The organism is Arthrobacter sp. 2762, assembly GCF_040548745.1.
Lineage (GTDB): Bacteria > Actinomycetota > Actinomycetes > Actinomycetales > Micrococcaceae > Arthrobacter.
The window spans coordinates 1-57,472 of the sequence record NZ_JBEPSI010000008.1 but is presented as its reverse complement, the minus strand read 5'-3'; the positions used below and the strand labels follow the sequence as shown (position 1 = coordinate 57,472).

Sequence of the window (57,472 nt, the reverse complement as noted above, 5' to 3'; positions counted from 1 at the left end):
GATGAGGATGGCGCCCCGGGCTGGTGCTGGCAGGGCCGCCCATGACGGCTGGGCTGCGACGGCGGCAGTGATGGCGGAGTCCACGTCCTGGACGGTGCCGCTGGGTGAGAGCGCTGCGAGTTCGCCTGGCCGGGCGGGATTCATTCGCTGCGTGTCCGAGTCTCCGAGCCATTGGCCATTGATGAGGTGCTGGGCGGTCATCGTCTGCGGGTCGGTGATCGACTGGGGGTCAACTGCTGTGGAAGTCATGATGTTCCTATCGGATTTGAGGGGGAGGCTAAAGGCTGCGGATCAGGCCGCCGTCGCACCTGAGCGCGACGCCGGTGATGTACGACGCCGGCGCGCTGCACAGGAAGGCGGCAGCGGCGCCGAACTCGGCAGGTTCTCCATAGCGCCGGGCGGGAATGGTCTTGCGGGATTCGAGCTGGATGTCTTCCAGAGTGGTACCGCGTCGCTTGGCGGCGGCGTGGTCAAGTTGGGTGACCCGGTCGGTGGCGATGCGGCCAGGCAGGAGCAGGTTCACGGTGACCTCGTCCAGGGCCACTTCGGCAGCGAGGGTCTTGAGGTAACCGGCCAGGGCAGCACGTCCGGTGTTGGAGACGGCGAGGTTGGGAAGCGGGGCTGTCACACCGCTGGATCCGATAGCCAGGATCCGGCCCCATCGCCGTTCCCGCATCCCCGGAAGCACCTGGGAAACCAAGGCGTGCTGAGGTTTGACCAACAGATCAAACGCCGCCGCGATGTCATCGGAGCTCAGTGTGGCTGCGGCGCCGGGTTTGGGGCCGGGGCCGTTGAGGACCAGGATGTCGATCGGTCCCAAGTCAGCGACCGTCTGTTCCACCGCCGATTCGATGCCCTCGGGCGTGGTCAGGTCAGCCTCGATCGCCACGGCGTCGAAGCCCTTGGTGACTATGCCGGAAACACCATCCCCGTAGGCGCCGGCAGTTCCAGTCCCGTACGCGGCCTGTAGTTCAGCGACGATCTCCTTGGCACGGTCCCGACGACGGCCCACGATCGCCACGCGCACGCCTTCGGCTGCCAGGGCACGGGCCACGGCCAGGCCCAGACCACCCGTGGAAGCGGCGACCAACGCTGTCTTGCCCGCAATTCCCAGATCCATCAGAAGCTCCTTACCGGGGCGGCGGCATTTTCAAGGGCAGCAGCCGCCTCACGAAGATGCATGCCCATACTCCCGCGCAGGGCTTCGGGGAAACCCGCTGCAGGGGCGCGAACACCGGAGTCTTTGATGAGGCCCCGTTCGCGCAGGCACTCCTTGCGAATAGCCAGCGCTACCTTCGCCTGCTGCTCAAAGTTGATCAGCGGGAGATAGGGGAGTAGTTCGCGCTGGGCTGCTTCGTAGCCATCCTGCTGCCATGCCCGCACACATCCTATGAGGGCTTCAGGGTAGGAGAAACCGGTCATCGCGCCTGCCGCCCCAGCCATCAGTTCATCCAGCAGTCCCTGCCCACCGAGGCCACCAAAGACTGAAACCCCGACGCCGACACTCAGCTCCGCGATCGCGACGCTGGTGGGCGGTGCTTCGGCCTTGACGGCAATGACGAAGTCGCAAGAGGCCACTGCCTTGATCAGTGCGGGTCTCGAGATAGTGACCCCACTCGCCAACGGATAGTCCTGGAGGACCACTTTGGCGCCAGTAGCCCGGTGGATGGCATCCAAGTGCGCAATCACCGTCTCGGGCTTGCCCGAGTTAGCCTGCACCATCACAGCAGCCAGGCGTTCTCCGGCAACGTCCTGGGCTGCCCGGACTTCCTCGATGGCGGGCCGGGTGGCCAGGGCGGTCACGCCCACCACCAACGGCAGCTCGGTGCATTCGACGGCGGTCTCCAGCACTTGCCGGCGTTCCTCAGCCGTCAGTGCGGCTGCTTCGCCGAAGACTCCCAGTACGGTGAGTCCCGTGGCGCCGATGGTCTCGTAATGCTCCACGAGCTCGGACAAACTGTCCAGGTCCACGTCCAGCGTGCTGCCCTGGAATGGTGTGGCAACAACGCCCCACACTCCTGGAGCCAAAGATTTATGGTTCAGGGATTCGGGCGCGACTGATGGCGGCATCGGTATCTCCTTTACTTCCTTCGATATGGATTTTGTTGGCGAGGCGGGTCAGCGGTCGTGCCGGATCACTGAGCCGTTCAACGCCCCGGCCAGATCGGCGCGCGCTTTTCCTGGAAAGCACGCACTCCCTCGGCGGAGTCTTCGCTGTCCAGCGCGGCCATAAGAGCCGGCAGTCGTAGGCCGCGGGCTTCGGGGGCCGTCAAGTGGGACGTCTGGGTGACCATCTGCTTCACCGCGCGGACCGAGGTGGGTGCGCACGCAAGGACCTGGTCCACCCAACGCTGCACAGCGGCGTCGAGCTCTTCTGCAGGGACTACCTCATTGACAAGTCCCATGGACTGCATCTCGGCAGCGTCTGCCTTGCGGCCCGTCAGGAGCATCCCCATGGCCTGGGTATACGGGACCCGCCGCACCAACTGGTGGATGCCGCCGTCGAGCGCTAATCGCCCAACCCGAGGTTCCGTCAAGCCGAACTTCGCGGTGTCGGCTGCCACCACGATGTCGGCACCCAGCACAATTTCCATGCCGCCGCCAAGGGCGTAGCCGTTGACGCGGGCGATGACCGGGATGTCCAAGCTGGTGCGCAGGCTCAGGCCACCGAAGCCATTGGGATCCAGTCCGGCCCAATACTCCAGGCCGGTCTTGTCTACGGCCGACGCCGACATGTCAGCACCAACGCAGAAGGCGCGGGACCCAGCACCGGTGATGACAACCGCACGTACGGACGGGTCCTGCTCAAGCTGGGCCCAGATCTCGTTGAGCCGTGCATGCGTGATGGCATCCACGGCATTGAGGACGTGCTGACGATCGATGACCACCGTGGCCACGTGGTTCTCGATTGTCAGGGTGACGGCATCCACGGGAGCCTCCACAACAGTGGTCACCGCAATACCCCCAGCTGCTGCAGGCGCTCGATCGTCTCTTGGTCGAAGCCGTTCTCCAGCAGGACCTCCACATTGTGCTCACCGAGGCGCGGTGCAGCCCGCCGGATGGTGGGCGGAGTAGCGGAGAGCCGGATGGGAGCGTTCAGCATACGGACAGTGCCGACGCCGGGGTGCTCTGCTTCCACGATCATCCCGTTGGCCTCTGTTTGCGCATCCGCCAAGGCCTGTTCCAAGGTGTGCACGGGAGCATTCAGCAGCCCCTGCTCCTCAAGCTGGTGTGTCCAATACTCGGTGGTATTGGTGGCGATGCGCTCGCGGAAGATGGCCTGCAGTGCCGGCTTGTTCTTGAATTGCTGCTCAAGGTTGGAGAATTCGGACCGCTGGGTGAGGTCCTCGTCCAGGCCAAGTGCTTCAGAAATCCTGGCCAGGGGATCGGGCGTGAAACCACCCACCATGCACACGGCGCCGTCGGTGGTTTCGAAGACACCGCTCAGTGGCATGGCACCCCAGTTGACCTCGTAGCCCCGGTTGAGCTGCATGCACGCTTCCTGCATCTGCAGGTGCAGCATGGAGTCGTACATCGTTACCTCCACCTTCTGGCCCACCCCCGATGCCTCGCGTGTTCGCAGCGCCAGAAGGATGCCCTGCATGAGGTGCATGCCGGTGATGTAATCGCACAGCGTGGTGGGGTAGATGGAGGGTTTGGCGTCATCGGATTCCCGTCGCCACATCACTCCCGAATACGCTTGCGCGATCGCGTCCTGGCCACCTTTATGGGCGTAGGGCCCTTCCGGGCCGAAGCCGGTGCCGGAGGCCCAGATGATTCCCGGGTTCGCAGCTTTCAGGTCCTCGTAGCCGAAGCCCATCCGTTCCATGACTCCGGAGCGGAAGTTGCTGACCACTACGTCCGCATCAGCGATGAGCCGGTGCAGCACTTCACGCCCTTCGTCGGTACGGGTGTCCACGGAGACGCTGCGTTTGTTCCGGTTGATGGACAGGAAGATCGGGTTGTCCTGGCCGTCCTGGTCAGGGAACGAATTGCGTGAAATATCGCCGGCGCCGGGACGTTCCACCTTGATGATGTCTGCGCCGTAGTCGCCAAGCAACTGCGTGCAGGACGGGCCCATGAACACCTGCGTGAAGTCCACGATCTTGATGCCGTCCAGCGGCAGCGGGGTAACTGCCGAAGCAACTGAGGCGCCGGTGGCAGCGGTGGCGGGGGACGTCGTCGTGCTTTCAGTCTGGTCGAGGAGAACGGTGCTCATGCCGGCACCACTGCGTCCACGTCGATGTCCACGGTAGCGTTCGATGACGGGACGTCGCCTGGGTCTGCACCATGCCGCCGCATACCCTGCTGGATATCCAGCGCCGAGACGTCGCGGACCAACACGTTGTTTTCTACGGCGAGGGCCGCTGCAACGCCGACGGCCTGTCCCATTGCCATGCAGGGTGGAATCTCGCGCGACATTTTCTGTGCCTCGGGGGTGGCGGAGTAATGGCGGCCGGCGACCAGGAGCTGGTCCACTTCCTTGGGGAGCAGCGAGCGGTACGGGTAGTAGTAGTCACGGCCCCGGGCAACGGTGTCCGCGAAGTGGCGGCGCTGGGTGACGTCGTCCTTGGTCATGACGTACTCGCCCTGCAGGAGCCGGGTCTGGCGGACGCCCATCTGGGAGGCGACGTCCAGCATGTAGCAGTTTTCGAAGCCAGGCAGGTTGGCGCGGACGTACTCTACGGCCTCGGAGATGCGGTCCCGGGCGGCGAACTCAGCAGCAGTCATGTCCGCCGGGTCAACGCCGTCGAATCCACTCATGTGCGGGGCGTTGCACCAGACCACGCCGTCGATGGGGGTCTTGAGCCACCAGAGTTCCCAGGCCCCGCCGAGGAGGCGCTTGATCTTGCGGTTGATGGCCCGCGCTTCCTTGGGGTTCGCCTGTTCGAAGGCTTCGGCTGCCTTGGTGTTCACATTGCCGAGGCGGAAGACCAGCGTGGTGAGGTAGTTGTCCTTGGCATAGCTGGCGCCGGCGCGGGAGGCGACGTCAATGTCCCCGGTGGTGTCGATCACGACGTCGGCCATGAAGGCCTGCGGGCCGAGTTTCGTTTCGCAGATGACGCCCTTGATCACGCCGTTGTCCACGATGGGCCGGGAGAACCAGGAGTGCAGGCGGAGGTCCACGCCGGCCTCGCGAACGAGGTCGTTGGAGACGCGCTTCCAGCCGTCGGGATCGAAAGCCGCGGCGTAGCAGATGGGCTTGGGGTTGGTGTGTGAGTGGAAATCGAAGGTCCCGTAGCGGCCCCACTTGTTCCAGAGTTCCTCGGACGTTTTGCGGTCATCCGCGGGCGGGACGATTGCCAGGCCAAGCTTCTGCAAGCGCTCCACGTATTCGGAGACTATGCCGGTGACGGTGATTTCCTGGCCGTTGATCATGTCATCGAGAACCAGGACCATACCGCCGGAAGCCAGGCCGCCCAAGGATGAGTAGCGTTCCAGGAGCGTGACTTTGGCTCCTGAGCGGGCGGCGGTAACCGCCGCGGCGACGCCTGCGGGACCACCGCCGACTACCAGGACGTCGGATCGTGAGATGACCGGGGCGGTGAGGTCCGCCGTCGTAGTGCTGAGTTCAAGCGTGTTCAGTGCGGGAGTGTTCACGGGAGGTTCCTTACTTTCCGACGAAGATGCCGTTGGAGCGGCGTGCGGCGAGGTAGAAAACGATGCTGAGGGTGGAGAGGACGGCCACGTAGACCGGGAAGATCCAGGTGAGGTTCAGGGACTGGAACCAGACCAGAAGGTAGGAGGCGGTGCCACCGAAGAGCGCCACGCCGATGCCATAACCCAGGGCGACGCCGGTGCCCCGGATGTTCTTGGGCATCAGGGATGAGCTGATCACGTTATAGAGGGTCATGTTCAGGACCAGAACGATCGAGCCACCCAGGAGGACTGCTGCGAATCCGCCAATGCCCGGCTGGACGTACATCAGCATGAGGAACACGGACGGGATGGCGAGGATGCGGGTCACCAGGAACCAGCGGGACATTGCTTTGCCGTCGGCCAGCTTGCCGATGATCCAACTGCCCACTACGAGGATGATGGCCAGGATGGTGGTGAGGGCGAAGACCGCGGTGGGATCTTCCTTGAAACCGCTGCGGGCTGCGGTGGGAAGGCCAACGTTCCAGGCGTAGTTGTATGCCTGTGCTGCACCCACCACGAAGATGATGGCAAGCACGGAGAGCCAGTGCTTACGGACCCCGGACCACACGGCACGCGGAGTGTTCGTGGCCATTTCCTCGGCCTTGAGGGTTTCCGGCAGGGAGCGGCGGAGGTAGAGAACCACAAAACCGAAGGCAGCGCCGATGATGAACGGTACACGCCAGCCCCAATCGGCCATGGCCGCGCCGCCGAGGACAAGGCTGCAAAGGAAGCTCACCAGCGAGGCCAGCAGGATGCCGATGTTCACGTAGAAGGACATGATGCCGGCCACGTAGCCTTCGCGGCCTTCCGGGGCAAGCTCTACAGCGTGGGAGGTGGAGAGCGGGGCTTCGATTCCTGTGGAGATGCCCTGCAGGACGCGGCACACGAGCAGGATGATGCCGGCCCAAGCACCGATGGTGGCGTAGTTCGGCGTGATGGCAATGATCAGCGTGGTGCCGGCCATGAGCATGATGGACAACAGCATGACCCGACGCCGGCCGATCCGGTCTGCGAGCGTCCCCAGCAATATGCCGCCCAGGGGTCGGAAGGCGAACCCGACGGCGAACACGGCCAGTGCGTTCAGCGTGGCGGAGAGTGGCTCGGTGTTGGGGAAGAAGTTCGGTCCGATGAAGGCTGACAGGAGGCCGAAGACCATCCAGTCGTACCATTCAAGGGCGTTGCCGAGGCCCAGGCCCAAGAGTCCTTTGCGGACCTGGGGAGTGAACTTTGGGTTCTTTGTGGGGGAGGAGTGGCTGGTGCTTGGTGACGGGACGGCGTTGTCCGTCGTTTGGGTGTTGAGCATGGAAGTGTCCTTACGCTGACGCCCCGGAGGGCGTGGGAGGGTATGACGCAGGAACGCCTGTCGGAGGAGGCGTGTTGTGCGAAAGTGGCAAGGATTGTCTGCGGCCACGGTTCGTGTCCGGACAGTTAAGGGAAAACGCTGGCGCCGTTGAGGGGCAGCAGTGTTACCACGCGTGTGGTGCGTTGACCCAGATGGCTACGCATACCTCTTCGTAGCTGTTTTTGTACCAGTGGGGGATCTCTGAGGAGTAGGTGATCGAGTCGCCCTCTTCCAGGCTGTAGCAGACGCCGTCCAGATAGACGTCCTTACGGCCGGAGATGATGTAGCAGAACTCTTCACCGCTGTGGGTAAAAGGGGTTGCGCTGGTGTCGTGCCCTGGGGGCGTGCTGATCCACTGCGCTTCGATGCTTCCGTCGCGGTTGGGAGTCAGCAGTTCGTGTACGGCTTCGCCCACGGATTCGCGGGTGACGTTCTTCAGGTTGCGTCGCTCGGATCTGCGGACCACCGGTGAGGTGGATTGGTCCTGGCCAATGAAGAATCTCCCTACGGGGATGTCCAGGCCGTGGGCCAATTGGGCGAGGGTGGTGAAGGAAGGGTTGGCCATTCCGCGTTCGATTTGGCTGACGATCGCCTGGCTGAGGCCGGTGATGTCCGAGAGCTGGGCGAGGGTCATGCCCTTTGCCTTGCGCATGGTGCGCACCTTGTTCCCCACAGTTGCCAGCAGTTCGCTGGTGGCTGGCGGTGCAGGAGTCTCGGTAGTCATTGCCGCATCCTTCGTTGGTGAGCTAACTCACACAACTATAGTGAAGATTTTTAGCGAGTCAATGGTTTTCTTTATTTTCGTGAAGATCTTTACGAAAGCGGGGGTTGGAGTTCGCAAATCGTCCCGAATACGAAGGCCTCGATCATCTGAACTTGCGGCCTCAGCTCCTGAAGGTGCCCGGCGTTGGGGAGGAGCCTGATGCTGATTTCCAGTTCCGTGGCCAAGCGGCGCATGCAGATGGCGCCCACCATATGGCTTGATGTCTTCAGGCTCAGCACGGCGTCCATGGCATCTTCCATGTCCAGGTTGTTCAGTGCGTGATGCAGGCGGTCCACCCGCCACGGCAGCAGGTCTATGTAGTTGCGGACAAATCTGGTGACGATGGATCGGTCTCCGCCAAGTTCCGCTTGGAGTCCGGTGAGGACGGTGGGATCAACCAGTGATTCTGTGCACTCGTCATACTCAGACACCAAACCCCTCCCGCCTCCGAACAATAGATGCACGATTCAACAGTAGGTCCCGGGGAACTACTGCAACGCCGGAAATCGAAAGCTTGATCCAATCTTGAGCGGACTCAGAGGGAGTCTTGATCGAAGCCCCCGAAAGTAAGTAAAGGAAATGGAGTAATCGCCGAATCGGGGGGATCAAGGCGTGGATACAGGAATGGAATTCAGCATGAACGATGGTGTTCGGCCCTCGGCGGGCCTCATGGTCATCATCGTGTTGTGCCTGACGGTGCTGCTGGGTATTGGTGGAACGTCAGCGTATGCGTTGTGGGAGCAAGGCTCCCACGCCAGCACCGATCACTCGGACTCCGCTGGGTCCGCTGGGACTGCCGGCTCCAGAGCCCCGTAGGGCGAACTGGCATTCAACAACCCCTCCAAGAACGCTGTCAGTCGTTCTTCGAGGACTGAGCTGTCCCGCAACTCGCACTCCCACACCGTCAGCACGTCCCAACCGGCAGCGCGCAATTGTTCCCTTTGAGCGAGATCGCGTTCACGGGTCCGCGTGCGCTTGGTCTCCCAGAACTCCGCGTTCGCGGTGGGGGAGTTCTGGCCAACCTTGCAGTCATGGAAGTGCCAGAAGCAGCCGTTGACGAAAATGACTTTGCGACGGCTCGAGAACACTAAATCGGGCCGGCCCGGCAGCTTGGTCCCGCCAGCCTGCCCATGCAGCCGGTAACGGTACCCCTTGGCGTGCAGGAGTTTCCGGACCAGCAACTCGGGCTTGGTGTTTTTGCCCCTGATCCTGGACATGTTTCGGCTGCGCTGCTCCGGCGTCAGCAAGTCCCGGCTCTCGCCCATAAAGTCCAGCCTACCCACCCAAACTCGCTACGAGTGGGCGACGCTGACCGTCCGGGGAGCCTGGAAGGACAGCAGCCGGAGCCATTCGGGGTTGGGGTCCTGGAGCCGGACCCCCTTCAGTGCCGCGGTAGTCTCCTGAACCACGACGACGGTCTCCAGCTCAGCCAGTTTGGCGCCAAGGCAGCGATGAATTCCTGAGCCGAAGGCCAGGCCGTACGGTGTGGGTCCTTGATGCTCGGTGGCTTCCCCGGCAGGTTCCCCAGTGCCTTCCCCGGCAGCCCACGGAAAGCCGTGGTTCCCGGTCAGCTCCACCAGGATTTCTTCCCCCGCAAGGACGTGCTCACCGTTGAGCTCGGTATCGCGGGCGGCCACCCTCCGCCAAGTAGGCACGGAAGATTCAGTGGCCAACACATGCCGGACAATCTCCCGCGCCTTGGCATTGGAGGAGGCCTCATCCCAGGAGATTCCCCGGGAGCCCTCGGCCAGCCGGAAGAGCGTGGTGCTGATGAGCTGTGTGGTGGTCTCCTGGCCAGCGATGAGCAGGAAGTAGCCCAATGAACAGATCTCAGGAGTGCTGAGCCCGTGGTCTGCGAGTGCCCTGAACAGGTTGGTTGTGCCGGGAACTACGGGTGCCTCCACCGATTCCAGGACCAGCTCCCGCAGCCAGGTGTAGAAGTCCGCCGCGGTGTGAGCCAACTCGAGCTGCCGCGCAGGATCCGGCCATCCCCAGAACAGCTCAAGGGAGTCCAGGCTCCACGCCTTTAACTGGGAGAGGTCGCGGACGGGAAGGCCAAGCATCTCCAGCATGACGACTGCCGGCGGATACGCGGCCACTGCCTGCACCAAGTCAACGTTTCCTGCAGAACTGAGGAGTTGGGCTGCGGCCGCGGCTGACTCCCTGGAGAGCTGCCGGATGCGCGGTTCCATGGCGGCAACTTTGGCGGGAGTGAAGAAGCCCGCCACTACCTTGCGGATAGCTGCGTGTGAGGGGGAGTGGTTGCTGGCCAGAACGGGTGGAAGGGCGAAGCGTGCCTTCTGCAGGACGCGGAGAGCCTGACCGCTCAGGGGCGTCACGGCCAGAAGTGCATTGGCAGGGCTGAAGTCGCCCGGACGGTGAAGGACCTCGCGGACGGTATCCGGATCGCGCAGCACCTTGTAGGGGCATGTAGTAACGGTGCTCATGCCGGAACCCCGGCAAGCCAGGAGGCCGCCTGTTCGCGGAACGCGCCGGGATCCATTCCGGCGGCTTCGTGCCGGATGGCACCCAGCAGCGGCACAGGCCAGTCGGAGATCGTGGCACGGTTGCTGCGTTCGACGGCGCCAGGGACCGCGGGCCAGCTGCCAAGCACTACACCAACTACCGGCAGGCCCCGCCGATCGAGGGCTTCGAGCGTCAGCGCCGTGTGGTTCAAGGTGCCCAGCGACGGCCGCGCCACCACGGCGAAGCCAGCTGAATCGCCCAGGAGGATTCCGAGGTCAGCCAGCGTCCCGCCGTCGTGGTCCAACTCCACCAGCACCCCGCCGGCACCTTCCACGAGGACGTGGTCATGCGTGTTGCCCAGGGCCCGGATTCGCTGGGCATGCGAAGCAAGCTGCGGCAGTACCACCTCGTCACAAGCAGCCGCAGGGACGGGAGCCAGCGGCTGTTCCAGGACGATGCCCGCCTCGGCCGTGAGCGGACCGGCAAGCCGCACCACCTCCGCGCAGTCCGAATCGCCGTCCACGTTGCCGCTTTGGCACGGCTTGTAGACCGCTACCGAGCAGCCGCGTTGCTTAAGCGCTGTGGCGAGTGCCGCCGTCGTAATGGTCTTCCCGACGCCGGTATCGGTACCGGTCACCAGGATGATGCGGGGAAGTTTCATGGGGTTCGCTCCAGGATGTCGCGCAGCACTGCGCAGGCGTGGTCGAGGTCGGTGGCGGTGAGGTTGGCCCGGGCTGTAAGTCGCAAGCGGGAGACGCCGTCGGGCACTGAAGGTGGCCGGAAACAGCCCACCTGGAGGCCGGCAGCGTAAGCGGCCTGGCTCGCAGCCAAGGCGGCTTCCGCTGAAGGCATGGCGATGGATTGAACTGCTCCGGCAGAACGCTCGACGGCGGCCGAGAGTCCCAGCGTGGGTTGCAGTTGGGCTGCGAGAGCGGCTGCGTTGTGGTGGACCGCCGCGGCGCGCCAGGGTTCCTGCTGGATGATTCCGACGGCGGCCATGGCAGCGGCCGCTGCGGGCGGGGCCAACGCGGTGTCGAAAATGAAGCTTCGCGAACGGTTCACCAAGTGCTCCCGCAGCAGGCTTGAACCAAGCACGGCCCCACCCTGGCTGCCCAAGGCTTTGGACAGGGTGGCCGTGCGGACGACGCCCGGATGGTCCGCCAGGCTGGTGCCGGCCACCGCGCCGCGCCCTTGAAAGGGACCAACGCCGGCAACGCCCAGGCTGTGGGCCTCGTCAATCAGCAGCACGGCGTCGTGTTCCTGGGCGAGGTTGAACAGCTCTTGCAGTGGAGCAGCGTCCCCACCGACGCTGTAGATGGACTCAACAACAACCAAGGCCCGCGGCTGTGTCCGCTCCTTAAGGAGGCGTGCCGCGTCCGCAGCGTCATTGTGCTTGAATTCCCGCACCTCGGAGCGGCTCAGCCTAAAACCATCGATCAACGAGGCATGGCAGTGCTCGTCCGCCACAATCAATGTTCCGGGACCACCCAAAGCCGTGGTGACACCCAGATTGGCGAGGTAGCCGGAGGAGAACACCAACGCAGCCTCCGCTCCTGTGAACAGGGCAAGGTGGTGCTCCAACTCAAGATGCAACTCCGTGGTACCGGTGACCAGCCGGGATGATGCAGCGCCAGTGCCCCAACGCCTGATCGCATCCGTGGCAGCCTCCGCCAGGCGTGGATCCCTGGACAGGCCCAGGTAATCGTTGCTTGCGAGGTCGATCATCCGGCGAGGTCCGCCCTGCGGGCCTCGCACTGTCGGCCTCCGCACGAGTCCACGGCGCTCGCGGACCTCTGCCTGTTGCTCCAGCCAGGCGGTCATGGAGAGGCTCATGCTCTGGCCCCCAGCCTGTCTGCGGCCGCGGAGACTGCCGCCACCATGCCCGCGGTGATGGTCCTGATCTGGGAGGTTGAGCTGATGTACGGCGGCATCGTATAGACCAGGTTGCGGAACGGACGGATCCACACTCCCTGCCTGATCGCAGCCCGGGTCACTGCAGCGACGTCCACCGCGTCCGCCAACTCAATGACGCCCACAGCGCCGATAGTACGGACGTCCCTCACGCCGTCGAGCCCCAACGCCGGGGCCAAACCCTCCGCGAGGCCTGCGCCTACGCGGTCAACGTCTGCGCGCCAATCTCCGTCCCGCAGCAGTCCGAGGCTCGCGTTGGCCACGGCGCAGGCGAGCGGGTTGCCCATGAACGTGGGGCCGTGGAGGAGCGCACCGGCACCGCCGCTGGAGACCACCTGGGCAAGCTCACCTGTGCACAACGTTGCGGCCAGCGTCATGTACCCGCCCGTGAGTGCCTTGCCGACACACAAGATGTCCGGAACGACGCCAGCATGGTTCGCCGCGAACAACTCGCCTGTTCGCCCAAAGCCCGTGGCGATCTCGTCCAGAATGAGCAGCAATCCGTGTGCATCAGCCACCTCCCGGAGGATCCGCACACACTCCGCCGGGTAGATGAACATCCCGCCGGCCCCCTGCAGGACAGGTTCTACGATGATGGCCGCGAGCTCATAGGAATACTCACTGGCCAGCGCCTCAACTGACGTCCGCCACTCACTGATAGCTGTTGGCGTGGCCGTCGCCGCGGCTGGAGGACGCGGCGCGAACACGTTGCCCGCCAGCAAACCAGGGAACGCGGAGTGCATACCGTCAACGGGATCGCAAACGCCCATCGCCGCGAACGTGTCGCCGTGATAACCGCCGCGGACCGTCAGGAAACGCTGCCGTTGTGGACGCCCGGAGGCGGTCTGGAACTGCACCGCAAGCTTCAGGGCAACCTCCACCGAGATGGAACCGGAATCAGCCAGGAACACGCGCTCCAACCGGCGGCCGGGCTCGCCGGGTGCCAGCGCCAGCAGGTTCTCGGCAAGATCCACGGCAGGCTGATGTGTCAATCCACCGAACATCACATGGCTAAAGGAGCCCAGCTGGCGCTGAACCGCGGCATCCAGCACAGGATGGCGGTACCCATGGATCACCGACCACCACGACGACATCGCATCCAGCACCTCGTGCGTTCGGCCGTCCTCGTCCCGAAGCCGCAGCGCCACGCCGTCGGCCGCTTCAACTTCCCACAGCGGCAGCGTCCCGGACGCCGGAGCGTAAGGATGCCACAGGCTCGCCCGGTCGCGCTCGATCAGCGAACTCATCGGGACACCCGTCCGTGACGCGAACACTCGGCCGACCATCCCAGCGGCGTCACCTGGACCTTCATCCGGCGGCGGCACTGCGCGCAATACCTGGGTGGCTCCATCGCCAACCGTTGCTGGCAGCCCTGGTGCGGGTCCGACGTCGGGCGGGGGTCCGACGTCGGGCGCTCGCCGTTGGTGCCGCGGCGGACGGTACCGCCTCCAATGACGGTGCCGTCCTCAACAACGGTGCCGTCCTCAACAAGGGCGTCGGCAACCGTGCCGCCGCAGTGCCCGCAGTATTCCGCCGTCGTGGCGCCGATCGCGGTCATAGTGTCTTCTGGAGTTCCTTGATGGGCATGTTGAGCTCCACCAGGAGGTTGAGGTCGGCGGTGGCTGGGCGGCCCAGGGTGGTGAGGTAGTTGCCCACGATCACGGCGTTGATGCCGCCGAGCAGGCCTTCGCGGGTGCCGAGGTCGCCGAGGGTCAGTTCGCGGCCGCCGGCGTAGCGGAGCACTGTGCGCGGCATGGCCAGCCGGAAGGCGGCGATGGCGCGGAGGGCGTCTTTGCCGTCCATGATGCCCTGGTTTTCCAGCGGCGTTCCCGGACGCGGATTGAGGAAGTTCAATGGGACCTCATGTGGTTCCAATGCGGCCAGCTGGGCGGCGAGTTCGGCCCGCTGCTCCAGGGTTTCGCCCATGCCGATCAGGGCGCCGCAGCACAATTCCATGCCGGCGGCCTTGACCATGTTGCAGGTGTCCAGCCGTTCCTCATAGCTGTGCGTGGTGACGACCTCGGCGAAGTAGCTCCGGGCGGTTTCGAGGTTGTGGTTGTAGCGGTGGACGCCCCACTCGGCCAGCTGGTCAACCTGGCGCTGGGTCAACATGCCCAGGGAGCACGCGATGTTGATATCAACTTCCTCGTTGATGCGATCGATCGCGAACTTGATCTGGTTCATGAGCTTGATGTCGGGGCCACGCACAGCTGCGACGATGCAGAACTCGGTGGCACCGGTGGCGGCTGTTTCCTTGGCGGCCTTCACCAGCTCGGGGATATCCAGCCACACGCCGCGGACCGGGGAATCAAACAGGCCGGACTGGCTGCAGAAATGGCAGTCTTCGGGGCAGCCGCCGGTCTTGATGGAGATGATGCCCTCAACCTCAACGTCCTCGCCGCAGTGCTTCAGCCGGACCTCGTGGGCGAGCTGCATGGCGGCCGGAATCGCTTCGTCAGGAAGTTGGAGGATCTCCACAAGCTGGGCTTCGTCGAGGCCTTCACCGCGCTCAAGGACCTGCTCGCGTGCGATGTCCAGGATGGCGTAGGCAGTGGCCTCTTGGGTTGTTTGGGTCGTCATGGACTTGACGGTATCCGGGGGCGCGCATCGCGATTTTGTGGGGTACGCACAAAGTGGCGTCGCGGATTTTGGAGCGCCCTTATGGCTCGTGAGCGAGACGGCTGGTGCAGAAGTTACAGCTGTGAAACATCGTTGTGACTGATTTGACCCGCTGCGTGACTAGCGTCGTTGGCGAAGCACCGACCACGAATCTCGAAAGTGAGCACGGATGAGCGACGTTCTGACAGACAGCCAAAGAACTGCGACGGCGGGAAACGCCGATGCGATGAGCGCAGCGAAGGAGAGCCTGGAAGACTACACACTCCGGTTCGCCCCGCGCTCCTACCGGAAGTGGAGCGCCGGCGTGGTGGCGACCAGTGCACTTGGCGGGATCGCCTACTTGGCTGACTTCTCGATCGGGGCAAACATCGGCATCGCCTACGGCACCGTGAACGCCATTTTCGGCATCATCGTGGCCGCAGTGATCATCTTCGCCACGGGCTTTCCACTCGCTTACTACGCCGCCCGCTACAACATCGACCTCGACCTCATCACCCGCGGGTCAGGCTTTGGCTACTACGGTTCAGTGGTCACGAACATCATTTTCGCGACCTTCACCTTTATCTTCTTTGCCCTCGAAGGCTCCATCATGGCCCAGGGACTGCAATTGGGGCTCGGCGTCCCGCAATGGCTTGGGTATGCCGTGTCCACCATCATCATCATTCCGCTGGTGATCTACGGGATGAAGACCCTTGCTACTTTGCAAGTGTGGACCACGCCCCTGTGGTTGCTGCTCATGGTGGTTCCCGTTGGTTATCTGCTGCTGTCACACCCGGACAGCATCGACGCCTTCTTTGCTTACACTGGCGCTTCGGGCGAGGGCGGCACCAATCTCGCCTCGGTGATGCTGGCTGCCGGCGTGTGCCTCTCCCTGATGGCCCAGATCGCAGAGCAGATCGATTACCTGCGCTTCATGCCACCCAAGACCGCGGAGAACAAAGGTGCCTGGTGGCGTGCCGTAATTCTTGCCGGACCCGGCTGGGTTATTTTCGGTGCCATCAAGCAGGTTGTGGGCATGTTCATCGCCATTTACTTGATCGCCAGGCTCGATCCCGCCGCGTCCGTGCACGCCAACGAACCCGTCCACCAGTTCCTGGGCGTGTACCAGGAGATGATGCCGGCCTGGCTCGCGATGTCCCTGGCGGTTGTGCTGGTGGTTATTTCGCAGATCAAGATCAACGTCACCAACGCGTATTCCGGCTCGCTTGCGTGGACCAATTCGTTCACCCGCATCACCAAGACCTACCCGGGCCGCATGGTGTTCGTGGTGGTCAACCTGGTGATCGCATTGGTGCTCATGGAGTCGAACATGTTCGAGTTCCTCAACACGATCCTTGGCTTCTACGCGAACTGCGCCATGGCCTGGGTGGTTACAGTTGCCTCCGATATTGCGATCAACAAGTACCTTTTGAAGATCTCGCCCAAGGTTCCTGAGTTCCGCCGGGGCATGCTCTACGCCGTCAACCCGGTCGGTTTCGTGTCCATGCTGGTCTCCGCAGGGATGTCCATCGCGGTCTTCTTCGGGGCTTTCGGTGCCGGAGTGCAGCCGTATTCGCCAATTTTCGCCGTCGTTCTTGCTTTGGTGCTTCCCCCGGTTCTGGCTTTGGCGACGCGCGGCCGCTACTACCTCCGGCGCAACGACGACGGGATTGACCTGCCCATGTTCGACGCCGACGGCAACCCCAGCGACGAGAAGCTCCTCTGCCACGTCACCGGCCTGGAGTTCGAACGCCCGGACATGCTCCGCTCAGGCGAGGACGGTCCCGACGGCGAACCCCGGTTCATCTCCTCCCTCGCCTTGTCCACGGATAAGTCAGGTTCACTGGTGCTGCCGGCCCGGAAGTAGGCGCGCTGCCCCAAGTAGGTCGCATTAGATGTCGTTTTGGGCCCTCAAAACGGCATGTAATGCGACCTGCTTGGGCTGACGCTGGGCGCGAATAGTCAGGATGCTTAGAATGAGGCATGGCACAGGACGAACGCAACGAAGAGACCGGGCTGACCGAGGAATCCGAGCAGGCCGAGTCGACAACCGACCTCGACGAGGACATCGCCATGGCTTTGGAAAACCACGTCCTTAACCCGGCGGAGGATCCTGAAGACGCGTCAGATCCACGGACGATGTATCCGTCGGGGGAGTTCGAGCCGCAAACCCAGGACTACCCTGGCTGGACCGAGGCAATGATCCCGCGCCCGGACCACGGGGAGCAAAGCTATGTGGGCCATCACCGCATGATGGGATTCCGGACCTTGATTACGGGCGGCGACAGCGGGATTGGGAAAGCCGTAGCGATTGCCTTCGCCCGGGAAGGTGCAGACGTGGCCTTCACATATTTGCCGGAAGAGGAACAGGACGCCGAATTGACCGTTCAGTTGATCGAGGCCGCCGGCAGCCGTGCCCTGGCACTGCCGGGGGATCTGCGGGACGAGGAATTCTGTCAGGAAGTCATCGCCCAAACCATCGAAGAATTTGATGGGCTGAACGTTCTAGTGAATAACGCAGGTTTCCAGATGACTACCAGCCAGGGGATCGAGGACCTCAGCAGCGAACAGTTCGACCGGACCTTTAAGAGCAACGTTTATGCGCTCTTCTGGCTTACCAAGGCAGCTTTGCCTCATTTGCAGCCCGGGGCCTCGATCATCAACACCTCATCGATCCAGGGTTACCATCCGAGTCCCTCGCTTATCGATTACGCCGCCAGCAAGGCCGCCATCAACAGCATGACGTTCTCGTTGGCAGAATCCCTGGGCTCCAAGGGAATCCGGGTCAATGCTGTAGCTCCCGGGCCTGTGTGGACCCCATTGCAGCCACCAACCCAGCCGGAGGAGAAGATCGTAAAGTTCGGACAGGACACGCCTCTTGGCCGGGCCGGTCAGCCTGCTGAACTCGCCGCGACGTATGTCCTGTTGGCGACTGAGGAGTCCAGCTACATTTCCGGTTCGGTTATTGGGGTTACCGGCGGAAAGCACCTCGCCTAAGGGGCCAGCCACCGGTTCCTTCCGGCCAATCAGGGCTTGAGCACCACCTTGATGCAACCGTCCTGCTTCTTCTGGAATTTCTCGTACAACTCAGGTGCATCGTCCAGACCGCCCGTGTGGGTGACCAGATGCATGACTCCCAGCGGGTCGGCGTCGTCCTCTACCAAGGGGAGCAGCTGGTCAGTCCAGTTGCGGACGTTGCATTGCCCCATGCGGAGTTGGACTTGCTTGTCGAACATGGTCATCAGCGGCATGGGGTCGGCCTGGCCACCATAAACGCCGCTGAGCGAAACGGTGCCGCCGCGCCGCACGAGATCCACTGCCGTGTGGAGGGCAGCAAGGCGGTCCACGCTCATGGTCTCCATGGCCACCTGCGCCGGCTTGTCAGGGAGCAGTGAAACCGCCCGGTGCAGGAATGATGCCACCGGGGAGCCGTGGGCTTCCATGCCCACTGCATCCACCACTCCGTCCGGACCACGGCCAAGGGTCTCCTCGCGGATTTGGGCGGCGACGTCCGGGCTGTAGTCCATGGTCTCCACTCCATGTTCTTCCGCCATGGCCCGGCGCTCAGGAACAGGATCTACGCCAATGACACGGAAACCCTTGTGGACGCCAATTCTGGAGGCGAACTGGCCCACAGGACCGAGTCCGAGCACCGCCAAGGTGCCACCTTCGGGGACGTTGGCGTATTCTACGGCCTGCCAAGCGGTGGGCAGGATGTCGGAGAGGAACAGATAGCGTTCGTCGGGGAGGTCTGAATCTACTTTGATGGGCCCGTAGTCGCCGAATGGCACACGCAGGTACTGTGCCTGGCCGCCCGGGACGGAGCCATAGAGCTCGGAGTATCCAAAGAGTGCAGCCCCTGTACCTTTGGCTTTGACCTGCGTGGTTTCGCACTGCGACTGAAGGCCTTGGTTGCACATGTAGCACCGGCCGCAGGAGATGTTGAAGGGCACAACAACGCGGTCGCCCTTCTGGAGCCGGTGGACCTCCGAGCCCACTTCTTCCACGATCCCCATGGGTTCGTGGCCGATGACGTCGCCCTTGTGCATGTAGGGGCCGAGGACTTCATAGAGGTGCAGGTCCGAGCCGCAAATGGCTGAAGATGTTATTCGGACGATGACATCCGTTGGTTCCTGGATGGTGGGATCGGGGACATCAATAACGCTCAACGAGCGCCTTCCTTGCCACGTCACTGCTTTCACAATCGCTCTCCCTGCTTGGTCGGCTGGAGGTGTCCCGCGCTGCAGGAGACCTTCCCAGCGAAGCAGAGTTGGCAGCGCCGCACAAGGTCTCCGATGGCCTCGACAGGCCCCGACGCCGGGCCTACATTGAGCTATGAGCGAAGAATCGAGAGAACCGGACAAACCACCTGCTGACGCCGAACAACCTCCGGTGAGTGCCGACGTCGGGCATTCCGGCAGCAGCCCCGGCACGGGGGACTTCAGCACGGAAGTGGACCCTGCCTTCATCCCGGATGAGAGCGGCGAGACGCCTGACGAGAAGCGCGCCAGGGAACACCCTGAGGCCACCGGAAGCTAGCTTTCCAAGCGATGACGACGGCGGCCCTTAGGCCGCTGCCGACACAGACCTGTTGCCATCACATAGTAAGTAGCCTGATTACCAGTGTTAAGCTGATAGTGAGTTACAGGGTTTTTCGGGCAAGGACGCCCGGGGAATGAGCGGATTGAACGAACGAGGAATGGGTACAGCTTCAGTACCGGGCACGGCATGGGCTACGGACGGCGCCCAATATCAAGCCGTCCACGAGGGAGGCAATTCACATGGACACAGGGCAACTGGTATTGATCATCGTGTTGGCCGTCGTCGTAGTCGCAGCTGTGATCATTGCGGTGGTATTTGGACGTAAGAAGAAGACCGAGCTCAATCGCCGGCGTGCAGGGGAATTGCGCGAGAAGGCGGACCAGGAAGCCGTCGGCGCACACCAGGCGAAGGCACAGTCGGCCCAAGCCGAGGCATCGGCGGTTCAGGCAGAAGTCGAGGCCAATCGACTCCGTCGCGAAGCGGAGAGGCACGCGGAGAAGGCAAATGAAGCTAGCGGGCGCGTTGAGGAGCACTTGCGCCATGCCGACAAAGTGGACCCTGACGTCAGGACCGACCGCGACCGGGAGAACGACACGGACCGGGAACGTGCCCGTGACATGGATTCAAGCGACGAACGACTCACGCGGGATCGCTCGGCACGCGACGGCGCCGTCAGGGAAGAGCCCCTGCGGGACGGTTCTACCCGGGACGGTTCCAGGCGGGACGGAGACAGGAACGTGTAAGTTCCTACGGTGAAACGGAGGCAGGAAGTGAGCATCGTGGTAAGGCGGCCGGGACAGGTGGTGCGCCCGATGGATTCAAGGCAGAACAGGCATGCAGTTGACGTCGTTCTTGGCCATTTGGGCGAGATCGGCCCAGCGGTAGCGGCCCTGCGGCGTGAATCGTCCCGGCTCGCTGAGTGGGGAGAAGAACTGGCCCGCGTACGTCTTCGTGGCGGCAGCGTGTTTGCTGCCGGCAGCGATGGCTCTGCGCACGAAGCACAGAGATTCACCTCCGAACTGGCGGCGCACGATGCCAAAAATGGTTCACCCGGCGATGGCTCTGCCTTCAAAGCCATATCTGTCAGCAATAGCGCCAATGACGGCGCCCGCGGGAGCATCAGTGACCAGATTCGAGGCTCGGTTCGGCGCGGCGACATCGTGGTGTTGCTCGCTGCGAAGGGAATCACGGACGATCTCCGCGAGGCCGCTGCCGCAGCCAAGGCTGCCGGAGCACAGGTGTGGGCGTTGACGGGCAAGGAGTCCAAGGACCTTGCCCAGGCTGTCAACGAGGCGATCTGCATCGACACTGATCCACCGCATGCCGAAGAAGCGCACCTGGTTGCCGTGCTGGCTCTTTGCGAGTGCTTCGATGACTCCATGAGGCTGCGCGGCCAAGGCTAACCAGCTTGTGATCTGCCACTCATCCGGAATAGTTGCAGGCGCTGCACAGTTGGGCAGAGTGAACCTGATTCATTCTGAAAGGAACTGCGCATGCTGTTTCCCCCCTTGGCCCTTGGTGAGCTGGAACTTCCCAACCGACTGGTGATGGCGCCGCTGACCCGGCTGCGGGCCGGCGTTGACGGCATTCCCGGTTCACTGATCGCCGAGCACTACCGGCAGCGCGCCTCCCTTGGGCTGATTGTGAGCGAAGGAACATACCCGACGCCGGCCGGTCAGTCCTACCCCGGCCAGCCTGGCTTGGTGACGGAAGCGCAGATTGCAGGCTGGAAGACGGTCACTGACGCCGTCCACTCTGAAGGTGGACGCATCTTTGCCCAGATCATGCACGGCGGCCGCGTTTCCCACGCGGACATCACGGGCGGCCACGAAATCGTGGGCCCGAGTGCCGTTGCCATCGAGGGCGATGTCCGCACTCCCAACGGCAAGCAGCCGTACCCGGTGCCGCGCGAGCTCCGCACGGACGAGCTCCCGGGACTCATCCAGGATATTGTCACCGCCTCGAAGAATGCGATTGAGGCAGGATTCGACGGCGTGGAACTCCACTCCGCCAACGGTTACCTGCTGCATGAATTCCTTGCGCCCAACTCGAACGTCCGCACCGACAGCTACGGTGGCTCCCCCGAGAACCGCGCCCGGTTCGTGATCGAGACTGTCAATGCGGTGGTCGAGGCACTCGGTGCCAACCGCGTGGGCATCCGGATCTCCCCGGAACACAATGTGCAGGGCATCGCCGAGACGGATGCCGCGGACGTCCGCGCCACCTATGAAGTGCTGGTGGAGACCATTGCGCCGCTTAACCTGGCGTACCTCAGCATCCTGCACCACAACCCGCAGGGCACCTTGGTCCAGGATCTTCGCCAGCGCTTCAATGGCACGTTCCTGGTGAACACCGGTTTCAGCGAAATCACTACTCGCGAGGAAGCTGTTGCCTTGGTGGCCGATGGCCTCGCGGACGGTGTTGTGGTTGGCCGCCCCGCCATTGCCAACCCGGACCTCGCACGCCGCTGGCGTGAAAGCCTCCCGCTCAACGAGCCTGATGCCTCCACGTTCTATGGCGAGGGTGCCAAGGGTTACACGGACTACCCGTTCTACGCCAACTAACCGCGCAGCACCCCGGGCAAAACCACGACGTCGGCACTTAGCAAAGTGCCGGCGTCGTGGTTTAACGCGTGCGAACCCGACTTCGCCAGGAATGTGACAGGACTACCCGCCCGGCTCCGCGCCTGCTTCCTATAGGATTTGTGGCATGTCTGATCCTTCGCCGGCTCTTCCCCGCCCCGGCTTTCCCGTCAGCCGCCAAGTGTTGGCGGATCACGTTTATGAAGCCCTCCTCGAGTGGCTCATGGATGGTCGGCTCGAACCCGGGGCGGCCGTCAGCATCGACGGAATGGCGCGGGAACTGGACGTTTCTCCCACTCCGGTGCGAGAGGCATTGGCGCGCCTGGAGCATACGGGCATGGTTCGGCGCGTGGCGTTGAAGGGGTATCGCGTTGCCCCCGTGTTCACGCGCGAGGATTTCGCAGAACTCATGGAAGCACGATTGTCCATTGAGCCTGTGAATGCCCGACTGGCGTGCGAGCGCATGACGTCGGAAGGCCTGGACGCGTTGAAGCAAGCGGTCGAGGACCTCAAAACGGCACCCCGCGGCGGCACGTTTGCTGAGTACCGCAGCTACCTTGAGGCCGACGAGCGTTTCCACCAGTTGATCGCGGCGCAAGCCAGGAACCAGTTCCTGCTCGCCGCTTACAACACACTCGGCGGCCAGATCCAGCGGTTCCGGTTGTTTGGGGGAGTGGGCATCACGGATGCGGAGCAGGCTATCGCCGAGCACCAAGCAGTGCTCGACGCGATGTCCAGCGGGGACCCCGGAAAAGCGGCGGAGGCAATGATCAATCACGTGGAAAAGGTGCGAGGCCGCGCCATGGCTGACGCGCCGGAAGACTGAACGCCCGCAGCTCCACGAAGGCTCGCCGCAAGTTCGGCGGGCCTTTTTCATGCGCTGCGTGAGCCTCTTCACATGCATATGTAAGACATATAGGATCTAGGAAGTTTCGCGAAAAGGGTTGACAGCTTTGCTTGGTTCGTAAATCCTATAGGAAACAGGATTCCACGAAGGAGTGTTCATCATGGCGTACACCGCCGAGAATTGGCCGATTACCGCGGCCCTCCTGCAGTTCCCCGGCGCCGACGCTTCGGGACAGCAGGTCAACGACGCCGATGCTTCCGTTTGGGCGGCCGTCCTGCAGGAAGTGAAAGAGGCTGGGTTCGCAAACGCGGACCTTACAGACAGCTGGGTCCGCCCAGGCGATCTCAGCAACGAGCGCCTTGCCGAGTTCAAGCAGACGGCTGACGAAGTGGGCATCGGAGTGCCGGTCATCTCCGCAATCCGCCGCAGCGTCATCCACCAGACGGACTGGGCCGACAACCTCGCCTACAGCCACCGCACCATCGACGCCGCTGCGGAGCTTGGATGCGAGGTTGTGTCATTTGGCCTTCACCAGGCCATCACTCCCGAGCAGCAGAAGCAGCTGTGGTTCTGGACCGTGGAGGGTTACAAAGACCCGGTAGGGGACAAGGAAATGTGGGGCAACGCAGTGTCCCGCCTTCGTGAACTTGGCAAGCATGCAGCAGAAGCCGGCATCCTCATCTCCCTGGAAATGTACGAGGACACCTACCTCGGCACCGCCGATTCATCCGTGCAACTGGTCCAGGACATCGGATTGGACAACGTCGGCCTCAACCCGGACCTCGGCAACCTGATCCGGCTGCATCGTCCCATCGAGGACTGGCGCGAGATGGTGGCCAAGACCCTGCCGTACTCCAATTACTGGCACATGAAGAATTACATCCGCGACGAGGACGTGGCCCGCGACAGCTACATCACCATGCCCGCACCTATGGAAAGCGGCCTGATTAACTATCGCGAGGCATTCAAGTTCGCTCTCTCGGTCGGCTTCCAGGGCATCCTCTGCACAGAGCACTACGGTGGCGACGGACTCAGCGTCACGGCCAGCAACCAGGAATACCTGCGCCGCCACATCCTGCCGAAGACCGAGGGGTACAAACTCGGCACGAGCCAGGTAGCGCAAGGCCGGCAGACACCGGTAAACCAGCTCGCAGGAGTCTAAGGAATGACACAGATTTTCGACAACCCGGCAGACTTTGCCGATGAAGCCCTGGACGGCTTCGTGGCTGCCAACCGCGGCTACGTTGCCAGGGTAGATGGCGGCGTGGTCCGCTCCACCGAAGTACCTGCCGGACAAGTGGCGTTGGTGGTCGGCGGCGGTTCCGGGCACTACCCGGCCTTCGCCGGCTTGGTCGGCCCCGGGCTCGCAACGGGTTCGGCCTGCGGCAACATGTTCGCCTCCCCGGCCGCTGGCCAGGTGTACCGCGTGGCCAAAGCGGCCAATGCTGGAGGTGGAGTTCTGCTCAGCTACGGAAATTACGCTGGCGATGTCCTGCACTTCGGCCAGGCGCAGCTCCGCCTGAACGCCGAGGGCATTGAAACGCGGACTGTCACCGTCACAGACGACATCGCCAGTGCCCCGATCGATCAACGAGAGAAGCGCCGCGGGATCGCAGGCGACCTCACAGTCTTCAAGATCGCAGGCGCCGCCGCCGAAGCGGGACTGAACCTTGACGACGTCGAGCGTTTGGCCATCAAGACCAACTACCGGACCCGGTCCCTGGGCGTGGCCTTCGACGGCTGTACCCTGCCCGGTGCAACGGATCCGCTGTTCCACGTCCCGGCCGGGCAGATGTCCCTGGGCCTCGGGATCCACGGTGAGCCCGGCATTTCCGAGCACCCGATGCCCACCGCGTCCGAGCTGGCGGAGCTGCTGGTCACCAAGCTGCTCGCGGACAAGCCCGAGGACGCCGGGGACCGCGTTGTGGCGATCGTGAATGGCCTGGGCACGGTCAAGTATGACGAACTCTTCCTGCTGTTCGGCAAGGTCGAGAAGCTGCTCACCGCCGCTGGTCTTACCGTTGTTGAACCGGAATGCGGCGAGCTGGTGACCAGTTTGGACATGTCCGGACTGTCCCTGACGCTGCTCTGGCTGGACGATGAACTCGAACAGTATTGGGCGGCGCCCGCCGATACTCCCGCTTTCCGCAAGGGCAGCATGGCACCCCGCGCAACACGCGCCGAAGCAGCGATCGTCGACGCCGAAACCGCCGACGTCGAACAGTCCACCCCGGCGGCGGCGGAACTCGGGCGGCAGGCCGTGGCGATTCTCGCCCAGGTGCGCGACGTCGTCGTCGAACACGAAGACGAGCTCGGCAAGCTGGACGCTATCGCCGGCGATGGTGATCACGGAATCGGCATGCGTCGTGGCGTCGACGCAGCAGCCGCTGCAGGCGAAGCTGCATCGGGCTCCTCGGTAGCGCGAATCCTCCTCGCGGCCGGCGAAGCATGGAGCGAACGGGCTGGCGGAACTTCGGGCGCATTGTGGGGCTCGGCGGTCATTGCGGCCGGGCAGTCGCTCGGGAACCGTGAAACGTACAGCTCCTCGGATGCCGGCGACGCGGTGAATGCCTTCGTCCTGGCCATCACTGAACTTGGCAAGGCCGAGCCCGGAGACAAGACCATGGTGGACGCCCTCCTGCCGTTCCGCGATGCGTTCCACACAGAGCTCGACGGCGGTGCACCCGTGGATCGGGCACTGGCAGCAGCCGCCGCGGCTGCTGAATTGGCTGCCGCGCAGACTGCTGAACTGCGGCCGCTCAAGGGCCGGGCCCGGCCACTGGCCGAGAAGAGCCTCGGCCATCCGGATCCCGGCGCGGTCTCCTTCGGCCTGATCGCCACGAGGATCTCCCACCACATCGATTCACTACTGGCCAGCGCTGCGTCAGCGGCTCCGGCCGGAAACGGAGCCTGAGAATGAGCGATACCCAAGGCTGGCGCATCGTCGTCGGCAATGACGAAGCCGGAGTGGAATACAAGCAAGCACTCCTGGCACTGCTGGAATCCGACCCACGGGTTGCGTCAGTGACCGATGTTGGAGTTGGTGCCAACGATTCAACTGCCTATCCCCACGTCGCCGTCGATGCCGCCCGCAAGGTAGCTGACGGTGAGTTCGATCGAGCCCTCCTGATCTGCGGCACCGGGCTGGGCGTGGCCATTGCGGCCAACAAGGTCCCCGGAATCCGTGCGGTTACCGCCCACGACAGCTACTCGGTGGAACGGTCCGTGCTGAGCAACAACGCGCAGGTCCTCACGCTCGGGCAGCGGGTGATTGGCTTGGAACTGGCCAAGAAGCTCGTAGGGGAGTGGCTCGGCCACCGCTTTGACCAAAACTCATCCTCCGCCGCCAAGGTGGACGCCATTTGCTCCTACGAGCCCAACTACACGAAGGCAGTTTGATCATGACCATTCCTGAAGCAACCGAAGGCACCGCGAAAAACGCAGCCCGGAAGATCGCCGTCGTCGGCTCCGGTTACATGGGCGGCGGCATCGCCCAGGTCCTGGCGCTCGGTGGGGCGCGCGTGGCTTTGGCGGATGTGTCTGCCGAGATCGCGCAGAAGAACTTCGATCGCCTGCTGGTCGAATCCGATCAGTTCATCGCCGATGGGCTGTTCCCGGTGGGATCCACCGAAATCCTCAAGCAGAACCTGTGGGCTGCGAAGGACATCGAGGAAGCCGTTGCTGATGCCGACTTCATCGAGGAATGCGTTCCCGAGGTCCTGGAAATCAAGCACCAGACCCTGGCCCGGATCAGCGCGGCAGCCCGGCCGGATGCCCTGATTGGCTCCAATACCTCCACGATTTCCATTGCCGCCCTGGCAGAAGCCGTGACCAACCCGGAGCGGTTCCTGGGCGTTCACTTCTCCAACCCGTCACCGTTTATCCCCGGCGTCGAGGTCATTCCGCACGCCGGCACTGCCGCCGCCACGGTAGCCGCTTCCCGCGAGCTGGTCCACGCGGCCGGCAAGCAGACCGCCGTTGTGAAGGACGTTACGGGTTTTGTGCTCAACCGCCTGCAGTATGCGCTGTTCCACGAAGCTGCGCAGCTGGTGGAGCAGGGCATCGCAACAGCGGACGACGTCGACACCCTGGTGCGTACGACGTTCGGCTTCCGCTTGCCGTTCTTTGGTCCGTTCGCGATCGCGGACATGGCCGGTTTGGATGTCTACAACTTCTGCTACAAGTCCCTGCAGACCGGCTTCCCGGAGCGGTTTGCGACGCCGAAGATCCTGTCGGACCTCGTGGAGGCAGGCAAACTCGGCACCAAGACCGGTGCGGGTTTCCTCAACGTCCCCGCCGAGCGCACCCCCGAACTCATCGCGTACCGGAACAAGGCCTACGTCGCCATGCAAAAGCTCATCGAAGAGCTTGGCCCGGCACCCATCAACTAACTCTTTCCCAGGAGAAACACATGACTTTCCCCGCTGAACGCACCGCCATCGTCACCGGCGCTGTTTCCGAGCGCGGCATCGGCCGCGCCACAGTGAACTACCTGGCCGCCCAAGGCTGGAACATCGGCATCATCGATCTTGATGACGCCGCCTGCAAGGCTGCAGCCAAGGAAGTTGCTGCAGAATACGGGGTCCAGGCCCACGGAGTTGGCGCCAACGTTGCCAGCGAAGCTGAAGTCCGGGCCGCCATCGACGAGCTGGAAGCCGAACTGCCGCAGATCGTCGCCTTGGCCAACGTCGCCGGCGTCAGCTCGCCCATCGGCTACCTGGAACTCGAACCTGCCGAGTGGGACCGCGTGCTGAGCATCAACCTCAACGGTGTCCACTACGCCACCCGCCGGGTGGCCGAATCCATGGTGAAGAACCGGATCGGCCGGATCGTGAACATCTCCTCGGTCTCTGCCCAGCGCGGTGGCGGAACGTTCTCCAAAACCCCCTACTCGGTTGCCAAAGCCGGTGTCATCGGCCTGACCCGTGCCACAGCCCGGGAACTCGGCGAATACGACATCACCGTCAACGCGATCTCACCCGGCCCCATCGACACCGACATCATGGGCGGCACTCTGAGCGAGGAACGCAAGGACGAACTGACCAAGGACCTCGTGGTGAACCGCGTGGGCTCCACCAGGGACATCGCCGCCGCCATCGCCTTCCTCATCAGCGAGGACTCCGGATACATCTCCGGCCAAACGCTGAATGTGGATGGCGGTCTGTACATGCACTAGGGCCAGCCATGAAGACACTGACGGTATGAAGGCCTGGACCAGAGAACGCAAGATCTACCTTGCTGTGGGCATCCTTGCCTGCGCAGTGGGCATGGTGCTCATTTTCTTCCCGCGCTGATGGCGCGCTGCCTTAGCCATCACAACCCCAACTGATTGCTCAAAGAGGAGTTTCAATGTCCGTTGCCTCAACTTCCACCAAGGAGTTGCTGGATTCACCGATTCTGAAGTCGGCCATATCCAAGGCTTCGCTGCGGCTGATGCCGATGCTCGTCATCCTGTACGTGGTGGCATTCCTTGACCGCACCAACGTGGGCTTCGCCGAAGCTGCCCTTGGGGTGGACAAAGGCATCACGGCAGGTGCTTATGCCCTGGGTGCCGGTATCTTCTTCATCGGCTATGCACTGTTCGAGATCCCCAGCAACCTGCTGCTCACCAAGTTCGGCGCCAAGGTCTGGCTTGCCCGCATCGCCATCACCTGGGGCATCGTGTCCGCCTGCTTCGCCTTCGTACAAGGTGAGACGTCGTTCATCATCCTCCGCTTCCTGCTTGGCGTCACCGAGGCAGGACTCTTCCCGGGCGTCATCATGTTCCTCGCCGCCTGGTTCCCCAACAAAGTTCGTGTCAAGATGTTCGCCATCTTCTACCTGGCCCAGCCTCTCTCCCAGATGCTTGGCGCTCCGCTGTCCGGCTGGCTGATCAACATCGGTGACCAGGTTCCCGGTGTCGCAGGCTGGCAGGTCATGTTCTTCGTTGAGGGTTCGTTGGCCATCGTTGCAGGCATCGCGTCGTTCTTCTTCCTCATCAACAGCCCACAGGACGCCAAGTTCCTGAGCAAAGAAGAGAAAGTTGCCCTGACCGATGTCATGGCACTGGAAGACACCGTCAAGGAAGAATCAGGTCCCCGCGGCGTCCTGGCAGCAATGCGCAACGGCCGTGTCTGGTACTTCACCGTCATCTACTTCTGCCTCCAGGTGGCCGTCTATGGCGTCACGTTCTACTTGCCGCAGCAGGTGTCCCAGCTGACCGGCCAAAAGGTGGGGCTCGCCGTCGGACTTCTGGCCGCTATCCCTTGGTTCTTCGGGATCTTTGCTTGCTACTTTGTTGGCAAGGCTGCAAACACCGTGGCACGTCGCCGACGCTGGGGCACCGCGTTGTTCGTCTCCACGGGGCTCTGCATCTTCGGTTCCGCCTGGGCCGGCGCCAACCACCTTCCCGCGCTGGGCATCATCTTCATCAGCCTGGCGGTGTGCAGCTTCCTCTCGACCGGTCCCATCTGCTGGTCATATCCGACGGCGTTCCTCACCGGAACTGCCGCGGCTGCCGGTATCGGGCTGATCAACTCCCTGGGCAACCTCGGCGGTTTCGTCGCACCGATCCTTCGCACCACGGTCAACCAGGTCACATCCTCGGACACGGGCACCATGGGTGTCTACGCTCTGGGTGTCCTGCCGTTCCTGGCCGCGTTGATGATGTTCGGCACCCGGGCCTTTACCAACAAGGCCGACGAGCTGCTGGACAAGTAGCCGTGAACAATGCTTCCGCTGATTTCCCGGCTGCCCCTGTGTTCGTCGGGGTCAGCACAAAGATGTACATGGGGTATGCGCAGAGTTTGGCGTGGCTGGAGCAGTTGATGGCAGAAGTGGACGCCCGTCCGGCCCTTGCGGCCGGGCGGGTGGTCCCGTTTGTGATCCCATCCTTCCCGGTGCTGCCGGCAGCATCCGCGATGCTTCAGGGTTCGCCACTGGTCCTTGGGGCCCAGAACTGTGGCTGGTCGGACGGACCGTGGACTGGCGAAGTCTCCCCGTCGATGCTTGCCGAGCTAGGGGTTGGCTTGGTGGAGATCGGCCACGCGGAACGGCGGCAGTACTTTGCCGAAGACGATGCCATGGTGGCCCTGAAGGTTCGTGCCGCCGTCGACGCCGGCCTGACGCCATTGCTGTGCGTCGGGGAGATCGTGGTTGCTGAACCTGAAGATGCCGCCGCTACTGTCTTCCAGCAAGTGAAGGCAGCCGTTTCCGGAGACTGGTCCGTCGCCTCCCAATTGGTGATCGCCTACGAACCCGTGTGGGCGATCGGTGCTGCAGAGCCGGCGTCGGCCGGGTATGTGTCCAAGGTTGCAGGTGCACTGCGGGCATTGCTCGGTGCCCACGGATTGGCTGAGCTGCCCATCATCTATGGCGGCTCGGCCAAGCCGGGTCTGCTGCCGCAGCTGGATGGTATCTCCGGACTGTTCCTGGGCCGTTTCGCGCACGACGCTACCAACTTCGGCCGCGTGTTGGACGAGGCCCTAGCCCTTGGGCTGGGTGACACGGTTAGGTGACCCCACGCTGGCACAGGGCCACGAAGCCGCCAAGGTTTTCCAGACCCTCCGGATGGGTCGGGAGGTAATTGGTCAGTTCAGGCGAACGCACGACGACCGCACGCCACTGCCCGCGCGACACCGCCACGTTGACTCGGTTGCGCAAGAGAAGGAACTCCATGCCGCGCGGCACTTCCCCTGCGGCTGAGGCGGCCATGGAGACGATGACCACCGGCGCTTCCTGGCCTTGGAACTTGTCTACAGTTCCTACCCGCACTCTTGCCAACCCTGTGGCGCGGAGCTCGTGCTTGATCAGCTGCACCTGGGCGTTGTAAGCGGCGACCACCAGGATGTCGGTTTCTTCAAGAGGTCGGCTTCCCGGTGATTCAGAGGGGTTTGTCCACAGCAGGCCCACGTGCGCCTGGACCTGGCGGACAACTTCCGTGGCTTCCTCTGGGGAGCTCGTGGAGTTGCCGGTATGGGGGACATATACACAGGAAATGCCAGGGCTGGCACCATCCAAGTGGCGCAGTGATGCGGCGGGCGCTGCTTCGAGTCGGTGGTCGTACGAGAGTTCCGAAACGGCGTCACACAGGGCAGGGTGCATCCGCCAGGACAGCGCCAGAAAATAACCGAGTTCGGGCTGCAACGTGTTGTAGCCGTCCGACAACCACCCCAGCGCAGATTCGTCCACGGGTTCAGGGTGTTTGCCTTGGGTGACTTGTGGCAATTGCTGGGGATCACCCAGCAGCAGGAGGCGTTTTGCTGCGCGGCTCACAGCCATGGTGTTGGCCAAAGAGAACTGTCCGGCTTCGTCAATGACCAGCAGATCCAGCGAGCCAGCAGGAACTTCCTTGCCTACCATGGCCCACGCAGTACCGCCGATCAGAGCTCCACCCGGTTTAGACAGGAGGTCGCTGACGTCGGCCTTTGCGCACGCACTCCACGGCACCGGATCGCCGTGCTTCACTTCCTTGGCCACGCGTTCTGGATCCACGCCTGCCTTCTCCACGGCAGCGCACAGCATGTGCTCCACTACGGCATGGGACTGGGCCACAACACCGACTTTCCAGCCATCTGCCACGAGCCGGGCCAGGACGTGGGCCCCCACGTGCGTTTTTCCGCTGCCGGGAGGACCTTGGACTGCCAGGTACGAATGGTCCAGGTCCATCACAGCAGCAGTGATGGCGTCGATATAGCCATCAGGGCCCGGTTCCACAGCGGGCAGAGTTTCCAGGCTACGCAGTTTTGGCGGCTTCCTTCGCAGCAGGTCCAAGGCAGGATCCTGCGGCCATTCCGGCAGCGAATCCCTGAGCCTGCTGGCCAACGTGGCCAACGCCGCCCTCTGGCCGTTGGTCGGAATCGGGCTGTCCGGGGTCAGCGCCATGGGAGTCTGTGAAAACTCAGTTGAGTCGTTGCGTAGCCCCTCGGCCATGGTGACCGACTCGAAGTCCCCATCTTCGCCGACTTCGATGATCTTGGTATTGCTCCAGCCAGCACGGCCGAGCACGGAGGATTCCTTTGCCGCCAAGGCGTCGGGCAAGGGCGGACCGTACATGCGGAAATACGTCTTGCCCGGTTCCAAACCCGCGCCGTCACCGGAACGGCCGAGCAGTTTCACAATCCGGGCGGGGTTACTGCGAGGTGTTGGCTTAGCCCAGTCCTGCAGCACCACAGCCTGCTCCACCGTGAAAATATCGCGGCCGTCCTCCCACTGGGACACTGGCTTTTCCAAGCGGTCGAAGTGCGCCCACCAATACTGCTTGTCCTCACGCCGGTGATATCCAACGCCCGCTGCCACAATCGCTATCGCCCAGGAATCGGGGGACAGCCTTTCCTCATCCGGCAGCGCGGCAACGTAGTCCAGCAGGGCGGTTTCTTCCGGTGCGGCTTCGTATTTCGTCGGTTCAGCGGCGGTCTGCGCTGCATCGGCCCCGTCCCCCAAGTCTTCCGCATTTCCGGAGTCGTCGCCCGCCGAGCCCTGCGGCACGATGGACCGCTCTGCGGCGCGGGCAAGGAGCCAATTGCGCAGCTCCAAGGTTGAGAGGCAGTCGTACTCGTTGTAGTCCCTGATGCTTTCGAGGATGGCTGCAGCCTGGTCAGGGTTATCGGTGTCCCGCGCCGTGCAGTAGTCAGCGTAAGCAACCACGGAGGCTCCGGCGTCGGTGACATCACCGGAGCGCAGGTGCTGGCCCATATACAGGGGCTCGAGCTTCTTGATGCTGTACGAGTTCTCGGACACGCGGATGCTGTGGCGGACGGTGTCGTAGAGGTCCACCAGGACGCCTTGCTTCAGGAGATCGTCGACGGCGGTTTCGCCCACCACGTGCGTCAGGGAAAGGTTGCGAAGGGCCGTCTTCTCGTAAGCGGCGTAATGGTAAATGTGCATGCCCGGGTACGTGGCCCGGCGTTTGGCCACGTACTCCAGGAAATCAATAAAAGCTTGGCCCTCCTCCTCCCGGGAATGCGCCCAAAACGGACGGAAGACGGGCTGGGCGCCGGGCTCCGCCGGGTTTTCGATGACGCCGAAAAGGTACTCAAGGCCCCACTTGCCCGTGACGGGGTCCTGCCACAAAGGATCGCCCTCGAAGTCGAAGAAAATATCGCCGGGATCCGGTTCCGGGAGCCTGCCAAGGGTGTTCTCCGGCAGCACCTTGTAGCTGACCGTTTTGGCTTCCCCGGCTTTGTCTGTGTAGTTCACCGTCCCGTCCGGAGCCCCTGTGCCCGTCTGGAGCCGGGCTTGCTCTCGAAGGCGCAGCAGCGTGGGGTCACCGACAGCCGGGAGCGCGGCCAGTTGGTCGATGGTGGTGACCCCGGCCTCCACCAGCTTCTTGCGGCGGCTGATGCGCATACCGGCAACCATGAGAAGGTCACGGTGCACTTTGACTTGCTCGGCGCAGTAATCGCAGCGGCCGCACGCCGAGAAGCGGGAGTCGCCCCACTCGATGGAGCCTGAAGCGGCTATATGCGCCGCGGTCATTCCGAGGAAGCGTTGCCGGCGTTCCTTGAAGACCGGCAGAATCTCGGCGAGCGGGTGATCGCTGTGCACCCGGTTGCCCAGCACCAACGTGACCGTGGGATCCGGCGTAATACCGGCCTGAAGAAGTTGATCGCCATAGGCAGCCAGCTGCAAAAGCGCGGTGACCTTGGCATGGCGTGCAAGCTTGGTATCGAAAACGGCGTACTGACCGCCGGGACGCTTGACCAGGAAATCGGAGCGGCCGTGGAATTGGCCATCGAAGAACGCGGCCTGGAACACGATATCCGCTCCGGATCGCAAGGCGTCGATGGATTCCGCATGCTTGGCCAAAAGGGTGGCGCGGTCCATCCCGGAGGCGGGAACGACGTCGTAAACGCCCTTTCCTGTGGCCGGGTCCCACGGCCCGAACTCTGCCACGAACTCGTCAAGGACCCTGTGCTCGTGGACATCGCCGAGCTTCGCCGTGCGTTCCAACATGGCATCTGCCGCGAACTCAGCTTTGGGGGAGCGGCCCAGCTTTTCGTCGAGTTTCCGGAGCAGCTGGTACTCACAGGTGGCGGCCATGACAAGATCGCTGGCCGAGAACACCAAATCCTGCGGCGCGCCAGCTATCTCCGAATCGAGAAAGAACACCGTGACCTACTCCCTGTTGCCGGATGACCCACGCGAAGTGGACCATGAAGCCAAGCTATCAGCGGCCCCCGACAATTTAGACTGCACCCATGACTGAAACAGCACGTACCACCGCCGATCCCGCTTTCGAGGCCGCGTACCAAGCCGCGCAGAAGAGTCTCGCCGAAGGCGGAATCCCCATCGGAGCGGCCCTGGCCCGGGGCGCAGACGTCATTGCCAGCGGTCACAACGAACGAGTCCAGCACGGCGACCCGATCGCGCATGGCGAGATGTCCGCGCTGAGGGCCGCAGGACGCCAGAAAAGCTACCGGGATACCACCCTCTACACAACGCTGGCGCCGTGCGCGATGTGCACCGGAACCATCATCCAGTTCAAGATTCCGCGCGTCGTGGTGGGCGAAGCGGAGACGTTCCCGGGTGAGTTCGAGCTCCTTCGCTCACGGGGTGTTGAAGTCGTGGTCCTTAATGACCCCCGGTGCGTGGACATGATGCGCACCTTCCAGGATGAACACCCGGAACTCTGGGCGGAGGATATCGCGGAGTAGACACGAAGAGAGCGACGGCGGCACCCACCTTTCGAGCGATGGAGCGTGCCGCCGTCGCCGGCTGCGGAGGAGCCACATGCCAAAGAGCCATCCGACGACTATTTGGCAGGCTTCCTCGGAGCCGACCGGCGGGAACGGGCCGCCGGAGTGGATGGGACCGCAGCTGATGGGATCAGTTCCTTGACCTGGGCCACCACCGAAGCGTTGGCCCCGCGGGTGTCCAGGTCCTTCGCGAGGGTTTCGACCTCTGACTTGGCGGCCGCAGGGTTGTTGGCCTTGACGTGCAGTTCCGTGCGCAGTTCAACCAGATTGCGGTAGGCGAGGTTGCTGCCCGCTGCGCCTTCTTGCTGGTACTTGGCCAGGCCCGCGTCCGTCAGCGCAAGTGCCCGCTCAGGGTCGGCGCTATGGTGCTTCACCATCTTGTCTTCCTTGCGCCGATAGAAGTCATCTCCCACGGATTGCGCGACGGCGGTAGCCGCCTTGACGCCCAAAGGCTCACCGCCGAACCGCTCGGCTGCCTCGGTAAGGGCGTCCAGCCCTTTGCTCAGGTGTGGCGACATGGACCCTTCGAAGGCGAGCGTGAGTCCTACTTCCCGTGTGAAGAACTCGGGTGCAAACCGATCCTCCTCCCGTGTGACCGGGAAGCCGACCCGCAAAGGCAAGGTGTTGGACGCCTGGACGATACCCTCGGTCGAATAGATGGCGCGGACCAGATACTGGCCGGGCTCATCGAACGCGAAGCCCTGCACTCCAAATGCCAGCTGGACCAGTTGGCTGTAGCGGTCACTGCCATCACTCGTGGCGCCGGCGGCAGGTTCCAGGGTCACCGGTTCAGGGAGGCCGTAGAAGCAGACCACGGATTCGTGCAGCACCACCGTTCCGTCCGGCCTCTGCACGTACACGGTGGTGTTCCCGAACCTGGGATCCAGGCGGCCATCCACCAGCACCGCTACATCACTGGTGTTCCGCAGGCGGAATTCAATGGACACAGGCTCCATGTAGTCGAAGTGGCTCTTGGCTGAGAGCGTCAGTTCAACATCGCTGCCCGGTCCGGAGACGGTCATGGCGCCGGCAGGGGATTCCAGATGCCCACCGGAAGCCCACGGATCTCCACCCATAATTACGGATGCACGGTCGCCATGGCGCATGTGGAGCAGTTCGTCGTCGTCGAACCGGAAGCGGAAGTTGCCCCAGAAGGTATCGGCGCCGTTGCGCTGATCGTATTTCCAGTCGTAGTTCATCCAGGACAAGGAATCCGGCCTGGCTTTGTCCCACGCATGCAGGAAGTTGAAAGCATGCCCTGCCTCGTGGACCCAGGTGTAGAGGAAATGGCGCATGGCCCACGCTTGGTCCTGGGTGGTCGGATTGGAAACAAGATTGGTGAACCAGGAGTGGTTGCGGAAGACCGCAAAACCCTGGCGATCCGGCCCCCGACCCGCGCCGCCAAAGCCTGCAGCGGCGTCGAACATAATGCCACCAACTCCGGCGCTGTCGAAGAGACCGGCCTGCACGCCCCAGAGGTTCCAGGCAGGCCATCCGGAGTTGAACTTGCCGAAGGAGGTCTCCATGGCATCGTGAAGTTCGCCGACGTTCCACGAGGCGAAGCCGGCCGCACTGTCATCGATCACTGTGTGGACCGGATCGATGGTGACGGCGACTCCCGCGTCCAGGTATGAGGACTCGATAGTGATGGTGCGGTTAGCCAGGTCTGCTGGGCGGTTGTTATGTGACTGGCTGTTGTAGACGGGCGCCTTGGGTTCGATGTCCACGGATGTGCAGTAGTCGAGCTCAAGGTTCATATCTCGGAAACACCCCGAACGGTAGGCACATGCGTATGGCTGACCGGCAACGCCGCCTGCCGTGAACGTGGCCACTGCGCCAGTGATTGCCCCGTGGGACCAGGAGACGGTGATTTCCACCGTCGTGGCGGCATGCGTCCCTTTCCAGTAACGGACGGTTCCCGTGATGTGTGCATCGGCGCGGGTCATGGTGACTACAGGGGTATCCACAATCCATGACTCCACATAAGTCTTCACGAGTTGGTTGACGCCACCTGTTTTGACCCAGCGGGTGCTGTAAAGATCGCCACTGACTTTGTTCAGCACCGGAGATTCCACGCCCTGACGGGGATCCACGTCCAATCGAAGGTCCAGCGCGCTGCCAACAGGGCCGCTGCTTGCCTGGTTGCCTTCATAGCGGCCGCTCACGGGAGCGGAGCGCCAGCACCTCCACCAGTCTTCGGAGGGCCATGTCAAGGTGCTGGGCTGGGACCCGGAAGCGTGGGGTCCATAAGTAGGCGGGAACGGGATGTAAGAGGGGGTGCTGGGGACAGGGTTGTAGTGGGTACTGGGGACGTTGGGGGTGTCCATGTGAGGATCTTTCTCGCTCTGCAAGCAGTCAATATGCGTTCGCCCATCGCAGGATAACCAGATGGACGGCATGACGGTTCAGGGCGGGGGCGATGCATGTGGGGAGTCCCGAAGGATGTGAGTGGCCGATGCCCGGAAGCCGTGTGTAACCCAAAAAGGAGGATACTCCACCGAATGGATTATATCTAGGGGCTGCCTTAATTTCCGCTCGGCAACCTGCCGGACCTCCTAGTCAGCCGCAGCCGCCAAGCGTAGGCTGGCATCATCGGCGTCGGTGCCGAAAGGACCATCCCGAAGGACCCCGCGTCGATAATGCCCATTCGATGAAGGAGGACCCATGAGTGTCGTACGTGAATTCATGACAACGAATGCCTGGTGCATTCCTGAAGACCAGACTCTCCAGGACGCCGCCCGCAAGATGAAGGAGCTGGACTGCGGTTCACTTCCTATCTGCGGGAATGATGGCAAGCTCTCCGGTTTCATCACCGACCGCGACATCGTGGTCAAGGTCCTGGCCGAAGGCAAGGATGCCCGTGAAGTACGCGCCAGCGAGCTCGCCCAGGGCAAGCCCTACTGGATTGATGCGGACGCCACCATCGATGAATGTATCCGGATGATGGAGGAACACCAGGTTCGCCGGCTTCCGGTCATCAGCGACCACAAGTTCGTTGGCATCATCAGCCAAGGCGACATTGCACGGAACTACACCGAGGACCGCGTTGGCGAACTGGTGGAGCACATTTCCGCCAAGGAGCACATGGCACACTAAGTTGCCGATCCGGCACGCACATCCAGCCGCCGCGAAGCGCTCCCGTTAGAGGAACGCCTCGCGGCCCGTTCCTTCGCGCAGCACGAGTTCGTCATCTTCTATGGAGACAATCAGGCTCCTGGGTTTACCAGCGAGCTTTTTCGTTGCGCTGAGCTTTCTGCTGCGGACTTCAACTCCCACCGTGGCGCCTTTCGCCGGCAGCTCCACCGTGATTTCGTCGGCCATTCCCAACAGCATCTTGGTGGACACATCCCGTTCGGACACAGCTTCCTTACCGTTGACGGTCACGCTCACGTCATCGGAAACAAACCCGTCCTGAAGGATGATGAGCAGTTCCTGCATGCTCCAACTACAGCACTAACAGCGCTCCCGGCATAGGCTTTCCGGAACCCGAACCTGAAAACTGTCGGTCATGTGAGGCAAACTGTCAGGGTGACTCAATCTCTCCAGCACCAGTCAGCCGATTCTGCCATCCATCACCTCATCGCCAACGAACTCGGCGTCAAGGCCTGGCAGGTCAAGGCCGCGGTGGAACTGCTCGACGCCGGATCCACCGTTCCCTTCATCGCCCGCTACCGTAAGGAAGTCACCGGGACGCTCGATGACACCCAGCTCCGCGATCTTGAGGAACGCCTCCGCTACCTGCGCGAGCTGGAAGAACGGCGCAAGACCGTCCTGGAAGCGATAGCAGCCCAAGGCAAGCTCACCCCGGAACTGGAAGCCGCCGTCGTCGGTGCTGACACCAAGGCGCGGCTGGAGGACATCTACCTTCCCTTCAAATCGAAGCGCCGAACCAAGGCACAGATTGCGCGCGAGGCCGGGCTGGAGCCCCTGGCCGACGTCCTGCTCGCCAACCCACAGTTGGATCCCGAAACCGAAGCCGCCAAGTACCTCAACGCCGAGCACTCCATTGAGGACGCATCCGCCGCGCTCGCAGGTGCCCGGGCGATCCTGGTGGAGCGCGTTGCCCAGGACCCTGACCTGGCCGAGGACCTCCGCGAGCGGCTCTGGAAGCAGGGGCGCATGGTCTCCCGCGTCAAGAAGGGCATGGAGGCCGAAGGCCAGAAGTTCAAGGATTACTTCGAGTTCACGCAAGTCCCGTCCGGAATGCCGTCGCACCGGGTGCTCGCCCTCTTGCGGGGTGAAAAGGACGGCGTACTTGAGCTGGACCTCGCCGAAGCAGACCCCGCCGACGACGACGCCCTGGCCGCCGCCCGCGGCCGCTACGAGAACGCTGTGGCCAAGTGCCTTGGGGTCGCCAACCACGGCCGTCCCGCCGATCTCTGGCTTACCCAGACTGCCCAGCTCGCCTGGCGCGGTCGCATCCTGGACCGCCTCACCACGGATCTTCGCGGACGCATGTTTGCTGACGCCGAGGATGAGGCAGTCCGGGTCTTCGCCGCCAACCTGCGTGATGTGTTGCTCGCTGCGCCTGCCGGCAACCGCTCCACGCTCGGATTGGACCCGGGACTCCGCACCGGGGTTAAGGTGGCGGTGGTGGATGGCACGGGCAAGGTGGTTGCCACGGACACCATCTATCCCCACGCGCCGGCAAAGAAATGGGACGAGGCTTTGGCTACCCTCGGCCGCCTCGCCAAGCAGTACAACGTGGAACTCGTGGCAATCGGCAACGGCACAGCGTCGCGGGAAACGGACAAGCTGGCCACCGAGCTCATCAAGTCCCTTGAGGCCGCAGGTTCCAAGGGTGTCCAGAAACTCGTTGTTTCCGAGGCCGGGGCTTCTGTGTACTCGGCGTCGGCCCTGGCAGCTTCCGAGCTCCCCGGCATGGACGTCTCACTCCGCGGAGCTGTCTCCATTGCCCGCCGGCTTCAGGATCCGCTGGCCGAACTGGTGAAGATCGAACCCAAGTCGATCGGCGTTGGCCAGTACCAGCACGATGTCACGGCCGCCAAGCTGGACCGCTCGCTGGATGCCGTGGTGGAAGACTGCGTGAACGCCGTGGGCGTGGACGTCAACACGGCGTCCCCGGCCTTGCTGAGTCGAGTGGCCGGCGTCGGACCTTTGCTGAGCGAAAACATTGTGGCGTACCGCAATGAGAATGGCCCGTTCGCCAAGCGGAGCGATCTCAAGAAGGTACCCCGTCTGGGAGCGAAGGCGTTCGAACAGTGTGCCGGCTTCCTCCGGATCACCGGGGGAGCGGAGCCGTTGGATGCTTCCAGCGTGCACCCTGAGGCCTACTCCGTTGCCCGTAAGATCCTTGTCGCGGCCGGTGGCGGGCCCACGACTTCACTGGATCCCCAGGCATTCGTGGACGGCACATTCGGCCTGCCCACCGTCAAGGACATCATGACCGAGCTCGAGAAACCGGGCCGCGACCCCCGTCCTGCGTTCAAGGCGGCGTCGTTCTCCGAAGGCATTGAAAAGATCTCCGACCTCAGGCCGGGCATGATCCTGGAAGGCACAGTCACCAACGTCGCCGCGTTCGGTGCTTTCGTGGATGTCGGAGTGCACCAGGACGGGCTGGTCCACGTGTCCGCGCTGTCCAACAAATTCGTCTCGGACCCCCGCGAGATCGTGAAGTCCGGGCAGGTAGTGCGGGTCAAGGTGCTTGAAGCCGATCCCGAGCGCAAGCGCATCTCCCTGACGTTGAGGCTCGACGACGAACCCGGCGCCGCGGGCGGCCGCGGTTCCGGAGGACGTTCCTCGGGTGGAGGCAACCAGGGTGGAGGTAACTCGGGCGCAGGTAACCCGGGTGCACGAGATGCTGGAGGGCAGCGTTCGGGTGGTCAGCCGGGTCAACGCCGTGGTGGTGGCCAACCGGGTCAGCGTGGCGGTGCCCAGCCGGGTCAGCGTGGCGGTGGCCAGAGCAAACCCCAACAGTCTGAAGCTCCCGCCAACACAGCCATGGCGGAGGCCCTTCGTCGGGCAGGGCTCGGGAAGTAGCAAGCCGCAGTCCACGAAACCCCACCTTGTTCGTCCGTCATGCCGTACTACGGTATGCCGGGCGAACAAGGGCGGGACGAACGCCTGGAAACGGGAGCTGCCAGGACGCAGTCCCTGGACGAAGCTGCTACGACGGAACCGACGAGCCATCCGGAACTGAGCTGCCGCCGTCGGGCTCTTTTTCCTTCTGCCACGGCCAGCGGCCAGTGATCTCCAACTCAAGCGAGAAGCTTAGGAACGTCCGGATCAGCACGATGATCGCCAGAACGCCCACGCTCTCAAACGTGGGCGTCACAGCGACTGTCCGAATGATGTCGGCGGCCACCAGGAGCTCAAGGCCCAGGAGGATGGACCGTCCCAGCAATTGCCGGTAGGCGCGGTAGGGCGAAAACGGGGCGAGGCCGCGGGCGCGTTTGGGTTGGTACCCGCGCAAAGCGAGTGGGATGGAAACCAGCGCCCCAACCACCATGACTGCCACGCCGGCGAAGTCCATGTACCGGCCGACGTCTTCGATGATGTGCTGGAAATCCATGGCTCTCCCGCCGCTACTGTGCCGGTGCGGGGATCGGGAAGAAGACCCGGGGGTCCTGCAGCAGGGCCGGGTAGTCGAAATCGGAGCGCTTGACCACGTCTGTGACTTCGAAGTTCCGGGCGAACTTACCCTCAACCGTGATGGGCCGTCCTTGGACCAGGCCGACGGCGAAGATCTGGCCGCCGTCGAACGGCACGGCGATTTCGGTCTTGCCCGGAAGCGTATTGAATGCAGCTTCCTGGGCTTGGCGCTTCCGCGTGGGTTTCTTCTCCAGCACCTTGGCAGGACGTTTCTTGGGGCCCTTGAGTTGGCGGCGGGACTTCTCCTCCGCGTACACGAATTGGTACTCGCCGGATTCAGATCCAGCAGCGGCCTTTGCCTTGCCGTGAGGAGGCATGCTCACCGTGGTGAGCTGCTCCGGTCGGAGGTCCTCCACGTTGGCGCGAAGGATCCAGAGACGGTCCTCTTCAGGGTCTTCGGGGTGGAACTCGTGCTTGGGCTCGGGCCAAATGTATTCGAGCTTTTCTTCTACACCTGGGAAGAGCGGACCGTAGTACTTGGGGTCTTTCCCAATGAGCTTGGAGCGGTGGCTGAGGTGCAGGTCCTCGTAGCCCAGCCACGGCGGCATGATGATCCTGGAGGCGTAGTCCGGGTGTGCGGCCTGGGGTGCGAATTCCGCGATGTTGTTGCGGGTGTTGTCCGGGTGGCCGCGCTGGATCCATTCGTCGGCCATTGCCAGGCCGTACATGGTGAGGGCGGGGACGTGGCCCATCCACATACGGACGGCGGGGTGTTGCTGCCAACCGTACTCCGGGATGACCAGTGCGCGGAGGACCTGGAGGGCTTCGACGCGCTGTTTGCCGAGCCTTGAGGTGTCGAGCGCCGCGGCGCTCTCACGGAAATCGGCGAAAGGGAGGAAAGTCTGCATCCTTTCAGTTTGGGGGTCCCGCGGCGAAGAACCAAGTTGAGTGCTCCGGGACACGTGCGGATATGGGGCCTAGAGTTGTCGAGTGGAAACTTTTGGCGAGAAAACGACGACGACGGCGCCCCCGGTTGCCGAACTGCACCTGCACATCGAAGGGACTCTCCAGCCAGAGCTGATCTTTGCCCTGGCCGAACGAAACGGCATCGAACTGCCGTATGAAGACATCGAAGAACTGCGTGAGAAGTACGAATTTACGGATTTGCAGTCCTTCCTTGACCTGTACTACGCCAACATGGCCGTCCTGCAGACCGAGCAGGACTTCACTGACATGACCCGCGCTTATCTTCAGCGCGCCGCAGCCGGGGGAGTGCGCCATGCGGAGATCATGATGGATCCCCAGGCGCATGTGTCCAGGGGTATCCCGCTTGAGGTGTGCGTCAACGGTGTCGCGAATGCGCTGGCGACGTCGGAGGAAGACTTCGGCGTTTCGACACTCCTCATAGCTGCCTTCCTCAGGGACATGTCCCAGGACTCCGCACTTGAGGTGTTGGACCAGTTGCTCGCAATGCACGCCCCCATCGTCGGCATTGGGCTGGACTCAGCAGAGGTGGGCAATCCGCCGTCGAAATTTGAGCGGCTGTACCAGCGCGCCGGTGACGCCGGGTTGCGAAGGATCGCCCACGCGGGCGAAGAAGGGCCTGCCGCCTACATCACCGAGGCCCTGGACGTGCTGCATGTGGAGCGGATCGATCACGGTATCCGCTGCATGGAAGACACTGAGGTGGTGCAGCGGCTCGTCGCCGAGCAGGTACCCCTGACGGTTTGCCCGCTGTCCAACGTTCGTTTGCGTGCTGTGGACAAGCTGGCCGACCACCCACTGCCGGAGATGCTTGCCGTCGGTTTGAACGTTTGCGTGAACTCGGACGACCCCGCCTACTTTGGCGGCTATGTAGACGACAACTTCGAACAGTTGGTAAAGGTCCTTGAGTTCTCGGTTCCGGAGCAGGCCACTTTGGCGGCAAACTCGATCCGCTCCTCGTTCGCCAGCGACGCCCGGAAAGCTGTATTGCTGGATGAAGTGACCGAGTGGGTCAAGGCGTCCGTGCCGGGGCACTAAGCCCTGAAATGGTGCTCGAGGCGAGACCTGTCGATCACTTCCGGCCTCGGGAATGTCATACTCGGTCACGACACACGGTGTTTACCTGTATCAGTCGCGCGAATTAACAATTCATTGGCAAACTGCAAGGGATTATCCACCGTAGAAGGAGAAGCATGGGCGCGAACACCGCCGAGAACACCAACCTTCGTCTGAAGGCCGTACTGGACATCCTCGCTGAGGGCGTATGGTCTGGAGCCACGCTGAACGCAGGGGAAGTCCTGGCAGAGGCCATCGGACGCGTTCCTTTCAACGATCATGAGGCTGAACTTCTCAGTGGGGGCATTCCCCGCGGCCACAAAACCCTGACGTCGGCATCGGCAAAGCTGGTCAAGGCCGGCTGGCTGGTCAAAGGGCGTTCGGGATGGACCATCCCGGACGACGGCTTGAGGGCGACCGTCGCCTTCCCTGACGTTTCGGCTTTCGCGGAGGCCCTCGACGCAGGAACACCGGTACCAGCCGATGTTCCCGTGCCTACGGCCCCTCCCGCCAAGGCCAAGACGAAGCGTGCGGCAACGTCGAAGAAGGCTGCAGCTCCGAAGGCTGCTGCAACTAAAGCTGCCACCGCCAAGGCTGCGACCTCCAAGGCTGCGACCACTAAAGATGCGCCAGCCGCGAAGAAGGCTTCCACTCGCAAGGCTCCTGCGAAGGCAGCGGCGGCTCCCGCCGTCGAGACCCTGCCGCAGCCGGACGCCGTCGCGATTGCGGGTGACTTCAACAAGATCCTGGGCGCTCCGGAAGACTGGGCTCCCCAGTACGACGAAGTCCAGATGGAGTTCAACCCGCTGGTTCAGCTGTGGACGCTGACGGCTGAACTGCCGGCCGGTTTCTATACGTACAAGATCGCGCTGAACCGTTCGTGGGATGAGAACTATGGTGCGTTCGGCGTCCGTGACGGCGCCAACCACGAGCTAAACCACGACGGCGGCCCGGTCACCTTCACCTACAGCCACGCGACGCATGACATCGTGACGGCCTAGTTCCAGTTCCTCCAAGTCCCAACTCCAAATTTGCTCCAAGTTGGAGTTGGGACTTGGAGAAACGGGTCGTCCTGACGCAGGGTGATCCGCAGGGTTACATTAGGTCCATGGCTGAGTCCCCAGAAACGCACGCCGGTCCTGCCAACGATGCTGTCAGGCTCACGGCTCGCGTTAGCGGCGTGGTTCAAGGCGTGGGATTCCGGTACTGGACCGCGCGAAAAGCGGACGAGCTCCTCCTCACCGGCACGGTCCGCAACCGTTACGACGGCTCTGTGGAACTCGTTGCCGAAGGGTCCACGGCGCACGTTGGCCGCTTCCTGGACTGGCTGAACTCACCACGGGCTCCAGGCAGGGTGGAGAATGTGGAATCAGACGTTTCCCCGGCGACGGGGGAGTTCGACGAGTTCCGGATAGTGGGCTAAGCCGCCTTAGTCAGGCTGCGAAAGAGGTGCGCGTCGCCTCAACGTAGTGCTCCAACGACTTCAGCGCAGGCTGTGACGAAGCATCCCGGACAGCGTCCGCACCAACGGCGTTGGCCACTGCCAGGGCATGGCTGTGCTTAAGTCCGGAGCGGAGGGCCAGGACCAGCGCGGCGCAGAAAGCATCGCCGGCTCCGATCGTGTTCGCGATATCCGTGACCCGAACCGCAGGAGCTTCGGCCACGCGCTCGCCATGCTCAAAGATCGCCGAGCCCTCGCCCCCATACGTCACGGCAACAAGGGGCGCCGTGCGAAGGGCAGGGATCAGGGCGTACTCGGTCTCGTTCACGATCACCAGGTCGCAGCGTTCCAGGAGCTCCGGAATGATGGGCGCGGCAGGTGCAGCGTTGAGGGCAAAGTAGCCATTGGTTCGTCTGGCGGCTTCCAGCACAACTTCCTGGTCCACTTCGAGCTGGCACAGGACGGCTTCCTCGTCCGCGAAGGAGACCCCATGCACGGACACTTCCCCATTCGCGCCAGGGCACACAACAATCTGATTCTCACCATCGCTGTCTACCAGGACCAGTGCCGTCCCGGTCGCGGAATCCACCTGCGCGATGTCCTGGACGTCGACGCCGGCACTCGCCATTGCTTCGAGGAGGCTTCGGCCAGCTTGGTCCCGGCCTACTGCCCCCACCATGCGCGAGGCGCCTGCGAGCCGGGCTGCGGCCACGGCCTGGTTGGCGCCCTTGCCGCCGGGCTGCTGGCGGAGGACGGCCCCGCCGACGGTTTCGCCCGGCGTCGGGAGCCGGCTTGCGGTAGCCGTGATGTCGAGGTTGATGCTGCCTACAACGGTGAGCGCGGTGCTCGTGGGAGCCAAAATGGGCGCGGAAGACTGAGGGGAGAAGCTCATGGAAGGACCTTTTCGGGAGGATTCAGGAGGATTGGATGACGGAGAGGTGTCCGGCCTTGGCGGCAACGAGGCATTTGGCCAGGTAGAACGGGGAGCCCTTGTGGCGGACGTATTGGGTGAGGACCAGCACCGGCTCGGACGGGCGAAGATCCAGCAACTTAGCGCGGCTGGGACCCGCGGTACTCAGGCTGATTTCGCATTCGCCAGGTCCAAGTGACGCCCCCGGAAGCCCGCTGAGGACCTCCAAAAGGGTGGCAGCCGAAAGGGTGGGCGCTTCGGCTGATTCAGCTAGGGCTTCGGCCTCGGGGATTCCTTGGGCGACGTTTTCCTGCAGGTGGGCCACGGGCTCGCCATTGCGGATGAGCACGCTTTCCCAAAACCAGCAGTCTTCGCCGGGCTGGACGCCGATTCCGGGCGCCACGAATTCGGAGGCTGGCTGTTTGATCGCCGCAACACGCTTGACCTGGATGTCCTGTTCCGAGCCACCAAGGAGTTGATCGAACGGGCGGATATGTTCGATGCCAATCCGTGGCAGCGAATCAGCAACGAACCGGCCGACTCCCCGCCGTGCCCTGGTGAGTCCGTCTTCCTCCAGCAGCATCAGCGCTTCCCGGATCACGGTGCGGCTGACGTCCATCATGACGCCCAGCTCGGTCTCGGTGGGGAGTAACGAGCCAGGAGGGAGCAGCTTGGTCCGGATTGCCTCGGCTATGCGTGAGTATGCCGCAACGCGCAAAGGCTGGCCGGGTTGCGGCGCAATGGGTCGGGACAGGAACTGGACGGCATTGTCGGTCAAGGGTGCCTCACTTGGGTTTGGTTACGGACACTGTACCGGAAAAATGTGATAGGTTGCACAAGCTCGTAATACATGCTTGTATAACAACTCACATCTCGTGGCGCCGCCAGCGCCCTCGGACAAAGGAGTTTGATGTGAATATCCCCAACACCGCGGTTGAGGCGCAGCCTTCCGAAACCGCAGAAGCGACGTCGGATACCCGACCCGGCGGTCGGGCTGCTGCCCTGCTGATCACGACGCTGGTCCTCGCGGTATTGTCGTTCCAGCTCAACGCCAGCATGATCACCCCGGCACTCCCGCACATCGGTTCCTTCTTTGGCGAGACGCCCGAGGCCGTGGCGCAGGTGCAGTCCATGTTCTTCCTTGCGGGCGCCATCTCCGGACCGGTGATTGGACGCTGGAGCGACTTCATCGGCCGCCGCACCGCACTGCTGTTGGTCCTGGCCATCATGGGCGCTGGAACTGTGCTGTGCATCTTCGCCCCGAACTTGCCGCTGCTGGTCACTGGCCGTTTCATGCAGGGTGTCTCGAGCGCCATCTTCGCGCTCTCCTACATCGTGCTCAACGAATACTTGCCTGCCCGACTCTTCGGGACATCCATCGGCATCATCGCCGCCATTAACGGCGGCGTGGGCGGTGTTGATGGCTACTTTGGTGGGCTCATGGCTGAAACGCTCGGCTTCCAGTCGATTTTCGTTGCCGTCCTCGCCTTGGCCGCGATCGCCGTCGTCTGCGTCATCAAAGTTGTCCCGGGCGGGAAATCCGCTGTCGCTCCGGGTCGGATGGACTGGTGGGGCGCAGGTTCCCTGTCCGTGTTCCTGGTCTTCATCACCTACTTCGTCTCCACGGGATCTTCTGCCGGCTGGACCTCATCTGCCGCGCTTGGCCTGCTCGCCGGCAGCATCGCTTCCTTCACCGCGTTCTGGCTCATCGAGAAGAAGCGCTCCACGCCCCTGGTCGCCGTCCACCACCTCCGTTCGCGCCAGGTGTGGCCGGTCATCGCCACCACTGTGCTGACGCTCGCGGGAATCTTCGCCATTATCAACTTCACCGTGGTGCTACTCAGCCAGGACAAGGAAAACGGCTTCGGCCTGCCGGCGTCGGTCGCAGCGCTGCTGTTCCTGACCCCGGCAGCACTGATCGGCGTGTTCGCGGCACCGCTCGCGGGCTGGATTGCCGACCGCCGTGGCTGGATCAAGACCGTCCGCGTCGGCACGGCCACGAGCCTCGTCTGCGCCATTGCTGCTGCACTGTTCGCCGACAACCAAGTGGCCGTCCTCATCGCCATCGCGGCACTGGGAATCTTCTACAACGGCTTCTTCCTCACTGCCATCAACGGGCTGTCCGTCCTGCTCTCGCCCAAGGAAGCACCAGCCGCCCTGCCGGGAATCAACGGCGCCTCCTTCGGCATCGGGGCGAGCCTCGGCGTCGTGGTTGTTGCCCCGTTCGCCGGTCAGGGTACCGCGGCGGGGTACTCGGCGGCGCTCTGGATTTCGGTGTCCATCACCGTCCTCGCCTTCCTCGTTAGCCTGTTCATCACAGCGCCGAAGGGCGAAAAGATCTAACGCCCGACGGCGGCACGCGGCACCGCGCGTCCGCCCGGCGCCTCTTCACAACGCCCTCTTCGCAACACCCCCGCTACATCCTGAAACGAGAGACCATGACCCAGCGAACCCTGACAGAGCCCACCGCTGCCCCCTTCTACCTCGACTGCGACACGGGAATCGACGACGCCCTCGCCCTCGCCTACCTGCTCGCAACCCCCAGAGCGGAACTCGTGGGCATCGGCACCGTGAGCGGCAATATCAGCGCCGCCGGCGGCGCGCGGAACACCCTGGACCTGCTGAAACTGGCCGGGCATCCGGACATCCCCGTAGCGATCGGCGCACACGATCCGCAGGTCGGCACTTTCCATGGTGGTGCGCCGCATGTCCATGGCGACAATGGAATCGGTGGGGTGGAGCTTGCTCCGTCGGATCGTGAGCCCGTTGAGGCGACGGCTGCTGAACTGCTGGTGCAGCTGGCACACAAGCATGCCGGGGAGCTGCGCATCGTGGCTATCGGCCCGCTGACGAACATCGCCGAAGCCCTCCGGCTGGAGCCCAAGCTGCCGGAGCTCATCGCCGAAATCACCATCATGGGCGGCGCGGCACTGGCCCCGGGAAACATCACGCCCGTGGCGGAGGCCAACATCGCCAACGACCCCGAGGCTGCGGCGGAAGTACTCGCCGCTGACTGGAATTTGACGCTGGTGCCGCTGGACGTCACCATGACCAACGTCCTGGAGGAAACCCACCGCCAAGAGCTGCTTGAATCCGAGCACCCCGTTTCGCGGGCCCTCGGCGACATGCTTGGCTACTACTTCGGCTTCTATGTGGACATCTTCGGGCGGGCTTGTTCAGCAATGCACGATCCCCTGGCAGCTGCCATTGCCGTCAGGGGAGTGGAGTTGACCGTGGCGCCCACCGTTCGCGTGGAGGTAGACACGACCAATGGTCCCGGCCGCGGCCAGACGGTGTGCGACCTCCGGGGACAATACCTCGGCTTCCCAGACCAGCGCGGTGCGCGGTGCCGCGTGGTGCTGGAAATCGGCGAAGACTTCGCCCCGCATCTGCTGGGCACCATGCAGGCAGCCTGGCTCTCGGAAGAGGAACTCGCCGCTCCCGTCGCCTAACTGGCGGGAGGCAATAGGTAGCGACGGCGACGGCGGGAATGTCCCGCCGTCGTCGTGGTTGTCGTCGTCGTGGTCTAGGGTGCCTAGGCGTACATGAGCGAGCCGGGCGTTGTCAGGGTTTCGCCTGTTTCGAGCCACGTCTTGAGTCCGGAGAGGATCATGGGCCAGCCGCCGTACAGCTGCTCGTTTGCGCCTTCGCGGAGCTGATCGTGCGTGACGGTGAGGTGGCACGAATCGCCCACGGGTTCGATTTCCCAGGTGATCCGCGACGTTCCTTCAGCTTTGACGTCCTCGCCCCACAATGCTTGCATCGTCTGGACGAGCCGCCGCGGGGGATCGACTTCGATGTTCTCGCCCTCTCCCAAGGGCTCGTCCGCTTTGACGTTCCGCATTTCAAACCGGCCGCCAGGAGTCCAGTCCGCCGTGAACGTGTTCCCGAACTGGTATTTGCTCCGGATTTCGCTGTTGGTGATGGCTTCCCAGAGCCGTTCCGGGGTGGTTTTGATGTAAATCTCGAAGATCTTTTCCATGGGACTTTCCAATCTGGATTTGAGGTCGCTGAGTGCAGCGGCCCATGGTTCTGCGTATTTGCTCACCCAGCGATCGTGGATGAGCCTAATGGGGACGGGGTTCAGGAAATGCAGCTTTTCGCGTCCTCGGCGGCGCGTGACCACCAGTCCGGCATCCTCCAACAACTTCAGGTGCTTTGCGATGCCGAAGCGGGTCATCTCGAACCGTGCTCCGAGGGCGGTGAGGGTTTGCCCATCCTCGCGGAACAGCTCATCGAGCAGTTCCCGCCGGGTGGGGTCTGCCAGTGCTTTGAACACGGCGTCCATGGCTTCAGAATAGGTGACCATTTGGTCACGTGTCAACGGTTTTGGACTTGCCGGTTTGTTTCCGGGAACGCGGTCCTGGGCCGTGCTTGGATAGTCGCATGCCTGCTACTCCGAGCGTTGCCGTCTGCGGCCCGGCCTCGTGGAACCAGCTCATCCTCCTGGACCACCTCCCCGAGCCCGTTCCGCACATGCAGTTCGCGCGACGCGCCTGGGAGACGGTCGGCGGAACGTCGGCGGGGAAAGCGGTGCACCTCGCGGATCTGGGCATCGGCGTGCGCTTGTGCTCGCAACTCGGGGCGGACGACGACGGTGGGCGGGTCCTCCGCGCCCTCACCAACGCGGGAGTCACCGTCGAAAAGATTGCCTCCGACCGAACTGAGCGTCATGTCAACCTCATGACCGACGACGGCAGCCGGGTATCTCTCTACGTCTCGGTGCCTACCGCCCCGGCGGAGGAGGATCTTGCGATGGCGGCTGCCGTGGTTGCTGGCGCTGATCTCGCCGTGATCGACCTCAGTGAATTTGGGGTGCTGCTGCTGGAGCGCGAAGAGGCTCAGCAGACGCCTTTATGGGTGGACCTTCATGATTACGACGGATCCTCGGCCTTCCATGAACCGTTCCTGAGGGCGGCCGGCGTGGTGTTCATGAATGACGACAGGACGGATGATCCGTGGGCGCTGATGCATTCCTGCCTTGCGCGGGGGCCTCGCCTGGCTGTCTGCACCCTCGGGGCGGAAGGTGCCGTCGCCTTGGAAGCGGACGGAACCCAGCATGAGGTTCCAGCCGTCCCCGCCGACGTAGTGGATACGAACGGCGCCGGCGATGCGTTCGTGGCTGGTTTCCTTGCCGCGACCCTGCGGGGCGCACCAGTTTTTGATGCCCTCGAGGCAGGGGCGGTTCAAGCCCGCGTCGCGATTGAGGGCGAGCATCTGCACCCTGTGCTGGGGCGTTGAGTGCCGAGCTCACGTCCGATAGTTTCTGAATTTCATCGGAAACAAAACTAGGTAACAGTTGCTATTTGCGCCCCATTACGCCTTCATCGACGTTTGAAAGTCCGGGATTACTCAATTCCTGGCTGCCATAACAGCCTATAAGTTACTCTCCAGTTTCGGTAAGTGGACTGTTGTTATTGCGTAAAGTTTACGATAGTTTCTCTCTGTGATGTGTGTCGCACTGTAGTTCCCAGGGCGACCAAGGCCGAGCGAAGGACAAAGATGACCATCGACCCTGAGGACTTACGGACTGCTGAAAAGCGGCTGGAGCAGTTGCATCAAAAACTTGGCGGCATCGCCTACGGCGGTGATTACAACCCGGAACAATGGCCGCGTGAGGTCTGGCTTGAGGATGCAAAGCTCATGCAGCAGGCCGGAGTAAACCTTGTGACCCTCGCTGTTTTCTCGTGGAGTCGGTTGGAAACCAGTGACGGCGTCTTCGACTTTGAATGGCTGGATGAGGTCATGGACCTGATGCATGCGCACGGCATTGGGGTGGATCTGGCTACCCCTGACGCCGTGCCTCCGGCTTGGCTCGTGGAGCAGCACCCGGACATCATGCCGGAACGAGCCGACGGAAGTATCTTCGGCTTCGGATCCCGCCAACACTTTGACGTCTCCCATCCTGTGTATCGAGCCAAGTCCCTGGCTCTGGCGGAAAAGATGGGGGAGCGCTACGCAAAGCATCCCGGCCTAAGAATGTGGCATGTAGGCAACGAATACGGGCCCACCTCCTATGGGCCGTGGGCTGAGAAAGCGTTCCGCGGGTGGCTGCAGAGGAAGTACTCATCGCTCGATGAACTCAATGAAGCATGGAGCGCCACCGTGTGGGGCCAGATCTACTCGGACTGGAACCAGGTACGCGTTCCGGCGCAGCCCCGCACGTGGTCCAACCCTTCCCGCCGGCTGGACTTTCACCGCTTCACCTCGGACAGCATGCTGGAACACTTCAAGGCCGAACGGGACATCCTCAGGCGCCACAGCCCGGACCTGCCGATTGTCACCAACTTCATGCGCTTCTACAAGACCAACGACTACTGGGCATGGGCCGCCCAGGAGGATGCCGCAGCGCTGGATATCTACCCGGATCCCCGTGAAGACGATGCACATATAGCCGCCGCATTGAACTTTGACCTCATGCGTTCCTTACGTCACGGACAACCGTGGATGGTCATGGAGCAAGCGACTGGCGCTGTCAGCCAGTGGTCCGTCAACGTCTCCAAGCTTCCAGGCAAGATGCGGCTCGGCTCTTACCAGGCCATCGCGCAGGGTGCCGATTCGATCCTTTTCTTCCAGTGGCGCCAAGCCAAGGGGGGAACCGAGCGTTTTCACTCGGCCATGGTGAACCACGCTGGCCCGAACACCCGGATCTTCCGCGAGGTCTGCGAGCTCGGTCAAGAACTGAAATCGTTGGGCGGCCTGACGGGAACACGATCCACAGCCAAGGTTGCCATCATTTTCGATTGGGACTGCTGGTGGGCCTTGGAATTAGGCAATTCGCCGCGCTCGGACCTGAACTACACCCAGGAAGTGTTGCGTTTTTACCGCCCCCTGTTCGACGCCAACATCACAGTGGACTTCGTCAATGCCAACAGCGACCTTTCTGCATACAGCCTTGTGATCATGCCGGCGTCGTACTTGCTCACCGACGCCGCCGCCGAAAAGTTCGAAAACTACGTGTCCGACGGCGGCCGGCTGGTGGTCTCTTACCTCTCCGGCATCGTGGACCAGGACAATACAATCCGCTTGGGTGGATACCCCGGCGCCCTCCGCAACGTGCTGGGTGCGTGGAGCGAAGAAATGCATCCACTCGCCGGGGACGGCGAACAGGTGAAGCTCTCCACGCTCGACGGCGGTACCTCCTCGGCGAGTTACTGGACAGAGCACTTGCACGCCGAGACGGCGGACGTCCTGGCCAGCTACTCTTCAGGGCGCCTCGCGGGAGCCCCCGCCATCACCCGCAACAGTTTCGGGCAAGGAACCGCGGTTTACCTTTCGGCCCGGGTCGAGGACGGGCTGCTCAACCAATTGCTCGACGACGAACTTCGAAGCGGAGGCGTGGAACCGGAACTGAAGGCGCCCACGGGAGTCCAAGTCCGCCGTCGTGCTGGCTCGGATCCTGACGCCGGCGGTTCCGGCGACGCCGCCAAAAGTTTCCTCCTGGTGCTCAACCACAACGATGCACCTTCCAGGGTGAACGTCCTCGACGGCGGGATAGACCGCATCACTGGACAGTCGATTCACGGGGAAGTGGAACTTCCAGCGAACGGCGTCCTGGTACTTGAAGAAGTCGTAGTCCTTGAAGAATCGACAGCTAAGGCGGGAAAACCATGGCACTGAGGCTGGACGCTCCGCCCGAGGTTGTCCCGGGCGCTGAGCCGAGTAAACAGAAAAAGCGGCGCATCAAGCCTGGAAGCTGGAAGCTGGCGCTCAAACGGGACTGGCGTCTGTACACACTGTTAGCGCTGCCACTGGCATACCTCCTCATTTTCAGGTACCTGCCAATGGCCGGGAACGTCATTGCTTTCCGCCAATTTCAGCCTGGCGGCAGCATCTTTGGCGAGAAGTGGGTGGGTTTCAAATACATCACCCTCTTCATCAACGACCCCAGCTTTTGGCAAGCCTTCCAGAACACCATCGTTCTGGGCATCCTGACGTTGGTGTTCTGCTTCCCGATGCCCATCATTTTCGCGCTGATGCTCAATGAGCTCCGGTCCCAGAAGTTCAAGAAGTTCGTGCAGACCGTGGCATACCTGCCGCACTTCATGTCAGTGGTGATCATCGCCGGGATGATCCTGCAGAACTTTTCCATGACCGGCACGGTGAACCAGATCGCTGAATCGCTGTTCGGCAACACGGTGAACTTCACGCAGGATCCGGGCTGGTTCCGGCCGATGTACATCAGCTCAGAGGTGTGGCAAACCATGGGCTGGGGAGCGATCCTCTACCTGGCAGCACTCACCCGGGTGGACGAATCACTGTACGAGGCGGCCAGGATCGACGGAGCCAACAGGTGGCAACAGACCTGGCACGTGACGCTGCCCGCCATCCGGCCAACCATCATCACGCTGCTGATCCTGAACATCGGCACGTTCATGGCAGTGGGCTTCGAGAAGATCCTGCTCATCTATAACCCGCTCAACTATGCAACGTCAGACGTCATTTCCACCTACCTGTACAGGGTGGGCCTTGAATCCAGCAACTTCAGCTATGCGGCGGCGATCGGAATGTTTGAATCCGTCATCGGCCTCACGCTGATCCTCTCAGCGAACGCGATATCCAAGCGCCTCGCAGGAACGAGCCTGTGGTGAACAAGACAGCAACCAAGTCCACTCCTTCTCTGCGTCCTCCCGCTGCGGGCGGTGTCCTCCTGAAGGACATGAGGGTTTCCACGGGAATGCGGATCTTCAGGGCCTTCAACCTGGTGTTCCTGCTGTTCGTAGTGTTCCTGACGGTCTATCCGTTCCTGAACATCATCGCGCAGTCGTTCTCCAGCGAAGGGTTCATCAACGCAGGGCAGGTCAACCTGTTCCCGATGGGCTTCAACACCGAGACGTACAAGCTGATCCTGGCCGACTCCACGTTCTGGACCAACTACGGAAATACCCTGTTGTACACGGTGGTGGCTACCGCGATTTCCATGGTGCTGACCACCTCATTCGCCTACGCCATTGCCAAGAAAGACCTCAAGGGCCGCAGTGTTTTCATTGGACTCGCTGTCTTCACCATGTTCTTCAACGGCGGGTTGATCCCCAACTACGTGCTCATCAGTTCGCTGGGCATGCGGGATTCGATCTGGGCCGTGGTCCTGCCGAACGCCATCAGCGTGTTCAACCTGCTCATCATGAAGTCCTTCTTCGAAAACATGCCGCGTGAGCTGGAAGAAGCAGCATCCATCGACGGACTCACTCAATACGGCATCCTCTTCCGGGTGGTGCTTCCACTGAGCAAGGCAATCGTGGCCACCATGGTCCTGTTCTACGCCGTAGCCAACTGGAACTCGTGGTTCCAGGCCTTCCTGTACCTGGATAACCCCGACCTCTTTCCGGTCACCATCTACCTCCGCAACATGATCGCTGGAGTCACTACTGCCGGCTCGGCCGGCGGGACCGCGGAAAACGTGGGCCAAATCGCGGCCAACATCCAGTCGGTCACCATCGTGCTGACCGTCATTCCCATCCTTTGTGTCTACCCCTTCGTCCAGAAGTACTTCTTCTCGGGCGTGATGCTCGGTTCCGTCAAGGAATAACCGTTCCGTCAAGGAATAACCCTTATGAAAGGACACCCAATGATCGCCAAACGAGAATTCCGCAGAAGAGATTTCCTGGGCCTCGCCTCCGTTGTCACCATCGGGTTGATGATGACCAGTTGTGACTCTGAAGCCACTGAGAAGGTGGATACGTCCAAGTCCCGCAATGGCGCGATGGACAGCTTCAAGGTAGGTGACACGTTCAAGGCGACGACGCCGTTGTCCTTCACCTTCCTGTTCTCCGACCAGCCAACCTATCCGTACAAGAAGGACTGGCTGCTCTTCACCAAGATGGCCAGCGACAACAACGTCACGTTGGAACCAACCATCGTTCCCAACAGTGATTATGAGCAGAAACGCAGCCTTCTCATCAGTTCCGGCAGCGCCCCGGAGATCATCGCCAAGACCTATCCCGGGCAGGAAGCCGCTTTTGTATCTGCCGGGGCGGTGCTGCCAGTCAGCGATTACGTGGAACTCATGCCGCACTTCCAAGAGAAGGTCAAGAAGTGGAAGCTCGAACCAGAGATCCAAGGCCTCACCCAGGAAGACGGTAAGTACTACGTTCTTCCCGGACTGCACGAGGAACTGTGGCCGGATTATTCTCTGTGCTTCCGCAAGGACGTACTGAAGAAGGAAGGCTTGGCTGAGCCCACCACATGGGACGAGTTCCGTGAAGTGCTGCGGTCGCTCAAAAAGGCGTATCCCGACGTCGTGCCTTTCTCTGACAGGTTCAAAGGCGACAGCGTGTTGAACATCGCGGCACCAACCTTTGGCACAGTTGCGGGCTGGGGTCTGGTGGATGGACTCCTTTTCGATCAGGACAAGAAGGAGTTCGGCTTTGCCGCAGGCTCAGAGAAGTTCAAGGACCTGGTGACCTACTTCAACTCGCTGGTCTCAGAAGGACTGATGGATCCTGAAAGCTTCACCCAAACCGACGACTCTGCCATCCAGAAGTTCGTTTCCGGTAAGTCGTTCGTGATCAGCGCCAATTCCCAGAATGTCATTACTTACCGGACCTCCATGGAGCAGTCGCTGGGCAAGGGCAACTTCGAGATCGGCAAGATCACTGTGCCGGGCGGTCCTGCAGGCGACGTCATCGGTGGCACTCGCTTGGAAAACGGCATCATGCTGAACTCGTCCGTCAAAGACAAGGACAGCTTTGTGGCTCTCATCCAATACATCGACTGGCTGTTCTACAGCGATGCCGGCCAGGAATTCAGCAAGTGGGGCGTAGAGGGCACCACCTTCACCAAGGAAGGCGGCAAGCGGAAGCTGGCCGCCGGCATCAACTTCCAAGGTCTCAATCCCTCGGGCACCAAGGACCTGCGGGTGGACTACGGATTCTCTGGGGGAAACTTTGCTTACGGCGGCGCTACGGAACTCCTGCACTCCACGTTCAACGACGAGGAATTGGCATTCCAAGAGGCCATGAAATCCAAGAAGCCACGACCGGTCGCACCGCCTGTGCCCTTCAACGACGTCGATCGTGAGCAGGCCACGCTGGCGCTCACCCCGCTCAAGGACCACGTCAAGCAGAACACTCTCAAGTTCATCACCGGGCAGCGTGCTGTCAGCGAGTTTGGTGCGTACGTCAAGGAGCTCGATAGCAAGGGGCAAAGCAAGTACGTCGAGCTCGCGAACAAGGCATACAAGGCCTACGCGGACAAGAAGTAGTTCCGATGGCAGCCACGAAAGCTGAGTTTGGATCGGGGACGTTGTTCAAGGCGGCTGGAACTGTGTACGGCATCATGGTTGGCAATGCTTTGCTGGTTCTCCCCAATGCGCTGCTGGTGCTCACTCCGGTGCTGGTTGGCCTCATTGGGCCGTTGGCGTTGATTTCGCTGGTCCTTTTAGGCCCTTCATTCGTGGCTGCCTGCTACGCCTTCAACCGGCTCCTTGCCCACGAGGACACCGGCGTTTTCCATGACTTTATGAAGTCGTACCGCAGTAACTTTGGCCAGGCCTTGGTGGTTTGGCTTCCGTACCTCGCGCTCCTCGCGGTCATTGCTTTCAATCTGAGTGTCCTGCCAGGAAATTTGGGCCCTGACCCAGGAACCAACCCAACCCAGATCGCTGCCCGGATAGGGTTGTTGGGCGTCGGAGTCATAGTGGCTACTGCTGCGGTGAATGCCATGCTCCTGTTGTCCCGCTTCTCCTTCCGGAGCAGCGACATCTATCGGCTCTCTCTTTACACCTTGGGTGCGCAGCGGCGAGTGTCCTTGGGCAGCGCCGGAATCATTTTCATTTCAGGATTCGTGCTGATGGCGACGAGTGCCTGGCTGATTCTGTTTGTTGCGGGCTTGCTGGTGTACCTGGTCTGCACGAACTCCCGTCCGCTACTGAAGTTTGTTGAGGCCAAGTTCACGGCAGCCGAATAGCCAGCATTCAATACCCAAGCACCACGTCTACTTCTTTGATGCACTCTTATGTTCTGAGGGGTGTGTGGTGGTGGTTGCGTCGGGGTGTTTGTTTGGGGTCGATGTGTGGTGGTGGGGTGAACCAGGGCACGCCGGTGGTCATGTCGATCCGCCATTGTTCCTTGTGGATGAGGTGGTGGTGGTGGCTGCAGAGCAGGGTGCCGTTGTCGGTGGAGGTGGTGCCGCCGTGTGACCAGTAGGTGATGTGGTGGGCTTC

At 62.5% G+C, this 57,472-nt stretch carries 54 protein-coding genes (1 of these 54 cut by a window edge); 28 read left to right on the top strand and 26 right to left on the bottom strand.

The window, feature by feature from the left end:
- From ABIE18_RS15445 to bioB, 16 genes are all read right to left on the bottom strand, one after another.
- Positions 1–249, bottom strand: partial view of an aldehyde dehydrogenase family protein gene (locus ABIE18_RS15445; RefSeq protein WP_499723558.1) — the start only. The gene continues 1,230 nt to the left of window position 1, outside the view; the window shows 249 of its 1,479 coding nt (coding positions 1–249); the start codon lies at positions 247–249; its stop codon lies beyond the left edge, outside the window.
- Positions 250–277: 28 nt separating this feature from the next.
- On the bottom strand, positions 278–1,120 hold the full coding sequence (locus ABIE18_RS15440) for an SDR family oxidoreductase (RefSeq protein ID WP_499723557.1): 843 nt from the start codon (positions 1,118–1,120) through the stop codon (positions 278–280).
- Positions 1,120–2,070: a dihydrodipicolinate synthase family protein gene (locus ABIE18_RS15435; protein WP_499723556.1), complete on the bottom strand. Its 951-nt coding sequence runs from the start codon at positions 2,068–2,070 to the stop codon at positions 1,120–1,122. Before ABIE18_RS15435 ends, ABIE18_RS15440 begins: the two co-directional genes overlap by 1 nt.
- A gap of 77 nt (positions 2,071–2,147) precedes the next feature.
- Positions 2,148–2,954, bottom strand: coding sequence for an enoyl-CoA hydratase-related protein (locus tag ABIE18_RS15430; RefSeq protein ID WP_499723555.1), 807 nt, complete (start codon positions 2,952–2,954; stop codon positions 2,148–2,150).
- A complete protein-coding gene (locus ABIE18_RS15425) occupies positions 2,951–4,219 on the bottom strand; it encodes a CaiB/BaiF CoA transferase family protein (RefSeq protein WP_499723554.1) in 1,269 nt (422 codons plus the stop codon). The genes ABIE18_RS15430 and ABIE18_RS15425 overlap by 4 nt, the downstream gene beginning before the upstream one ends.
- On the bottom strand, positions 4,216–5,601 hold the full coding sequence (locus ABIE18_RS15420; protein WP_499723553.1) for an FAD-dependent oxidoreductase: 1,386 nt from the start codon (positions 5,599–5,601) through the stop codon (positions 4,216–4,218). Before ABIE18_RS15420 ends, ABIE18_RS15425 begins: the two co-directional genes overlap by 4 nt.
- Before the next feature lie 10 nt (positions 5,602–5,611).
- Entirely contained in the window at positions 5,612–6,943 is a 1,332-nt protein-coding gene (locus tag ABIE18_RS15415) for an MFS transporter (protein ID WP_499723552.1), read from the bottom strand.
- A 163-nt stretch (positions 6,944–7,106) separates the two neighbouring features.
- Complete coding sequence (locus tag ABIE18_RS15410; RefSeq protein WP_223936112.1) at positions 7,107–7,706, bottom strand: helix-turn-helix domain-containing protein; 600 nt, start codon at positions 7,704–7,706, stop codon at positions 7,107–7,109.
- A gap of 89 nt (positions 7,707–7,795) precedes the next feature.
- On the bottom strand, positions 7,796–8,176 hold the full coding sequence (locus ABIE18_RS15405) for an Hpt domain-containing protein (RefSeq protein ID WP_499723551.1): 381 nt from the start codon (positions 8,174–8,176) through the stop codon (positions 7,796–7,798).
- A 333-nt stretch (positions 8,177–8,509) separates the two neighbouring features.
- Entirely contained in the window at positions 8,510–9,010 is a 501-nt protein-coding gene (locus ABIE18_RS15400) for a very short patch repair endonuclease (protein ID WP_499723550.1), read from the bottom strand.
- A 27-nt stretch (positions 9,011–9,037) separates the two neighbouring features.
- Complete coding sequence (locus ABIE18_RS15395) at positions 9,038–10,192, bottom strand: cytochrome P450 family protein (RefSeq protein WP_499723549.1); 1,155 nt, start codon at positions 10,190–10,192, stop codon at positions 9,038–9,040.
- On the bottom strand, positions 10,189–10,872 hold the full coding sequence (gene bioD, locus ABIE18_RS15390; RefSeq protein WP_499723548.1) for a dethiobiotin synthase: 684 nt from the start codon (positions 10,870–10,872) through the stop codon (positions 10,189–10,191). The genes ABIE18_RS15395 and bioD overlap by 4 nt, the downstream gene beginning before the upstream one ends.
- Positions 10,869–12,032, bottom strand: coding sequence for an 8-amino-7-oxononanoate synthase (locus ABIE18_RS15385; protein ID WP_499723701.1), 1,164 nt, complete (start codon positions 12,030–12,032; stop codon positions 10,869–10,871). Before ABIE18_RS15385 ends, bioD begins: the two co-directional genes overlap by 4 nt.
- An 8-nt stretch (positions 12,033–12,040) precedes the next feature.
- Positions 12,041–13,369: an adenosylmethionine--8-amino-7-oxononanoate transaminase gene (gene bioA, locus ABIE18_RS15380; protein ID WP_499723547.1), complete on the bottom strand. Its 1,329-nt coding sequence runs from the start codon at positions 13,367–13,369 to the stop codon at positions 12,041–12,043.
- Positions 13,366–13,680, bottom strand: coding sequence for a biotin synthase auxiliary protein BsaP (bsaP, locus tag ABIE18_RS15375; protein ID WP_499723546.1), 315 nt, complete (start codon positions 13,678–13,680; stop codon positions 13,366–13,368). Before bsaP ends, bioA begins: the two co-directional genes overlap by 4 nt.
- The gene (bioB, locus tag ABIE18_RS15370; RefSeq protein WP_499723545.1) at positions 13,677–14,702 is read right to left on the bottom strand and encodes a biotin synthase BioB; all 1,026 of its coding nucleotides are present in this window, start codon (positions 14,700–14,702) and stop codon (positions 13,677–13,679) included. The genes bsaP and bioB overlap by 4 nt, the downstream gene beginning before the upstream one ends.
- Before the next feature lie 208 nt (positions 14,703–14,910).
- On the opposite strand from bioB, the gene ABIE18_RS15365 reads away from it, so the two are divergent.
- The gene (locus ABIE18_RS15365; protein ID WP_499723544.1) at positions 14,911–16,587 is read left to right on the top strand and encodes a purine-cytosine permease family protein; all 1,677 of its coding nucleotides are present in this window, start codon (positions 14,911–14,913) and stop codon (positions 16,585–16,587) included.
- 116 nt (positions 16,588–16,703) lie between these two features.
- The gene (locus tag ABIE18_RS15360) at positions 16,704–17,717 is read left to right on the top strand and encodes an SDR family oxidoreductase (protein ID WP_499723543.1); all 1,014 of its coding nucleotides are present in this window, start codon (positions 16,704–16,706) and stop codon (positions 17,715–17,717) included.
- Between the two features lie 29 nt (positions 17,718–17,746).
- Here ABIE18_RS15360 and ABIE18_RS15355 read toward each other — a convergent pair whose 3' ends face one another.
- On the bottom strand, positions 17,747–18,922 hold the full coding sequence (locus ABIE18_RS15355) for a zinc-dependent alcohol dehydrogenase (RefSeq protein WP_499723542.1): 1,176 nt from the start codon (positions 18,920–18,922) through the stop codon (positions 17,747–17,749).
- 133 nt (positions 18,923–19,055) lie between these two features.
- On the opposite strand from ABIE18_RS15355, the gene ABIE18_RS15350 reads away from it, so the two are divergent.
- From ABIE18_RS15350 to ABIE18_RS15295, 12 genes are all read left to right on the top strand, one after another.
- Positions 19,056–19,259 carry a hypothetical protein gene (locus tag ABIE18_RS15350; RefSeq protein WP_499723541.1) on the top strand — a complete coding sequence of 68 codons (204 nt, stop codon included), beginning with the start codon at positions 19,056–19,058 and terminating at the stop codon, positions 19,257–19,259.
- A gap of 242 nt (positions 19,260–19,501) precedes the next feature.
- Positions 19,502–20,005 (top strand): hypothetical protein, encoded by a 504-nt coding sequence (locus ABIE18_RS15345; RefSeq protein WP_499723540.1) that lies wholly within the window; start codon positions 19,502–19,504, stop codon positions 20,003–20,005.
- A gap of 69 nt (positions 20,006–20,074) precedes the next feature.
- Entirely contained in the window at positions 20,075–20,665 is a 591-nt protein-coding gene (locus tag ABIE18_RS15340; protein ID WP_499723539.1) for an SIS domain-containing protein, read from the top strand.
- Between the two features lie 90 nt (positions 20,666–20,755).
- Positions 20,756–21,826, top strand: a complete 1,071-nt coding sequence (locus ABIE18_RS15335) for an alkene reductase (RefSeq protein ID WP_499723538.1) — start codon at positions 20,756–20,758, stop codon at positions 21,824–21,826.
- Between the two features lie 145 nt (positions 21,827–21,971).
- Complete coding sequence (locus ABIE18_RS15330) at positions 21,972–22,670, top strand: GntR family transcriptional regulator (RefSeq protein ID WP_499723537.1); 699 nt, start codon at positions 21,972–21,974, stop codon at positions 22,668–22,670.
- A gap of 181 nt (positions 22,671–22,851) precedes the next feature.
- Positions 22,852–23,853, top strand: coding sequence for a sugar phosphate isomerase/epimerase family protein (locus tag ABIE18_RS15325; RefSeq protein WP_477516706.1), 1,002 nt, complete (start codon positions 22,852–22,854; stop codon positions 23,851–23,853).
- A 3-nt stretch (positions 23,854–23,856) separates the two neighbouring features.
- Positions 23,857–25,605, top strand: a complete 1,749-nt coding sequence (dhaL, locus tag ABIE18_RS15320) for a dihydroxyacetone kinase subunit DhaL (RefSeq protein WP_499723536.1) — start codon at positions 23,857–23,859, stop codon at positions 25,603–25,605.
- Between the two features lie 2 nt (positions 25,606–25,607).
- Positions 25,608–26,090 carry a ribose-5-phosphate isomerase gene (locus tag ABIE18_RS15315; RefSeq protein WP_223948206.1) on the top strand — a complete coding sequence of 161 codons (483 nt, stop codon included), beginning with the start codon at positions 25,608–25,610 and terminating at the stop codon, positions 26,088–26,090.
- A gap of 2 nt (positions 26,091–26,092) precedes the next feature.
- Positions 26,093–27,082 (top strand): 3-hydroxyacyl-CoA dehydrogenase family protein, encoded by a 990-nt coding sequence (locus ABIE18_RS15310; protein ID WP_499723535.1) that lies wholly within the window; start codon positions 26,093–26,095, stop codon positions 27,080–27,082.
- Between the two features lie 20 nt (positions 27,083–27,102).
- A complete protein-coding gene (locus ABIE18_RS15305) occupies positions 27,103–27,867 on the top strand; it encodes an SDR family NAD(P)-dependent oxidoreductase (protein WP_477516709.1) in 765 nt (254 codons plus the stop codon).
- A gap of 173 nt (positions 27,868–28,040) precedes the next feature.
- Entirely contained in the window at positions 28,041–29,390 is a 1,350-nt protein-coding gene (locus ABIE18_RS15300) for an MFS transporter (protein ID WP_499723534.1), read from the top strand.
- Between the two features lie 2 nt (positions 29,391–29,392).
- Positions 29,393–30,187 (top strand): triose-phosphate isomerase family protein, encoded by a 795-nt coding sequence (locus tag ABIE18_RS15295; RefSeq protein ID WP_499723533.1) that lies wholly within the window; start codon positions 29,393–29,395, stop codon positions 30,185–30,187.
- Here the strand turns inward: ABIE18_RS15295 and ABIE18_RS15290 are convergent.
- Positions 30,180–33,779, bottom strand: coding sequence for a TM0106 family RecB-like putative nuclease (locus tag ABIE18_RS15290; RefSeq protein ID WP_499723532.1), 3,600 nt, complete (start codon positions 33,777–33,779; stop codon positions 30,180–30,182). The genes ABIE18_RS15295 and ABIE18_RS15290 overlap by 8 nt on opposite strands.
- 89 nt (positions 33,780–33,868) lie before the next feature.
- Here ABIE18_RS15290 and ABIE18_RS15285 point away from each other — a divergent pair, with 89 nt between their 5' ends.
- Positions 33,869–34,324, top strand: coding sequence for a nucleoside deaminase (locus ABIE18_RS15285; RefSeq protein ID WP_499723531.1), 456 nt, complete (start codon positions 33,869–33,871; stop codon positions 34,322–34,324).
- Positions 34,325–34,422: 98 nt separating this feature from the next.
- Here ABIE18_RS15285 and ABIE18_RS15280 read toward each other — a convergent pair whose 3' ends face one another.
- Positions 34,423–36,693: a hypothetical protein gene (locus ABIE18_RS15280; protein WP_499723530.1), complete on the bottom strand. Its 2,271-nt coding sequence runs from the start codon at positions 36,691–36,693 to the stop codon at positions 34,423–34,425.
- Between the two features lie 337 nt (positions 36,694–37,030).
- Here ABIE18_RS15280 and ABIE18_RS15275 point away from each other — a divergent pair, with 337 nt between their 5' ends.
- Positions 37,031–37,462, top strand: a complete 432-nt coding sequence (locus tag ABIE18_RS15275) for a CBS domain-containing protein (RefSeq protein ID WP_499723529.1) — start codon at positions 37,031–37,033, stop codon at positions 37,460–37,462.
- Between the two features lie 45 nt (positions 37,463–37,507).
- On the opposite strand, the gene ABIE18_RS15270 is transcribed toward ABIE18_RS15275, so the two are convergent.
- A complete protein-coding gene (locus ABIE18_RS15270) occupies positions 37,508–37,804 on the bottom strand; it encodes a hypothetical protein (protein WP_216926150.1) in 297 nt (98 codons plus the stop codon).
- A gap of 90 nt (positions 37,805–37,894) precedes the next feature.
- Between ABIE18_RS15270 and ABIE18_RS15265 the strand changes: the two genes are divergently transcribed.
- Entirely contained in the window at positions 37,895–40,366 is a 2,472-nt protein-coding gene (locus tag ABIE18_RS15265; RefSeq protein WP_499723528.1) for a Tex family protein, read from the top strand.
- 127 nt (positions 40,367–40,493) lie between these two features.
- On the opposite strand, the gene ABIE18_RS15260 is transcribed toward ABIE18_RS15265, so the two are convergent.
- Both ABIE18_RS15260 and ABIE18_RS15255 read right to left on the bottom strand, forming a co-directional pair.
- Entirely contained in the window at positions 40,494–40,898 is a 405-nt protein-coding gene (locus ABIE18_RS15260; RefSeq protein WP_499723527.1) for a DUF1622 domain-containing protein, read from the bottom strand.
- Positions 40,899–40,911: 13 nt separating this feature from the next.
- Positions 40,912–41,826 carry an MSMEG_6728 family protein gene (locus ABIE18_RS15255; RefSeq protein ID WP_499723526.1) on the bottom strand — a complete coding sequence of 305 codons (915 nt, stop codon included), beginning with the start codon at positions 41,824–41,826 and terminating at the stop codon, positions 40,912–40,914.
- Positions 41,827–41,908: 82 nt separating this feature from the next.
- Between ABIE18_RS15255 and ABIE18_RS15250 the strand changes: the two genes are divergently transcribed.
- The 3 genes from ABIE18_RS15250 to ABIE18_RS15240 all read left to right on the top strand — a co-directional run bounded on the left by ABIE18_RS15250 (position 41,909) and on the right by ABIE18_RS15240 (position 44,381).
- On the top strand, positions 41,909–42,940 hold the full coding sequence (locus tag ABIE18_RS15250) for an adenosine deaminase (RefSeq protein WP_499723525.1): 1,032 nt from the start codon (positions 41,909–41,911) through the stop codon (positions 42,938–42,940).
- A gap of 155 nt (positions 42,941–43,095) precedes the next feature.
- The gene (locus tag ABIE18_RS15245) at positions 43,096–43,959 is read left to right on the top strand and encodes a pullulanase X25 domain-containing protein (protein WP_499723524.1); all 864 of its coding nucleotides are present in this window, start codon (positions 43,096–43,098) and stop codon (positions 43,957–43,959) included.
- A gap of 107 nt (positions 43,960–44,066) precedes the next feature.
- A complete protein-coding gene (locus tag ABIE18_RS15240) occupies positions 44,067–44,381 on the top strand; it encodes an acylphosphatase (RefSeq protein WP_224091317.1) in 315 nt (104 codons plus the stop codon).
- Positions 44,382–44,391: 10 nt separating this feature from the next.
- On the opposite strand, the gene ABIE18_RS15235 is transcribed toward ABIE18_RS15240, so the two are convergent.
- Together ABIE18_RS15235 and ABIE18_RS15230 are read right to left on the bottom strand one after the other, a co-directional pair.
- Entirely contained in the window at positions 44,392–45,291 is a 900-nt protein-coding gene (locus ABIE18_RS15235; RefSeq protein WP_499723523.1) for a ribokinase, read from the bottom strand.
- A gap of 22 nt (positions 45,292–45,313) precedes the next feature.
- Positions 45,314–46,087 carry a GntR family transcriptional regulator gene (locus tag ABIE18_RS15230; protein WP_499723522.1) on the bottom strand — a complete coding sequence of 258 codons (774 nt, stop codon included), beginning with the start codon at positions 46,085–46,087 and terminating at the stop codon, positions 45,314–45,316.
- A 134-nt stretch (positions 46,088–46,221) separates the two neighbouring features.
- On the opposite strand from ABIE18_RS15230, the gene ABIE18_RS15225 reads away from it, so the two are divergent.
- Entirely contained in the window at positions 46,222–47,652 is a 1,431-nt protein-coding gene (locus ABIE18_RS15225; protein WP_499723521.1) for an MFS transporter, read from the top strand.
- Positions 47,653–47,762: 110 nt separating this feature from the next.
- On the top strand, positions 47,763–48,761 hold the full coding sequence (locus ABIE18_RS15220) for a nucleoside hydrolase (RefSeq protein ID WP_499723700.1): 999 nt from the start codon (positions 47,763–47,765) through the stop codon (positions 48,759–48,761).
- An 83-nt stretch (positions 48,762–48,844) separates the two neighbouring features.
- On the opposite strand, the gene ABIE18_RS15215 is transcribed toward ABIE18_RS15220, so the two are convergent.
- Positions 48,845–49,597 (bottom strand): ArsR/SmtB family transcription factor, encoded by a 753-nt coding sequence (locus ABIE18_RS15215; RefSeq protein WP_216926161.1) that lies wholly within the window; start codon positions 49,595–49,597, stop codon positions 48,845–48,847.
- Positions 49,598–49,695: 98 nt separating this feature from the next.
- Here ABIE18_RS15215 and ABIE18_RS15210 point away from each other — a divergent pair, with 98 nt between their 5' ends.
- From ABIE18_RS15210 to ABIE18_RS15185, 6 genes are all read left to right on the top strand, one after another.
- Positions 49,696–50,550 carry a carbohydrate kinase family protein gene (locus ABIE18_RS15210; protein ID WP_499723520.1) on the top strand — a complete coding sequence of 285 codons (855 nt, stop codon included), beginning with the start codon at positions 49,696–49,698 and terminating at the stop codon, positions 50,548–50,550.
- 261 nt (positions 50,551–50,811) lie between these two features.
- Complete coding sequence (locus ABIE18_RS15205) at positions 50,812–52,929, top strand: beta-galactosidase (RefSeq protein ID WP_499723519.1); 2,118 nt, start codon at positions 50,812–50,814, stop codon at positions 52,927–52,929.
- Positions 52,920–53,900: an ABC transporter permease gene (locus ABIE18_RS15200; protein ID WP_499723518.1), complete on the top strand. Its 981-nt coding sequence runs from the start codon at positions 52,920–52,922 to the stop codon at positions 53,898–53,900. Before ABIE18_RS15205 ends, ABIE18_RS15200 begins: the two co-directional genes overlap by 10 nt.
- Positions 53,894–54,838 carry a carbohydrate ABC transporter permease gene (locus tag ABIE18_RS15195; protein WP_477516729.1) on the top strand — a complete coding sequence of 315 codons (945 nt, stop codon included), beginning with the start codon at positions 53,894–53,896 and terminating at the stop codon, positions 54,836–54,838. Before ABIE18_RS15200 ends, ABIE18_RS15195 begins: the two co-directional genes overlap by 7 nt.
- 24 nt (positions 54,839–54,862) lie before the next feature.
- A complete protein-coding gene (locus tag ABIE18_RS15190) occupies positions 54,863–56,512 on the top strand; it encodes an ABC transporter substrate-binding protein (RefSeq protein WP_499723517.1) in 1,650 nt (549 codons plus the stop codon).
- Positions 56,513–56,517: 5 nt separating this feature from the next.
- Positions 56,518–57,216 carry a YesL family protein gene (locus tag ABIE18_RS15185; protein ID WP_499723516.1) on the top strand — a complete coding sequence of 233 codons (699 nt, stop codon included), beginning with the start codon at positions 56,518–56,520 and terminating at the stop codon, positions 57,214–57,216.
- Positions 57,217–57,262: 46 nt separating this feature from the next.
- Here the strand turns inward: ABIE18_RS15185 and ABIE18_RS15180 are convergent.
- Positions 57,263–57,472, bottom strand: a 210-nt coding sequence (locus ABIE18_RS15180; RefSeq protein WP_499723515.1) for an HNH endonuclease, incomplete at its 5' end; no start/stop codon positions are given.

Coding starts and splice junctions, on each gene's coding strand:
- ABIE18_RS15280 (WP_499723530.1), bottom strand. CDS start 36,693: ATGGACACCCCCAACGTCCCCAGTACCCACTACAACCCTGTCCCCAGC.
- ABIE18_RS15435 (WP_499723556.1), bottom strand. CDS start 2,070: ATGCCGCCATCAGTCGCGCCCGAATCCCTGAACCATAAATCTTTGGCT.
- ABIE18_RS15330 (WP_499723537.1), top strand. CDS start 21,972: ATGTCTGATCCTTCGCCGGCTCTTCCCCGCCCCGGCTTTCCCGTCAGC.
- ABIE18_RS15345 (WP_499723540.1), top strand. CDS start 19,502: ATGGACACAGGGCAACTGGTATTGATCATCGTGTTGGCCGTCGTCGTA.
- bioB (WP_499723545.1), bottom strand. CDS start 14,702: ATGACGACCCAAACAACCCAAGAGGCCACTGCCTACGCCATCCTGGAC.
- ABIE18_RS15285 (WP_499723531.1), top strand. CDS start 33,869: ATGACTGAAACAGCACGTACCACCGCCGATCCCGCTTTCGAGGCCGCG.
- ABIE18_RS15210 (WP_499723520.1), top strand. CDS start 49,696: ATGCCTGCTACTCCGAGCGTTGCCGTCTGCGGCCCGGCCTCGTGGAAC.
- ABIE18_RS15365 (WP_499723544.1), top strand. CDS start 14,911: ATGAGCGACGTTCTGACAGACAGCCAAAGAACTGCGACGGCGGGAAAC.
- ABIE18_RS15325 (WP_477516706.1), top strand. CDS start 22,852: ATGGCGTACACCGCCGAGAATTGGCCGATTACCGCGGCCCTCCTGCAG.
- ABIE18_RS15185 (WP_499723516.1), top strand. CDS start 56,518: ATGGCAGCCACGAAAGCTGAGTTTGGATCGGGGACGTTGTTCAAGGCG.
- bioD (WP_499723548.1), bottom strand. CDS start 10,872: ATGAAACTTCCCCGCATCATCCTGGTGACCGGTACCGATACCGGCGTC.
- ABIE18_RS15310 (WP_499723535.1), top strand. CDS start 26,093: ATGACCATTCCTGAAGCAACCGAAGGCACCGCGAAAAACGCAGCCCGG.
- ABIE18_RS15260 (WP_499723527.1), bottom strand. CDS start 40,898: ATGGATTTCCAGCACATCATCGAAGACGTCGGCCGGTACATGGACTTC.
- ABIE18_RS15385 (WP_499723701.1), bottom strand. CDS start 12,032: ATGACCGCCTGGCTGGAGCAACAGGCAGAGGTCCGCGAGCGCCGTGGA.
- ABIE18_RS15255 (WP_499723526.1), bottom strand. CDS start 41,826: ATGCAGACTTTCCTCCCTTTCGCCGATTTCCGTGAGAGCGCCGCGGCG.
- dhaL (WP_499723536.1), top strand. CDS start 23,857: ATGACACAGATTTTCGACAACCCGGCAGACTTTGCCGATGAAGCCCTG.
- ABIE18_RS15200 (WP_499723518.1), top strand. CDS start 52,920: ATGGCACTGAGGCTGGACGCTCCGCCCGAGGTTGTCCCGGGCGCTGAG.
- ABIE18_RS15440 (WP_499723557.1), bottom strand. CDS start 1,120: ATGGATCTGGGAATTGCGGGCAAGACAGCGTTGGTCGCCGCTTCCACG.
- bsaP (WP_499723546.1), bottom strand. CDS start 13,680: ATGACCGCGATCGGCGCCACGACGGCGGAATACTGCGGGCACTGCGGC.
- ABIE18_RS15335 (WP_499723538.1), top strand. CDS start 20,756: ATGCTGTTTCCCCCCTTGGCCCTTGGTGAGCTGGAACTTCCCAACCGA.
- ABIE18_RS15240 (WP_224091317.1), top strand. CDS start 44,067: ATGGCTGAGTCCCCAGAAACGCACGCCGGTCCTGCCAACGATGCTGTC.
- ABIE18_RS15215 (WP_216926161.1), bottom strand. CDS start 49,597: ATGGACGCCGTGTTCAAAGCACTGGCAGACCCCACCCGGCGGGAACTG.
- ABIE18_RS15350 (WP_499723541.1), top strand. CDS start 19,056: ATGAGCGAAGAATCGAGAGAACCGGACAAACCACCTGCTGACGCCGAA.
- ABIE18_RS15205 (WP_499723519.1), top strand. CDS start 50,812: ATGACCATCGACCCTGAGGACTTACGGACTGCTGAAAAGCGGCTGGAG.
- ABIE18_RS15275 (WP_499723529.1), top strand. CDS start 37,031: ATGAGTGTCGTACGTGAATTCATGACAACGAATGCCTGGTGCATTCCT.
- ABIE18_RS15340 (WP_499723539.1), top strand. CDS start 20,075: ATGGATTCAAGGCAGAACAGGCATGCAGTTGACGTCGTTCTTGGCCAT.
- ABIE18_RS15425 (WP_499723554.1), bottom strand. CDS start 4,219: ATGAGCACCGTTCTCCTCGACCAGACTGAAAGCACGACGACGTCCCCC.
- ABIE18_RS15245 (WP_499723524.1), top strand. CDS start 43,096: ATGGGCGCGAACACCGCCGAGAACACCAACCTTCGTCTGAAGGCCGTA.
- ABIE18_RS15400 (WP_499723550.1), bottom strand. CDS start 9,010: ATGGGCGAGAGCCGGGACTTGCTGACGCCGGAGCAGCGCAGCCGAAAC.
- ABIE18_RS15235 (WP_499723523.1), bottom strand. CDS start 45,291: ATGAGCTTCTCCCCTCAGTCTTCCGCGCCCATTTTGGCTCCCACGAGC.
- ABIE18_RS15415 (WP_499723552.1), bottom strand. CDS start 6,943: ATGCTCAACACCCAAACGACGGACAACGCCGTCCCGTCACCAAGCACC.
- ABIE18_RS15410 (WP_223936112.1), bottom strand. CDS start 7,706: ATGACTACCGAGACTCCTGCACCGCCAGCCACCAGCGAACTGCTGGCA.
- ABIE18_RS15300 (WP_499723534.1), top strand. CDS start 28,041: ATGTCCGTTGCCTCAACTTCCACCAAGGAGTTGCTGGATTCACCGATT.
- ABIE18_RS15305 (WP_477516709.1), top strand. CDS start 27,103: ATGACTTTCCCCGCTGAACGCACCGCCATCGTCACCGGCGCTGTTTCC.
- ABIE18_RS15190 (WP_499723517.1), top strand. CDS start 54,863: ATGAAAGGACACCCAATGATCGCCAAACGAGAATTCCGCAGAAGAGAT.
- bioA (WP_499723547.1), bottom strand. CDS start 13,369: ATGAGTTCGCTGATCGAGCGCGACCGGGCGAGCCTGTGGCATCCTTAC.
- ABIE18_RS15270 (WP_216926150.1), bottom strand. CDS start 37,804: ATGCAGGAACTGCTCATCATCCTTCAGGACGGGTTTGTTTCCGATGAC.
- ABIE18_RS15315 (WP_223948206.1), top strand. CDS start 25,608: ATGAGCGATACCCAAGGCTGGCGCATCGTCGTCGGCAATGACGAAGCC.
- ABIE18_RS15360 (WP_499723543.1), top strand. CDS start 16,704: ATGGCACAGGACGAACGCAACGAAGAGACCGGGCTGACCGAGGAATCC.
- ABIE18_RS15395 (WP_499723549.1), bottom strand. CDS start 10,192: ATGAGCACCGTTACTACATGCCCCTACAAGGTGCTGCGCGATCCGGAT.